Here is a 57671-nt window from a genome sequence, read left to right as displayed (position 1 = left end):
ACCAACAGTAACAGATATTCATGAAAGTGCCGAGGCCGAAATGGCAGCAGCTTACGTTGATATTTTGCAGATTCCTGCTTTTTTATGCCGCCAAACTGATCTTTTAATTGCTGCTGCAAAAACAGGAAAAGTAGTGAATGTAAAAAAAGGCCAGTTTCTTTCTGCAGGATCAATGAAATTTGCCGTAGAGAAAATTGTAGAGGTTGGTAATAATAGGGTTATTTTGACCGACAGGGGTAACACTTTTGGTTACCAGGATCTTATTGTAGATTTTAGGGGTTTACCTGAAATGCAAAGTTTCGGTGTCCCAGTGGTTATGGATTGTACTCATTCCTTGCAACAGCCCAACCAAAGTAGTGGTGTTACCGGTGGTAAGCCAGCATTGATAGCAACCATTGCTAAAGCGGCAATTGCAGTTGGTGCAGATGGTTTATTTATTGAAACCCATCCTGACCCCGCATCGGCCAAATCTGATGGTGCTAACATGCTCCAGCTTAATCAACTCGATGCACTCCTCGAAAAATTAGTAAGAATTAGAAAAGCGGTTATTTAACCGCTTTTTTTTTGACTAATATTTTAAATCAAGTGAACTTCTTCTTCTTATGTTGTAGATATTATCCTATAATTTAATAGACTATTCTCAGTATAGACCCTTAATATTGCGTTATAACTCCTTCGCAGCTTATAGGGACCTCATACCGGCTTTGTATAGCAAATCCGCTATAAGCTCACTACCAGGTGCGTACCTGGTGCCCGTTAAAAACCTATGGGCATCAACTTAATCTTAACTGATTATTGAACAACAGTAACTGAAAGTAACCTTTACAAATAAAGGTTATTAAAACTTTTCAAGGAATAATTTTAGTAGACCGAAATTAAGGTGGTTCTTTACAAAGAAATAAAAAATGGAATATTGATTAAGGTATGTTCAGGTATTTATGCGTCTGCAAAGAGATTTCCCATTTAGGATTGGCCATTACATATTCAATGATCAATGGTGTTATTTCACTTGCTTTAGACCATTCAGGCTGTAAATAAAGCTTACAGTTTTTAGACACGGTAAGGGCATATTGTTCAGCCCAGATAAAATCGCTTTTATTAAACACAATTACTTTAAGCTCATTGGCAAAAGGAGTAATGTCTGGCCTTGGTGCTTTAAATTTCTTTGGCGACAAACAAATCCAATCCCATGTACCCGAAAGGGGATAGGCACCTGAAGTTTCAATAAAAGTTAAAATATTTCTTTCCTTGAGTTTGGCCGTTAGGTAGTCCATGTTATAGATCAAAGGCTCGCCTCCGGTAATTACGACCGCTTTACCTGGAAAGGTTTCAGCTTTAGCAGCAATATCATCTGCTGCCGTTAACGGATGTAGTTCAGCATTCCAGCTTTCTTTTACATCGCACCAGTGACAGCCCACATCGCATCCCCCCAAACGTATAAAATAGGCTGCTTTGCCTGTATTGTATCCTTCGCCCTGTATAGTGTAAAATTCTTCCATTAATGGAAGTAAAGTGCCGTCGCTTGGTATTTGATGTGCCATAGAATTATACAAATGTAAATAATTCTGCATAGTATTAAGATTATATGTAAATTGATCTTAGTTTAAATGACCTGTTTATGAAATTTGGGCTTGATAATGATATAGAAGCGCTATGTTGAAATGGTACAAAATAACTGATGAACTTCCTGAACAAGATTTTGTAAAGCAGATTATTGTTAATGGAAAGAAACTTTGTATGGTGAAGGATCAGGGAGCATTTTATGTTGTCGAAAATACTTGTCCCCATGCCGGTGGAATACTGAGTGGTGGTTGGTGTAAAAATGGCCAATTGGTTTGCCCTATCCACCGTTGGGAATATAATTTGAAAACTGGTAGTGGGGCAGAAGGGCAAGGGAATTATATTGATGTTTACCCTTTGGAGAACAGGATAGATGGCCTTTATGTAGGCTTAGAAGATAGTTGGTTAAAAACGTTTTTTAAACCATAAAAAAGAGATTTACAGTTAATTAACTGTAAATCTCTTTTTTTGCTGAAGCTAAAGTGTTTTTTAGTAAGCCCACTATTGTCATTAACCCTACACCACCCGGTACCGGAGTAATCCATGATGCTTTTGGGGCAACATTTTCAAAATCTACATCCCCATAAAGTTTAAAACCAGATTTTGTGGTAGTAGAAATCTCTCTGTTAATACCTACGTCAATAATGATTGCACCGTTTTTTACCATGTCTGCAGTAACAAAATTCTTTTTACCAATAGCGGCTACAATAATGTCGGCTTGTAAAACAATTTCTTTAAGGTTGTTGGTTTTACTATGGGTCAGTGTAACGGTACAATTTCCGGGGTTTGCATTTCGGGCCATTAAAATACTCATCGGACTACCAACAATATTGCTTCGGCCAACCACTACGCAATGCTTGCCCGTAGTGTCAATTTGATAAGCCTGCAGCATCAATAAAATACCATAAGGGGTAGCTGGAATAAAACAAGGTAAGTTACGCATCATTCTGCCCAGATTTACCGGATGAAAACCATCTACATCTTTTCTATAATCTATAGCTTCCGTAACTTTTTCAGGATCTATATGCTTAGGTAATGGTAGTTGTACAATAAGTCCATCTACAGTTTCATCCTTGTTGATTTCTTCAATTTTCTGAAGAAGTTCTTTTTCAGAAATAGAAACATCATACCTCACTAAAGAAGATTGAAAACCAACCTGCTCACAATTCTTGATCTTGCTGGCAACATAGGTTTCACTGCCACCATCACTGCCTACCAAAATTGCTACTAAATGTGGTTTCCGTGCACTTTCACTTAGAAAATCGGCAGCTTCAGCAGCAATTTCTAATTTAATCTTTTCAGAAGCAAATTTTCCGTCTAGTAACTGCATATTTGTGTTTCTCTTTGTTCTTTAATGAGTATATATTCTTGTTATTAATCTAATTTCAATACTGCCATGAATGCAGATTGTGGTATTTCAACATTACCTACCTGGCGCATGCGTTTTTTACCTTTTTTCTGTTTCTCTAAAAGTTTACGTTTACGAGAAATATCACCACCATAACATTTTGCAGTTACATCTTTACGCATGGCTTTTACATTTTCTCTGGCAATAACTTTGGCACCAATTGAAGCTTGAATAGCAATGTCAAATTGTTGTCGCGGAATTAATTCCCTTAATTTATCACATATTTTTTTACCGAAGTCATAAGAGTTCGAGCGATGTATTAAAGATGATAATGCATCTACATGTTCTCCGTTAAGCAAGATATCTAAACGAACAAGATCCGACTGGCGGTAACCTATCTGGTGATAATCGAAAGAGGCATAACCTTTAGAAATGGTTTTCAACTTATCATAGAAGTCAAACACAATCTCACCCATTGGCATTTCAAAAATCAATTCTACACGATCTGATGTGAGGTAAGATTGATTGACAATGGAGCCTCTTTTTTGAATACAAAGCGACATTACAGGGCCAACAAACTCCGCTTTGGTAATGATATTAGCTTTGATATAAGGCTCTTGAACAAATTCTAATTTGCCTGGATCCGGAAGATCAGAAGGGTTATTGACAATAAATTCTTCGCCACGGGTTGTTTTTGCAATGTAAGAAACGTTAGGTACAGTAGTAATAACTGTCATGTCGAACTCCCGTTCTAAACGCTCTTGAACAATTTCCATGTGCAGCATGCCCAGGAAACCGCAACGGAAGCCAAAACCTAAAGCTGCAGAGCTTTCTGGTTCGAAAACAATGGAAGCATCATTGAGTTGGAGTTTATGCATCGCTTCGCGAAGTTCTTCAAACTCATCGGTATCAACAGGATAAATACCTGCAAAAACCATGGGTTTAACTTCTTCAAAACCTTGAATTACTTCTAAAGAAGGATTGGCAACATTGGTAATGGTATCACCAACCTTAACTTCACGGGCCTCTTTAATACCAGATATGATGTAACCTACATCGCCAGTTTTTACAATAGGCTTAGGGAGCATGTTTAATTTAAGCACACCCACTTCATCGGCAATGTATTCTCTGCCGGTATTGATGAATTTTACTTTATCTCCTTTACGGATTTCTCCGTTAACCACTTTATAATAAGCAATAATGCCACGGAAAGAGTTAAAAACAGAATCGAAAATTAAAGCTTGTAAAGGTGCTTCCGGTTTACCCACAGGTGCAGGTACACGGTCAATAATGGCTTGTAAGATTTCCATTACACCTAATCCGGTTTTTCCAGATGCAGGAATAATTTCTTCTCTTTTACAACCAATCAATTCAATGATCTGATCTTTAACTTCTTCAGGCATTGCACCAGGCAAATCCATTTTATTTAAAATGGGAATAATTTCCAAATCATGCTCTAAAGCTAAATATAAGTTGGAAATGGTTTGGGCCTGGATTCCTTGCGAGGCATCAACGATGAGCAATGCACCTTCACAGGCAGCAATGGAACGAGAAACTTCATAAGAAAAATCTACGTGCCCCGGGGTGTCAATTAAATTGAGGGTGTACTCCTGACCATCAACAGTATAGTCCATCTGTATAGCGTGACTTTTGATCGTAATTCCACGTTCACGCTCTAAATCCATATTATCCAGCAACTGCGCTTGTGATTCGCGTTTGGTAATGGTATTCGTGTATTCTAATAAGCGATCAGCTAAGGTGCTCTTACCGTGATCTATATGTGCAATTATGCAAAAGTTACGTATGTGCTTCATCTTTGCGCAAATATAATCTTTTGATCGGTTTAAACTATTGTAAAATCATCAGCATCTTGCAGAAAAGGAAAGTTTTTGCGTATTTTTGTTAGTTCCTGGTAACCGATACTGAAAGTATAGAGGTCTTCATCTTCAGGTTTATAATATACAGTATTTCCAAAAGGATCTATACACATGGAATGACCACTGTGGTAAACTTGATTACCATCATGACCAACCCTGTTTACAGCAACAACGTAACTTTGGTTTTCTATAGCTCTTGCTGGTATAAGTGCTCTCCAATGAGCAGTTCTACTATCTGGCCAGCTGGCAATTATTAATAAGATATCGTATTCTTCCTTTTTATTTCTAAGCCATACTGGGAAACGCAGGTCGTAACAGGTAGACAATCGTATTTTCCAGCCTTTTAACGCTACAATAACCTGGTTGTTTCCTGCGGTGTAGTGCTCATTTTCCTTCCCCATGCTGAACAAATGACGCTTATCATAATATTTATATTCATAGTCTGGCGTCATCCAAATTAAACGGTTGTAATATTTTCCATTTTCTTTAATTACGATACTTCCAGTAACCACACAATCGTATTTTTTAGCGGTATTAACCATCCATTCCATGGTTTTACCATTCATTTCTTCTGCTAGTACTTCAGGATTCATTGTAAAGCCGGTGCTGAACATCTCTGGAAGCACAATAAGGTCTGTTTTTTCCTTTACACCTGAGGATAATCTTAAAGCGAGATTTTGCAGGTTTTTATCAACATTTTCCCAAAATAAATAAGCCTGGAAAACTGTAATCTTTAAATTGCCGATATTGAGAATACTAGGTTTTTCCATGTTTTTTGATCGTAAAGAATTTTTAAATTAAAGTTTAATTAATCTTTCAACGGCTTTTTCGAGTGTTTCTTGTTTTTTTGCGAAACAAAATCTTAAAATATAACTGTCAGGAGGCCTGCTATAAAATGCTGAAAGTGGTATCGCAGCAACACCAAAATCTGCCTGTTCCAGGTATTTTAGAAGTCGTTACTATCATTATTTATTCTGCTTCTTCGTCTTTAAATAGTTTAATTTCATGATCTGCAATGGTAATCAATCTGTCTTTATACAAGCCTCCAATAATTTTCTTAAAGGCATTTTTACTTAGCTTAAAACGTTCGTAAATAGCATCAGGTGAACTTTTGTCGCCTAACGAAATTACGCCGCCTGAGGCTTTAAGCTCTTCCATAACGCTGTTTTTATTATCAAGAATATGACTATAGCCCATTGGCTGCAAGCTTAGGTCAATTTTGCCATCAACTCTGATTTTTTTTAGCCAGCCTTTACGTATTTCACCTGAATGAAGCTCGTCAAATAACTCGTTGGTATACAATAATCCAATGTATTTATTGTTTACAATAGCATTAAAACCCAAGTCAGAGCGGTCTACAATTAATAAGCTCACTTCATCACCTTCATCAAGGTCAATATCTTCTTCTTCCACGAAATTGGTTAGCCTCGAAGATGCCACCATTCGGTCATTGCTACTATCCAAAAACACGTAAACTACATGTTTATCGCCTTTGAACATAGGTCTTTTTTGTTCTTTTTCCGGAACATAAACATCTTTATCAATGCCCAGGTCCATAAATACCCCATCCTCGCCATCATCAACAACAGTTAAATAAGCAAAATCACCTACACAGGCCAATGGTCTTTTAGTGGTTGCCAATAACCGGCCATCTTTATGTACATATACAAATACATTTATATTTTCACCGGTTTCGGTATTTGGAGGTACAAGATTGTATGGTAATAAAACCTCCTTATCGCCATCAGTTAAAATGAGTCCGGTTTCTGTTTTATTAATGATCCTTAAATCGTTGTATTGTCCTATTGCTATCATATTATTGTTGTTAAGCCATCAACTTCAATGGCTGTTTAATTAATTTGATTGCAAAGGTAATAAACTAGCTGTCCATTGTACGCTTATCAAAAACAAAAGGTGCTGATTTTAAAGAATTGTTTTTTTTAGAAAACTAATTGTTCCAGATGGATTAGGAATAACCTGATCATAGCCAGTTAGGTACAGGTAACAGGGGGAGATCAGATTCAAGAAGTCTGAATTGGAAAAGGTAAGCAGTTAAAGAGGAGATAGGTTAAAAGTATTTGCGGGCCGGTAAATATACTTACCAGCCCTATTATCCTTATTAAATGTTTTGAGGAGCACCGGGTGTAGTAGTTGCTTCATCTTTCAATCCTTGCAAAGAATCAGAAACATTTTTAGATTTTCTTCTTACATCTTCAACAATGCGGTCTTTTGCTTCTAAGGCTTTTTCTGCTTCAGTACTACATTTTGCCTTCATAGATTGAACTTTTTCTTTAACGCTTTCTGTTAAATCATCAGCCTTATCAGCGATTTTACCTCTGGTATCTGCGCCACTTTCTGGTGCAAATAATATACCTATAACTGCCCCAACTGCTAAACCTGCTATTAAAGCTACTATTGGCAAGGATGAATCACTTTTACTTGCTGCACAGTCAGATATTAATTTTTTAAATTTCATAATTTAATGTTTTTACCTACTTAAACAAGTATATTAATTTTATGTTTTAATAAAATTTAAAATAACACAATTTACTACCTTTGTAATTCGATAGGCACTATGATTACTAAAAATAAACACAGAATTTACTTAAGTCTGTTTTTCTTTATGTCTGGTTTAAGTTTTTCAACCTGGGCCTCAAGAATTCCTTCCATAAAATCCAATTTTAATTTTAATGAAGCAGAGTTAGGTACCATACTCTTAGCTTTGCCTATAGGTTCTTTAATTGGTTTACCTTTATCAGGCTGGCTTGTATCAAGATTCAACAGCAGGGTGCCCCTGGCAATTGGTTATGGTTTAAATACACTGGCACTTGCCCTTATTGGGTTTGCTAATAGCACGATAACGCTGATAGCTTCGGTAATGATTTTTGCTTTTACGACCAGAATTTTTAATATATCTGTTAATACCCAGGCTATTACCTTACAAAAACAATACGATAAAAGAATTATCGGTTCCTTTCATGGTTATTGGAGTACAGGCGGCATAGCAGGTATTCTGTTGTCAACGCTTTTTATAGCCTTAAATGTGGGCATGCAAATGCATTTTATCATTATTGGTGCTGTAGCTTTATTTGTAACGGTCTATTCCTATCAATTTTTACTGAAAGAAGACCGTTCAAAAACAGGCAATAAAATCAGTATTCAAAAACCAGATCCCTATATTTTTTACTTGGGTTTGCTGGTTTTTTGTTGTGCAATTTGTGAGGGGGGGATGTTCGACTGGAGCGGGATTTATTTCCAGGAAGTGATAAAGGTTAAAATATTTACCTATGGTTACCTTATTTTCATGACTTTTATGGCACTTTCCAGGTTTATATCAGACACCATAATGGAAAGGATAGGAATGCAGGCTACTTATATCATGTGCAGCCTGTTTATTGTTGTCGGCATTTTACTCTCCATCATTTTTCCATATTTCTGGACCGCCATGATTGGATTTTCTTTAGTTGGTTTTGGAACGGCGGCAGTTGTGCCAATGTCTTATGCCCTTGCCGGAGCTTCCCGTAAATACTCGCCAGGCATGGCAATTTCTATAATCGCTACTTACTCAATTTCGGGCATGCTGATTGGTCCACCGTTAATTGGCTATCTTGCTCATGCTTTTGGTCTTAGGGTGTCCTTTATTATTTTTGGTCTTTGCGGATTAATGCTTATTCCACTTTCGAAAATGTTTTTTAAACATAAACAATCGCTCGAAAAAACAATTTAGCTTTTTAAATGTTTAATTTAAAAATTTTATAATTAATGCCTAATTGGACAAAAATTTCGCTCAAGATTTTCTCTGTAATTTTAGGTTTATTTATTTTCACTTTTATAGTGCTAGCTATTTACGTTCATGCTAATAAACAGAAGTTGCTCGTTGCTATCACTGAGGAATTGAATAGAAATCTGGATGGTAAACTTACTATTGGTGGAATGGAACCTACCTTTTTAAAAGGCTTTCCGGGCGTGTCATTAGTTTTAAACAACGTGGTGATGCAGGATAAGAAATGGGCAGAACACCGCCACACACTTTTATCGGCTAAAAAGTTTAATATCGCCGTAAATGCGCTTGCTTTTTTTAAAGGGATTATTGAAATTAAGAAAATAGAAATCAACCAAGCAGTTATTTATCTTTATACAGACAGTAATGGCTATAGCAATACCTCTGTTTTTAAGAAAAAAAGTAAGGATACGCTTGGTCTGAAGGAAAGTCAGTCTTTGCCAGAGTGGAGAAAGTTTGCTTTAAACCACGTGAATTTTATTATTGATAATCAAAAAGGCAGCAAATTATTTCAATTTGAAATTGATGAGCTCACAGGTAAAATAGATTATCCTGACTCAGGATGGAGAGCTGCTTTACAGCTGAAAATCTTGGTTAAGAGCCTAGCTTTCAACACAAAAAAAGGAAGCTTTATCAAAGATAAAATTCTTGAAGGGCCATTCCTGGTATATTATAATAATAAATCTGAAGTAGTTACAGTAGATCCTAAAAAGATAAAAATAGCAGAGGAAGACTTTATTATTGGCGCTAAATTTTATACAGGTAAAGATCCTGTGGAGTTCGCGATACAAATTAAAGCACCGAAAATTCTCTGGAAGAACGCTTATGGGTTGTTAACACCTAATATCAGCAAAAAATTAAAAATGTTTAATTTGAATAAACCCATTATTGTGAATTGTAACATCGCAGGCAATATGGGTTCTGGGGGTGATCCTTTAATAAATGTAGGTGCCATGATTAGGAACAATACCTTAAGTACTCCGGGTGGTGATGTGTTGAATTGCAATTTTGATGGTGCTTATACTAACAATAATTTCAAAGGACAAGGCTTTAATGATGCTAATTCTGCTATAAAATTATACCACTTCACTGGAATATATGAAGAAATTCCTGTTAATATAGATACGGCTGCCATTAATAATTTAGAACGACCTGTGGCATCTGGTTTCTTTCAATCAGATTTCGATATCACTAAACTCAATAGGCTTATTGGAGCTGACCTGTTAAAATTAAATAGTGGAAAAGCAATAGTAAAACTGGCATTTAAGGCTGATATAGTTGATTTTAAATTGTCAAAACCGTTTGTCCAAGGAAGAGTCCTGATCAACGATGCCGCTATAAACTATGTTCCAAGGAGATTGAATTTTAAGAACACATCCATTTCTCTTGTTTTTACAGAAAAAGATCTTTTAATTAAGAATTTAAGGTTGCAAACCGGAAAAAGCATTGTAAATATGGAGGGAAGTGTCAAAAACTTCCTAAATCTATATTACAGCGCACCGGAGAAAATTTTATTAACCTGGCAAATCAGGAGTCCAGAATTACATTTAGGTGAATTCTTTGGGTTTTTAAGCCAACGAAAACTAGCAGTTAAAAAGAAAAACAAGTTCAGATCAACATTTTCAGAAGATTTAAATGCTGCTTTTGAAAACAGTAGGGTAGCATTGGATTTAGTGGTTGACAAGGTGTATTACCATAAATTTTTAGCAACTGATGCCCGTGCAGAACTTTTCCTTTCACAGGCTGGGATAACGGTTAAAAATGTTCAAGTTAAACATGCAGGTGGATTGTTAAAACTTAACGGAAGCCTAATTCAAAATAAGCATCACAACTACTTCGCTATTAATACTACGATCAGTAATGTGGATATCAAAAATTTCTTTTATTCATTTAACAACTTTGGACTAAGCACGATAACTTCTGAAAACTTACGGGGTTATTTATTTTCTAAAACAAAAATAGCCGGTACGCTAACAGAGAATGGCAAGATTTTGAAAAATTCAATTAATGGGCATGTAATTTTTGATTTGAAGCAAGGAGAATTAATCAACTTTGAGCCCATCACTAAAGTTGGTCAATTTGCATTTCCATTAAGGGACTTAAATAATATTACTTTTCGTAACTTAAATGGAAAGTTTGATATAAAGGGTGAAACGATAACCATAAATCCGATGAATATTAGCTCCAATGTACTTAATATGGATGTTGCAGGAATTTACTCGTTAGGTAGTGGAACAAATATTGCTTTAGATATTCCGCTTAGAAATCCTAAAAAGGACGATGAAATTGAAGATTCTGATGAGAAACGTAAAAAGCGCATGAAAGGTATTGTGCTTCATATTTTAGCTACAGATGGTGAGAATGGGAAAATTAAATTCAAATGGAATAAAAATCACGAATAATTTCCAAACAATTTAATTTGGTTCTTGTTGATAAGTAAAGCATAAAAAAAGATTTTAACTTACACTCACATTGCAAATTAGACATTTAATTTAGTTAGATTTGTATAAATTTTTAAACATTAATGAAGATATTTATCACAGGCCTTCCTTTAGAAGTAGGGGAAGATGAATTAACAGCCGTATTTGGTGATTTCGGTCAAGTAAAATCACTTAGGATTATCAAGGATCGTGAAACTGGCCAAAGCCGAGGTTTTGGTTTTGTAGAAATGCCAAACGACGAGGAAGCCAAAGAAGCTGTTAAAAGAATGAACGGTGGCGATTATAATGGTAACCGTATTAAAGTTGCTGAAGCTCAGGAAAAACCAAACACTGGTGGCGGTAATGCTGGTGGTGGTTTTAAACGTAACAACAACAATAGAGAAAGAAGCTATTAGTAGCTTTTTTTAACAGAATTCTGTAAATAAAACATATATGACCAGCTTTAATTTTATTATAGCTGGTTATTTTTTGTACTAATTTAAATGGCTCTTCATGTTAAAAAAATATAAGGCATTCAGCTTGCTCTTTCTTATTCTTTTAGTTTTTCATTTTATTGCAGTCTTTTTTTCTGTTTCAATACTCCATATTAGCATCAATATTTGTTTTCTTCTTATCTTAATGGTGTTTTTTGTGACGAAAACCAAGCTTCATGGCCGGTTTCATAAACGCCTTTTTACAGGTTTATTGTTTGCCTTGGCTGGTTCTCTCTTGTTACTGTTTACTGGTCGTTTTTTAACGCTCAGTTTTATCTGTAACTTACTTGGTTATGTATTTTATACCCGGGCTTTTTATTTAGATTTCAGGTCTGCACAAGAATTGGATAAAAATAATGCAAGGATAGCAATAGCCTTTTGTACTTTATTTGGTATGGGTTTATATGTTTTTTTACGTCCTTATTTAGGAATAATGAAGATACCTGTAATGATCTATGTATTTATTAGCTGCATGATGCTCATGATGGCAGTTTTTAGAAATCTGCGTGTAAACAGGGAAAGCTTTATATTAATATTTGCTGGAGCGCTATTGCTGCTTTTATCGGATAGCCTATTAGTCATTAATAAATTTGTAGCTACTTTTCCATTTGCAGGAGTATTAATTACAACCATTTATATGACTGCTCAATATTTAATTATAATAGGGGGAGTGGAGCGAAAGTTATTAAATAAATAATGATATTATTTATTTAATCATGACGCCAGCTTTGTTTACCAATGGAATCTTGATTAAATTTTCATCTACAATACTCTCTGGCAGAAAGATGAATTTCCTGTCGTAAATAGTGCTGCCAATATAATAACTTAACCAATATTCATTAGTTAATCCAAAAACGGAAGTATCGATTGCCTCTACGGCAGTAAAGGATTGGGCAGTCATGTCGCCAAGAAAATGCCTCAATACAGAAGTTTTAACAGGTTTACTATCTTTTTCACCATAGCCTTTTGAGCTGATCAGAACATTGGTTATAGGTTCCTGCTTTAAGTTAATCAGGTAAACATTCCAATTTTCAACTTCAGGAGTTTCACTAATCAGCACTACGGCCATCGCTACATCCTCAACAATATTTTCTGGAAGATCTTTTTTCATGATTATATGTTATTTTAAAGGTTATGAATCAATCATAACCTTTAATTGTATGCGGGTTTAAAGCTGTGAGCTTATGCTGTTTTATTTTTTCTTGGTAACGACTTTTTTTGCAGTCACTTTTTTAGCGACTGTCGCAGTTTTACTCACTGCTTTTTTCTTCGCCTTTGCTTTTACTTCGAAAGCATTTGGAATCTGCTCCTCAATTAGTTTTTTCACCTCTTCCAAAGAGAAGTCTTTTAAGTCTTCCTGCGTGTATTTTTCTTTGGTAGCCGGGTTTTTACTTAGCTTCAGCATTTCTTTACCGAAACGGATAAATGGTCCCCATCTTCCGTTTTCTATCGCAATTTTCTCTGCATTCCATTGTTGAATGTACCTATTAGCTTCCTTTTCTATTTTTTTACCTATAAGTTCATCAATATTTGTGTCACTTAACTGCTCAAAGTTATATGCCTTAGGTACATTAATAAACAAGTCATTCCATTTAATGAAAGGGCCAAAGCGACCTGTACCTTTGGTTACCGGAAGTTCCTGATAATGTGCCACAGGTGCATCGGCAAGTATTTTTTCATTAATGATTTCCACTGCACGGTCTTTATCAATAGAAAGTGGATCCTCGTTTTTAGGAACAGAAATGAATGCATCTCCCCATTTAACGTAAGGGCCAAAACGGCCAACACCAACAGATACCTCTTTTTCCTGAAAATCTTCTAATTGAAAAGGTAATTTAAATTGCTCCAGTGCATCTTCAAGGGTAATGGTACCTACCGACTGCGATTTTGCCAAACTAGCATAACGTGGTTTTTCTTCGTCATCAATTTGGCCAATTTGCACCAATGGGCCATATTTGCCAACTTTTACATATACATTTTTTCCACTGGCCGGATCTAAACCTAACAAGCGTTCGCCATTAGCTCTTTCGGCAGTTTCCAATGTGATTTCTACTTCCTTATGAAATGGCGTATAAAAAGAATGCAGCATTTTAGTCCACTCCTGCAAACCCTGAGCAATTTCGTCAAATTCCTTTTCAACTTTAGCTGTAAAGTGGAAATTTACAATATCTTTAAAGTGCTCTACTAGAAAATCATTGACAACCTCTCCAATATCTGTTGGGAAAAGTTTGTTTTTTTCAGCACCAGTAATTTCTGTTTTTATCTCTTTGTTTACAATGCCATTGCTTAACACCATAGATACAAAGTCGCGCTTTTTACCTTCTTTCTCTTCTTTGACCACATAACCCCGATTTTGAATTGTCGAAATTGTGGGTGCATAGGTAGAGGGACGGCCAATTCCTAACTCTTCGAGTTTTTTAACCAGACTTGCTTCTGTATATCTTGCCGGAGGACGGGAGAAACGCTCTGTTGCGTTCATTTCTCTCAACGTTAGCGACTGACCATTAGCTAATGGAGGAAGCATATTATTATTTTCTGCTTCTTCTAGTTCATCATCGTCACTGGATTCTAAATAAACCTTTAAGAAACCATCGAACTTTAATACTTCACCTTCTGCAACCAAATGTTCGCTTCTGCTGCTGATTTGAATATGTGCCGATGTTTTTTCAAACAGTGCTTCACTCATTTGCGAAGCAATAGCCCTTTTCCATATCAACTCATACAGCCTTTCTTCTGAACTATCTCCAGAAATGCTATGGGCATCAAAGTAAGTTGGTCTAATGGCCTCATGTGCTTCCTGAGCACCAGCAGTTTTAGTTTTATAAGTTCTTGGATGAAGGTATTTCTCGCCCCAGGCAGATTTTATTTCATTTGAGGCAGCGAGTATAGCCGTTTCAGATAAGTTGACAGAATCTGTACGCATATAAGTGATTTTTCCACTTTCGTACAGTCTTTGTGCCACCTGCATTGTTCTGGATACGGAGAAACCAAGTTTCCTTGAGGCTTCCTGCTGCAGGGTAGAGGTGGTAAAAGGTGCTGCCGGATTACGTTTAGCCGGCTTGGTTTCAAGTTGACTGATTTTAAAAGATGCCGCAATGCAGTCTTGCAAAAACTTTTCTGCGTCAGTTTCCTTTTCAAATCGTTGTGGTAATTCTGCTTTTACCAATTCTTTTGCGTTTCCGGTATTAAATTGAGCCGATATTTTAAAGGCAGCAGTTGCTTGAAATTTATTGTATTCTCTTTCGCGGTCTACTATTAACCTAACAGCTACCGATTGGACTCGACCAGCTGATAAAGAAGGTTTGATTTTTTTCCATAATACAGGCGACAATTCGAAACCAACCAGTCTGTCCAAAACACGCCTGGCTTGTTGCGCGTGAACCAAGTTATAATCTATAGTACGAGGGGTTTCAATTGCTTTTAAAATTGCTGGTTTGGTGATTTCATGGAAAACGATACGTTTAGTTTTGTTTTCTTTTAATCCCAGGGTTTCGTAGAGGTGCCAGGAAATTGCTTCTCCTTCACGATCCTCATCGGAAGCTAGCCATACCATTTCGGCCTCTTTAGCGAGCTTCTTTAACTCTGCAACCACTTGTTTCTTGTCGGAAGGTACTTCGTAAGTCTGACTGAAATTATTAGCTATATCAATTCCCATATCCCCTTTAACCAAATCACGGATATGGCCATAACTCGATTTTACCAAGAAATCTTTACCTAAATACCCTTCAATGGTTTTAGCTTTTGCGGGTGACTCTACTATTAATAAATTCTTAGCCATTCAGAACGTTTTTCTGCAAATAAAGCTATAAATACCGCTAAATTCAAAATAGAATCCATTTTTTATTGAATTTTCAAATTCAAATGACAGTAATTTCCGTACTTTTTATATCAGTTAGGAGCTATTTCAAAAGGTTGTTTTACTTGGCTAAAGCGTATGGTATAGTTATATTTGTCTGATATTTTACATTTTTTGAGTACTTGATTCTCTTCCAAAAATTAATTCTTAAATTCGTTCTTAAATAAATCCTATCATTATGAACATATTATTCATATTACTAACTATGTTTTTCAGCCCACCGAAGAACATTTACAATTTTACAATCAAAACCATTGATGGTAAAGAGATTAAATTATCCAAATTTAAGGGTAAGAAAATATTGATCGTTAATACCGCTTCGAAATGTGGTTACACCCCACAGTATGAAGATCTGGAAAAATTGCATCAACAATATGGCAAAGAAATTGTGCTTATAGGTTTTCCTGCTGGAAATTTTGGAGGTCAGGAGTTAGCAACCAACAAAGAAATTCAGGACTTCTGTAAAAAGAATTTTGGCGTTACATTTTTGTTAAGCGAAAAAGTAAGTGTGAAGGGCGGAGATATTGATCCTTTATTTCAATACCTTACTTCGGCACAGAATCCGGATTTTACCGGAGATATTAAATGGAATTTCGAAAAGTTCCTGATCAATAATAAGGGTGAACTTCTGCACCGTTACAGGTCAACGGTTAAACCTTTAGACCCTGCAATAACTAAAAACTTCTAATCAAATTAAATTTTAAAAAAGGCTGCATCATTTTTAAAAATGATGCAGCCTTTTTTAAAATTCACTATTTTTTGCTGTTTAGCAGAGGAAACCACCTCCAAGCAAATCATTGCCTTCATAGAAAACGGCCGACTGCCCTGGTGCAATAGCTGATACAGAATGGTCGAATACAACCCTCATTTTATCTTTTTCCTGTACAATAGTACTTAACATTCCAGCATCTTTATAACGTATTTTAGTAATTACATTATCCATTGGAAGGTTAATGTTTTCATATTTTACTAAATTGATATTACGAACCATTGCTTCCCGTCTTTCCAACTCATCCGCTCTGCCAAGTACAACTGTATTGCTCTCTGGTAAGATCTGTGTTACAAACATTGGTTCGCCGAATGCAATACCTAATCCTTTTCGTTGTCCGATCGTATAAAAAGGATAACCTTTATGCTGTCCGACAATCATTCCATTGCTAAGAATAAAATTTCCTCCTGCTACTCTATCCTCAAGATCCTCTACTTTATGTTTCAAAAATGCACGGTAATCGTTATCAGGAACAAAGCAAATTTCATAGCTTTCGCTTTTCTTCGCAAGCTCTTCCTGACCCATGTCTAAAGCCATTTGTCGGATTTTTGATTTTGCAAAAGAACCTAAAGGGAACTTTGTCCGTGAAAGGTTTTCTTGTGATACCCCCCATAAAACATAAGATTGATCTTTATTTTCATCAAAACCTTTTGAAATTACGTGTCTGCCGTTATCTTGTTTTCTGACATTGGCATAATGACCAGTCGCAATAAACTCACAATCCAGCTTATTGGCTCGTTTGAGTAAAGCCTCCCATTTAATATGGGTGTTACACAATACACAAGGATTAGGGGTGCGTCCGGCTAAATATTCATCAACAAAATTATCAATTACATAGTCGCCAAATTCATCCCTAATATCTAAAATATAATGTGGGAAGCCATAATTAACGGCTAAGGTTCTGGCGTCATTGATACTGTCGAGACTGCAGCAGCCGGTCTCCTTACTACTTGTGCCAGAGGTAGCGTAATCCCAAGTTTTCATGGTAAGGCCAATTACCTCATATCCTTGTTCATGTAGCATTACAGCAGCTACTGAACTATCCACACCGCCACTCATGGCTACTAAAATTCTGCCTCTTTTACTCATTGTGTTCTAATCTGGTACAAAAGTAAATGTTTTAAAATAAAGATTGTCGTCAATGACGTCAATAGCTTGTAAAAAGGATTAAATCCCCGCTTTAAAAATTTTTAAATCTATTTTCTATTATTGATAATTTATTTATAAATTAATATTTTTCTTTTTTTGATGATATTTGTAAATAAATTAATTTAAATTAATAATAAGGCCTTAATGATTGGAAAAGGCATTAAGTTAATTTTTTTCAATGAAAGTGATTTTCTTATTTTGAAATGTTGATTTTTCTTTTAATATTTGTTTAAGCCAATTAATTATAGTTATTAAGCCTCAAAGTATTCTTTTGGTTAAAGTAACTTTGTTTTAATGGTGTAAATCTGGTTAAGAGTATAATTGAATATAAAAAAGACAAAGTTATGAGGCAATTAAAAATCGGACAAACCATTACAAGTAGAGATTCAGCATCTTTAGATAAGTATTTATCGGATATTGGAAAAATAGGTTTATTAAGTGTGGAAGAAGAAAGTAATCTGGCTAAGAGAGTTCGTGATGGTGATCTTCGTGCAATGGACCTACTTGTAAGCTCCAATTTAAGATTCGTTGTATCTGTAGCTAAAAAATATCAACATAGAGGAATGGCGCTGGGTGATTTAATCAACGAAGGAAACCTTGGATTAATTAAAGCAGCGCAAAGATTCAATGAAACTAAAGGATTTAAGTTCATTTCTTTTGCCGTTTGGTGGATCAGGCAAGCCATTTTACAAGCACTATCAGACCAGACCCGAATTGTACGCTTACCCCTAAACCAAATCAGTTCAATCATAAAGCTTAATAAAGCAACCTTAACATTAGAACAGGATTTAGAAAGAGTACCTTCATCATCGGAACTATCTGATTTTATGGATGTTGATATTGATAAAGTGGAGGAATATCTAAATATTGCCAGGCTACCAGTTTCTTTAGATGCCATTATTAGCGATGAAATTGGAAGTACTTTACTTGACACTATAGCTGATAACAGTCCAGGTCCTGATTGTGCCTTGCTAAAAGATTCTTTTAATGATGATATTAGAAAAATTTTAGATACCTTACCACTACGTGAACGCAATATTATTATTCTATATTTTGGTTTAGGGAATTCTGAGCCGATTATACTGGAAGAAATTGCGATTATAAATGGCTTAAGTAAGGAGAGGGTTAGGCAATTGAAAGATAAAGCGCTTAAAGAGCTTAGAAGAAGAGCAAAAAGTTTTAAAAATAATATCTTAAATACGGATTAATTGCATTATTTTGTTTGTAGGTTTAATTTTGTATAAAGGGTCGGTTCTGCTTAACCGGCCCTTATATAAATGCTGGTATGGAATCTGGGTCATTTCCCTGTATTTGGTTTTTCCTTATTTGAGAAATTTCTTTAGGTTTAATTCGTGCTAAAGTATTAATTCCTGTTGCGCCATTATACAAAAGAAAGCCACCAATTAAAAGTTCCTGAATTCCCATTACAGGAGAATGGAAAGCTAGTTTTATTCCTCTTTGAAAAATATATGCCCCAACTATTATCGATATAAGTCTTTTTCCAGCATCCATTTCTCTTGCATCATTTATATTGATTAGTGCATTTCCCGTAACAATTGTAAGTTTATGTTTTAAATTCTGGAACATAGTTAATGTTTTTAGGTAAATAAATTTAACACATTTTTCGTATATTTTGTTTGACTAAAAATCAATATTCCAATTTTACATTTATCAATATTACCTTCCCAATTAAGCTAGCCTTTCCAAAATCATTTTTATAGCATTTTCTACTATTTTCTGTGGGTTTTTACTGAATTCAAAACTAACGCGACTGGCTAAAATAGCATTGATTGATAATGCCTTATGTCCGAGTACTTTTGATAATCCATAAATGCCAGCTGTTTCCATTTCAAGGTTGGTAATTCTATCAGGTCCCTGTTTAAAGTTACTAATCATGTCAATAAAATTAGGTACAGCATTTTTAGCACGTAGCTGTCGTCCTTGTGGCGCATAAAATCCTGGTGCTGTTGCAGTAATGCCATGCACAAAATCTCTTCCTATGGTTTTTAATAAAACTGGATCTGCAGCAGTTAAATAGGGGTGTATGTTTCTATCGGTAGAAAAATGCATTTTAATAGCTTCCAGTAAATTGTGTACTTCACCAGATACTTCATGAAGGTAATAGTTCATCAACGAGTCGAATCCTAAACCAAAAGAAGATGCCAGTATGGTACCCATGGGTAAGTCGGGTTGTACCGCACCGGAAGTGCCAATCCGTATGATATTTAAAGAAGTGAGGTTTTCTTTAACAGTTCTCGTTTCAAAGTCAATATTTACCAATGCATCGAGTTCATTGATAACAATATCAATATTATCGGTTCCAATACCAGTAGAAATTACCGTTATTCTCTTTTTCCCCAGTAGGCCAGTATGCGTGATAAATTCTCGTTTTCCTTTTTTTAATTCGATTGAATCGAAATGTTTGGTGATTTCTGAAACACGGTTAGGATCTCCAACAGTAATGACGGTTTCAGCAACATCTTCAGGTAAAAGATTAAGGTGGTAGATACTACTGTCTTCATTGATAACTAAGTCTGATGATAATAATTTTTTCATGTTAAGCCTTGATGTTGCGTAAGCAATTAAACCGTTCTAATATATTCGGCTTTTAAAGTATCTATATCTTCTAAACGTTTAAGAACTTTAATTAGCATTGATTTTCTAACTTCAATATTCAAGCTACAGGTAGAGTCAAAAAATTGGGAATGAACGGTTAAGTCTTCGTCCTTAATGGTTTTCATTACTTCATTCATACTTAAATAATCAAAAGTTATTTTGTAGCAATCATTAATGGTTTTCTCTGTTTTACATGAATTTTTTAAAGCTTCAATGGTGGCACTTTTATAAGCGTTAATTAAACCAGGAACACCTAAAAGTGTACCGCCAAAATAACGCACTACAACTACTACTATATTGGTTAATTCATTAGAAAGTAAGGTGTTCAAAATAGGTCTTCCTGCTGTTCCGGAAGGCTCACCGTCGTCGTTGATACGGAAAATGCTTTTATCAGGACTTAAACGTAAAGCCCAGCAGAAATGCCTGGCCTTACCATGTTCTGATTTGAGTTTAATTATTAGTGGTTTTACTTGTTCTTCGTGGGTTATAGGAAAAGCATAGGCAAGAAATTTACTGCCTTTATCTTTAAAAGTACCTTCTGCAGGGTATTTTATGGTATAATAGGTGTCATCAAACAGCATAAATTTGTGATAAAGTAATCAGAATAATTGATCCCAGAGCCAGAGTTAAGCCAATGTAATTGATCTTGCTAAATTTTTCCTTAAACAAATAAATTCCAATTATACTTCCTAAAATAATGACACCGATATTCATTGCGGCAAAGACTGTAGATGGGCTTTGTGCTAAACTCTGGTGCGCTTTAAGGTAAAATAGAATATTTCCAAAATTAAAGACACCCAGTATTCCACCACAAATAAAGTTGATGAAGGCAAGTTTTTCATTCTTATAAATTATAAGGTATAAAATGGATAAGATAGAAACCAGAAAAGCGATACTAAAAATAATGATTAGGGAGGTCGTATAAGGTATTGTTTGTATTTGTGCTATTTTCTTGAATAAAACATCTATTACTCCAAAACCCAGAAAAACGATTATCGGGTATAACCAATTGGTGGATGTTTTAGTCGAATTTTGTTTTTTAATTAAAACCAATAAGATTGCTGTAAAGCCTAAGAGGAGACCAATTAATTTTAAGCTATTCATTTGTTCTTTGAATAAGAAAAAGGCAGCTAATATGGGTATAAATAAAGACAGTCTTTGTGCTATATCACTCTTAACAATGCCAATGTGCTTAATAGATGCCGCTAAAAACCAGAATATTACTGGCAGTAGTATACCTAATATAATATAGGTAGGAGAAGGAATAACCACGAGATCATTGAATTGTGGTTTAAAGAAAAAACAGCCTAATGCTATGGCAAAAAGATAATTCCAGCTAACAGTTTGTATAATATTGATTTTATACCGGCGTGCGAGTTTTAAAAGAACAGCAACAGTAACACTACAGCAGATGCTGATTAAGATATAGATCATATAGATTGCCAATTTTTATAAATGATCAGTTTATCCAGATTAATTGGGATTACCTCCGTAATTAATCCATTTATTTGTGGCGCATAGACACCCGTTTCCCAATTTTTAGCCGCATTGAAAACCCTTGCTTCATCCCATAAACCGGAAGAAATGAATTGATTTAATATATTGGCACCACCCTCTATAATTACTGACTGTACATCCATTAAATATAATTGAAAGGCTATTTTTTGCGCTAAATAATACTTCATATCCTCCATTTGTATATAATGGATGTTTTGAATAACGTTTGTTTGTACCTCGTTAAATACAATAGTCTTAGCCTCTTTGTTATAAATATGCTTTTCAAAAGGTATTTCCAGGTTTTTATCAATAACAAGTCTTATTGGATTTTTACCTTCCCATTCTCTTGTAGTCAATTGTGGATTATCTGCAATTATGGTTTTTTTTCCCACAAGGATTGCATCTTCTTCAGAACGCCATTTGTGAACTAACCTTTTAGCAAGAGGAGTGCTAATCCATTGTTTTGAAGAATTTAAAGGGGCAAAATAGCCATTGGCAGTCTGTGCCCATTTTAATATAATGTATGGCCTCTGTTTTTCAATTCTGGTGAAGAAGCGCCTGTTAAGTTGCCTGCACTCGTTTTCTAAAACCCCTTGGTGAACTTCAATGCCGGCATTCTTTAATTTTGAAATCCCTTTGCCATCAACATCTGGAAATGGATCATTATTGCTTATGACAACTTTTTTAACTTCATGCCTTATTAATAGATCTGCACAAGGAGGGGTTTTTCCAAAATGGGCACAAGGTTCAAGGGTGACATACACTGTAGCATCTTTTAAAAGTGAAGCCGCTTGGGTGCCATATTGAGCAATAACTGCATTTACAGCATTTAGTTCAGCATGTGCCTGACCGAATTTTGAATGATAACCTTCCCCAATGATTTTATGACCTTTGACGATAACACAACCCACCATCGGGTTAGGACTTACCGAGGCGATTCCTGTTTGGGCCAGTTCCAGGCATCGCTGCATATATAATTCATCTGTCATCATCGCAAAAGTAAGGTATATTGTTTGATTTAATTACTTTTACAACGTATGAATTTTAAAGCTTTAAAACACTTTTTTGTCCGTGAAATTGCCGGTTATTTTGATCCTCAGGAAGCTGAAGCACTATTTTATATGGCCGTAGAAAAGATTTCGGGATGGGGATGGAGTAAAGTAATGCTGAGCAATCAAGTTTTGTTAAAATTAGGTGAATTTCAGCTATATCAAGATGTCATTAAACAACTGCAGCTTGGAAAGCCTATTCAATACATTTTTAATGAGGCACATTTTTATGGACTAACTTTTAGCGTAAGCCCTGCGGTATTAATCCCAAGAGCTGAGACAGAGGAATTGGTAGACTGGATACTTCAAACCATACTTCCAACTCATCAAAATGGAGATTTGCTCGACATAGGTACAGGAAGTGGTTGTATAGCAATTTCTTTAAAAAAGCATTTGAAAGAATGGAATGTATTTGCCTTGGATATTTCTGCTGAAGCATTAGCCATTGCAACGCTAAATGCGGAAAAAAATAAAGTGGCCGTCCAATTTATTGCTGCTGATGTGCTGGAATATAACAGTCATCAAAAGTTTGAATTGATAGTGAGCAATCCACCGTATATTAAAGAAAACGAAAAAGATGCAATGCATGCAAATGTGATGGAGTATGAACCACATCAGGCTCTTTTTGTTAGCAATGAAAACCCCTTGATTTTCTATAACACAATTGCTGATTTTGCGCAACAAAACCTTAATAAAAATGGGTATTTGTTTTTCGAAATTAACGAATACCTGGGGCGACAAACTGTAGCGCTATTAGCCGCTAAGGGATTTATTCATATTGTTTTAAAAAAGGATATGCAGGGAAAAGATAGAATGATTTGTTGCCGAGTTGCGGGTTAATTTCGTGGATGAAATTGTGTGATAATGGAATGCAGGTAATCACGATCAAGGTGCGTGTATATTTCTGTTGTCGTAATACTTGAATGTCCGAGCATTTCCTGCACTGCACGTAAATCCGCTCCTCCTTCAACCAAATGTGTCGCGAAAGAATGTCTTAAGGTATGCGGACTGATGCTTTTTTTTAAGCCTATTTTATCAGCAAGTGTTTTAATGATGGTGAATATAGAGATGCGTGATAATTTGGTTCCAATACGGTTTAAGAAAATAAAATCTTCATTGCCCTTTTTTATTTTTGAATGTACCCTAACCTCTGCTAAATAAAGATTAACAAATTTAAGCGCTATGCTTCCAATGGGTAGGATACGTTCTTTATTTCCTTTTCCTGTTACTTTAATATATTCAGCTGCTGTATTTAAATCAGAAATGCGAAGGTTGCAAAGCTCTGAAACTCGCAGTCCACAACCATATAAGACTTCAATAATTGCTTTATTTCGCATGCCTTCGGATGTTGAGGCATCTATAGCTTCAATTAAATCGTTAATTTCTAATAGGGAAAGCGTACTTGGGAGTTTCTTATTGATATTTGGCGCTTCCAGTAATTCTGTTGGATCATCAAAAATTATGGTTTCAATCATTAGGAAGGCAAAATAAGATTTCAGTCCCGATACTATTCTTGCCTGTGAATTTGGTAATACTCCTAATTCATTTAACCATTTCAGGAAAGCTTTAAGGTCTTTAATAGTGATGTCTTTAGCTGCCATATTTAGATCGATGGCATCAAAATATTGTATAAGTTTATTGACATCGTTTAGATAAGCATCGATTGAATTGTTGGAAAGTGCGCGCTCCAGTTTCAGAAAGGTTTTAAATTCTTTTAAATAGGGATTGATAATCACAGAAAAATTTTATACTATAAGTTTTTACCATTAAGTTTGGAGGGATGAAGATACAAATTATTAACGGACCAAATTTAAACCTTTTAGGAATTCGTGAGCCAGGCATTTATGGTAGCCAAAGTTTTGAGGCTTATCTTGAGGAATTAAAAATGCTTTACCCGAACTTTGAAATTGACTATTTTCAAAGTAATGTTGAAGGCGAGCTGATCAATAAACTTCATGAAGTTGGTTTTTCAATTGACGGAATTGTATTAAACGCTGGTGGTTATACGCATACCTCAGTTGCCCTAGCAGATGCTATTTCTGGCATCAAAGTTCCCGTAATTGAAGTTCATGTTTCTAACATTTATGCCAGAGAGGCGTACCGGCATGTTTCTTTAACGGGTAAGAATTGTAAAGGTGTATTAACTGGTTTTGGTATGGATGGTTACCGCCTGGCGCTGGAAAGTTTTATAAACGGCTAAAGTGTTTAATTTTTTTTATAAAATACTGATAAACAATGCTTTTATGGTACATACCTATGTGTTCGCTGTAGGGTAATTGCACATCGGATTTCTTTTTATGGGTGATAGAAAAGTTTTTGAAAAAATCGAAATGTGCTTTTGAAACGGCCCATGCGAACTTTACTTCCCCTTTAGCTAAAAAGTTTAACAGGGCTACCAAATCTAGGAGAAAGCGAATAAATATCATGCGAAAGGCTTCTGATGAGGATAGGTTTTTTTGCATGATAATCAGGTTGTTTCTGAAATTAAGATAGGTTTTAAAAGGGTTTGTTGCGTTTAAAGAACCTCCACCTACGTGATAAACTTCTGCATCAGGACAAAACATGATTTTATAACCCAGGTTTTTTAACCTCCAGCATAAATCTATTTCTTCCATGTGTGCAAATAAGTCGGCATCTAAACCTCTGGCCTTTTTCCAATAGTTACTCTTTATAAAAAGTGCGGCGCCGCTGGCCCAAAATATTTCTATAGAATCATTATACTGTCCGGTATCTGTTTCTATAGTCTCAAATATTCTTCCACGACAAAAAGGATAAGCATATTGATCCATAAAACCACCAGCAGCACCAGCATATTCAAATTTAGATTGATCTGATTGCGATTTAATTTTTGGTTGTGCTGCAGCAATTTGATCATCACTTTCCATGAGCGCTATAACTGGTTTAATCCAGTTTTCAGGAACTTCAACATCAGAATTTAAGAGAATAAAATAATCGGCTTCAACCTGAGACAATATTTTATTATATCCTTCAGCAAAACCATAGTTTTTATCACTTTGTATAACTTTAATGGTAGGGAAAGCCAGATTTAAATAATCAACAGATCCATCTGTTGAGCAGTTGTCACCAACAATAATTTGAAGGTTGTCATAGCTGGATTTAATGACGCTTGGTAAAAATTTTTCCAGCAGACATTTTCCGTTCCAATTTAAAATTACGACAGCTACCCTTGGATCCATATTAGTTGATTTCTGGCCTGTGTTTCCATCTTTTATGACTCCATAGCCAATATTGAGGTTTTGCATTAATATGATCTTCTAAAATTTTGAATTGTGCAGCTGTAATTTCATGTTCCATTGCTTCTTTAGGATGTGCAATAATGGGTATGCAGTCAACTTCGTAATAACCCCTTTTGATAACGTTAACCTTTAAATAATATACTGGTCGGTTGGTTTGTACCGCAATTTTTTCAGGTCCGGAGAATACTGGCGTTTGTTGATGTAAGAAATTCATCCAATAATTTGTAGGATCCTTTACTGGTGTTTGATCTGAGGCGAAACAAAATACTGAAGTTGTTTTCCTGGAACCAGCAACTGTACGAAGGGTTTGTTTCATTGCAATTGGCGTATTTCCAAAGCGGGCACGCATGTTATAGAACCAATTATCAAATACTTTATTGTTAAGCGGTTTATAAATAACATATTTGGTTTTAGATAAATTCAAACCAAATGCAAGCATTCCCCATTCCCAATTTCCATAATGTGCCGAGCAAGCAATAACACTTTCATCTTTTTGTAATCGCTCTTCAATAAGGTTCAGGTTATTGAATTTATATCTTATAGCTAATTCCTTTTTAGAAATTAAAGGCATTTTTATAATTTCAAATATCAAATCGCATAAGTATTTGTAATAATGCTTTTCTATGGAAATGATCTGGTAAATATTTTTCTCAGGGAAAGAGTTCTGAAGGTTATCCCTCACAACTTTTCTTCTATATCCGCTAATATAATAAAGAATATAATAAAGTATATTTGAAAAACCGTAAAGTATAGGGAGTGGAAGCAGGGCTATCCCATATAAAAAATATATTCCAATATAAGAAAACCCCTTTTTTATCATTAATTTGGCAAATTAAGAATGCAAACATAGTTAACAAATGCAAAGTCACGCAATATTTCCACTTTTTTATCTTCCGCCAGTAAGTTATTTCTCTGCTTTGCAGGCTAACAATTTCGAATTTATTATAGAATCAAAGGAACATTTTCCAAAACAGACGTTTAGAAACCGAGCTAAAATTTCTTCACCAAATGGCAGTTTAGATTTGTATATTCCTGTTGTTAAGGGTTCTAAAATTCATACTGTAATAAAAGATGTTAAAATAAGTTATGATTTTAAGTGGCAACGACTGCATTGGCTAAGTTTACAGAATTCTTATCGTAATTCTGCTTATTTCGAATATTACGAAGATGAATTAGCACCATTTTATCATAAGAAATTTGAATTTCTTTTTGATTTTAACCTCGAATTGTTTGAATGGGTATTAACGAAATTAAAAAAAAATACTGAAATTGAGTTGACTGAAGAATATATAAAAGAACTGGGTTTACAGACTGATTTTAGAAATAGGCTTAACTTTAAAAGTCCGGAACTATTATTTCCACCTCAGCCTTATTTCCAGGTTTTTGAAGATAGAAATGGTTTTATAGCAAACTTAAGTATCGTAGATTTATTATTTAGCCAGGGGCCACAAGCAAAATTTATCATTTAGTTTTATGGCTAAAAACATTAAAAGTAAAAAAAAGAGAAAATACCTCGATTTAGCTGAGGCAGGTGCTAGTCCTGGATCTGTTTATATAGCTGAGTATGCGTTAAAGCCATTGATTACCATTCATAGTTTTAATGCTGTAGATTATAAAATAGAAAAAGTAAATAACCTTAAAGGATTGAAAGAGACTCTTTCTGTTCCAGGTTATACTTTTTGGATAGAGATAAAAGGGTTTAGATCTAAATCACTATTTGAGCTATTAAATGCTGATTTTAACATCGATAAACTTATATTAGAAGATATAACCAGAACTTATGAACGCCCGAAAATTGTTGAGTATGATGAATATGTTTTTGTCGTAAGCAGAATGCTTTTTCTGGATGCAGATAAAAATTTGGAAAATGAACAGGTGTCATTTATCCTGATGGATAAGGTGTTATTTACCTTTCAGGAACAATATGAAGAATACCTCGTGCCCGTAAAAAATCGATTAAGAGTTGGAAAAGGGAATATAAGAACTGCTGGAAGTAGCTATATCATGTATGCAATGATGGATATTATTGTCGATCAATATTTTGTTATTTTAAATAATTGGGGCGAAGATCTGGACGAGATAGAAGATAGGTTACTTGCTAAGCCTGATCGCTCGATAATGTACGATATTCAGGAAATTAAACGTAATTTAATCAACATCAGAAGGGTGGCATGGCCAGAAAGGGATAAATTAAATGACATATTAAGAAGTGACAGTCCATTAATAACAGATCAAACAAAAATGTTTGTCAAGGATGCCTACGACCATTGCATACAGTCGATAGATATCATGGAATCCCTAAAAGAAATTTCGGCAAGTAATCTTGATATGTATTTATCTATTATTAGTAACAGAATGAATGAGATCATGAAGGTGTTAACTATAGTATCTTCTATCTTCATACCGCTAACTTTTATTGCTGGTATCTATGGAATGAATTTTGCAAATGAAGACCCATTAACAGGTAAAATATTACCCAATAATATGCCGGAGTTATATGTAGAGAATGGGTATTTGTATACTATGATTTTTATGGCAATTATTGCTGTTGGTCAATTGTTCTATTTTTGGCGGAAAGGGTGGTTTAAATAAGATGCAATTATTTGATTTGGATAAGACCGACGTATCAAAAATGAAATCAGCCCTGAATGGGGATGATGAGCATTTAAAAATGATATTGAGTGCATACCATGCCTCTGAAATTGCGATTTTATTTGAAAGTCTGCAACAAGATGACCGGCAAAGGATTATTAATTTATTGCCGGTAGAGGTGGCTTCTGAAGTGATTTCTGAGATGCACGAAGAAGCGCATCCGGAAGAATTATTGCTGCAACTCCATCCTGAAAAACGGACTGAAATTGTTGAGGAGCTGGATTATGATGATGCTACTGATATTATTTCCCAATTAGAAGAGCACGAACAAAAAGAGATTCTGGAGGATTTGAGCGAAGATAATGCTTCAAATATTAGGAATTTACTTCGTTATGATCAGGATACAGCTGGAGGATTGATGAACACCGAGTTTATTAAAATCAATTTGAACCTCACCAAGCAGGATGCTGTCGTTGAATTAATTAAGCAAAGTGAAGAAATAGAAGAGTTCTACACCATATTTGTGGTAGATGATGATAATGTTTTCCATGGTATTGTATCGTTAAAAGATATCATCAAGGCTAAGGGGAATGTAAAAATTACGGCGTTAGTGAAAGCGGAGGTCGCTTGGGTCTATCCTGATACGGATCAGGAAGAAGTAGCAAAATTGATTTCTCAATACAACTTAACCAGTATTCCGGTTGTTGATCATGAGATGCACTTACTCGGCAGGGTAACTTTTGATGATGTTATTGACGTTATTGAAGATGAAAATACGGAAGACATGTTAAAGATTTCCGGTGTTTCTGAAGACGAAGAATTAAGTGGTAATTGGATAGAAGCTGTTAAATCGCGCTTACCATGGTTAATTATTAACTTAGCAACTGCATTTTTAGCTTCAGCTGTAGTACGCTATTTTGAGCCAACACTGGCTAAAATAGCGGTCTTAACTGCTTATATGACTATTATTGCCGGAATGGGTGGGAACGCAGCAACTCAGGCCCTCGCTGTTACCGTAAGAAGAATATCTTTGTATGATTTAACTGATAACCAGGCTTATAGAACTGTACTTAAGGAATTTACAGTAGGCTTAATTAACGGTGCTGTGACTGGTTTAATTGTGTTGATTGTTGCCTTGGTTTTTGATAGCAATCCATTATTAGGCGTAGTGATCTTTTTAGCGATGACAGGAAACCTCGTCGTAGCCGGTATTACTGGTGCAGGTATACCCTTAATGTTGAAGAGGGTAGGAATAGATCCGGCAATTGCCTCGTCTATAATTATAACAACATTTACAGATGTTTTTGGTTTCTTTTTGTTGCTAGGCCTTGCCAGTAAGTTACTGCTATAAAGCAGTAACTTTTGTTTCTATATTTCCTCTAGTCGCCTTAGAATAAGGACAAGCACGATTTGCTTTTTCTGCAAGAGTTTGTGCTTCTTCTGTAGAGATGCCAGGGATATGAACATCTAGTTCTGCAGATAACAAAGCAGTATTACCATCCTGATTAAAAGAAATATGAACAGTAACTGAAGCCTCTGATACATCAACCCCTTCGCGTTTAGCTATTGATCCAAGTGCACCAAGATAGCAAGGGCCCCATGCAGCAGCGAACAATTGCTCGGGGTTTGTTGCACCTCCTTGGCCACCCATTTCCCTTGGTGCCCTAACTTCGAATTCTATTTGACTGTCGCTTGATTTTATATGTCCATTTCTGCCACCTTTTGCAGTTACTGAAGCTGTATATAATTTTTCCATAAATTTTTGTTATTCATAGTTACAACAAAAAAACTAGTGTAAAGTTTTAAAATTTATCTTTTCAGTTATTTTATAAATGTCATAAGCCACTTTCTGAATCAATTCTACTAATTCACTGATCACGATTAAATCTTCTTTTTCCCTATTTTCATCTGTTTTCATTTTAATTAATGGAACATTACTTATTCCTGATGCAGGATTGTTTAAATTTTCTGTGGATAAATTGATCAGGTAAATGGTGTTATTAATTAAAGGCTTCAATTCATCCGTGTTTTTTAAGGAGAAGGAATGCTCTTTATTATATAAGGAAAGGGTAGCAATATAAGAAGATAGTAAATGATTTAAGGCTGTGAACTGTTGCATTTCCTTCATCATTATTTGCTTGCTTTTTGGCTCAGAAAACATTCTTTGAAAAAGTGAGGCTAGGTTAGCAGAGGTTACATATACTTCTTTTCTAGCTACTTTATATGTGGTGAGGTTTTGTGTTTTTTCGAAGTACAATATTGTGACTTGTTCAAAATAATTAACATTAGCTTTCAATGTTGAAATCATGGCATCTTTTAATTTTTCATGTTCCCAATTGGGAAATAAAATATAACTACCCAAAAAAGCTAGTCCTGAACCTATTAAGGTATCTATTATGCGTTCACTAGCCACAGAGAAGCTCCCCATTCCAAGGAAGTTAAACAGAACCAATATATAAGGAGTCATGAATAAGACGCTTACAACGTAGTTTTTGCGCTGAAAACTGTAACTTAATACCATGCACACTAAGAGGATAATAAACAATGCGTTTTTATCATGCACAAAGGTGAGTACAGTTAAACCGATCCCAGCACCAATAATTGTCCCAATAATACGCTGGTAATTTCTTTGTTTTGTTAAACTGAAGCCCGGTTTCATAATGACAAGAATGGTAAGTAAAATCCAATAACTATGAGAAAATGGAAGTACTTTGGAGATTATAAAGCCAAGCAGCATTACTATTGCAACTCTAACGGCATGCCGGAATGCCGAGGATTTAAAAGTTAAATTCTCCAGCATCAATTTAAAATCTATAGTTTGCCTGGTTATAAACTTTTCCGTATCAATATTTCTACTTTTTAAATTTATCTTTTCCTTTTCATTGAAATACCCATTAATAGTTTTTACCCTGATTAATATGTTTTCTATGTTTACTTCGATATTTTTTAAAGCAACAATACTCAGCGTATTATAAGTACCAGCTGTATTATTAACTTCAAGCTTTGCAATTTCGGTCTTTAAACGGGTTACTTCTTTCATTAAATGGCCAGAAAGGAGAGGAGTACCCCCCGTTTTTAAAGCAAAGGCCAAGTTATCTAATTCATTAGCAATTTTATTAATAACCTTTTCATAATGGGTTAATATTCCTGATGAATCAAATTGCTCATGTAATTTATTGTAATTATAATAAGTAGACATGACCTGCTCAAACAAATCCACCATATCTACAAAAACAATTAGTAAAAATCTTCCTTCAGGTGTTGAATCCCTGACAATTTCTCTTGTTTTAAACAGTAATTCTCTTACAGCATCTTGTTTCTCGTGCACTTGCACTTGTAACTGAAGTAAAGAAGCGTAATTTTTGTCATAATCGATATTTTGATGATAAAAATTAGCTTTTGCCCTTAAAAAAGTAGCAACTTCATAAATAGACTCGCTCAGTGTTTGCTGAACAATACGATAAGGTCTGATTCTATAAACAAAATAACTCAAAATGGTGTACCAGGTGCTGCCAGCAAGAATTAATCCGGCATAAAGTGAAACTTCCTGCCATGGTCTGATATCATCAACACTTAATACAATCACTAATAACGATGCTGTACCAATGGAGGCTGCACGAGTTCCGTATAAAGAGAACATGGAAAATATAAAACTGCCCAAAGGCAGTAATACACCTATGAAGTAGAGATTTCTGTTCGTGAGACCGACAAAAAAAGACAGGATAAAAATTAATCCTGTGGTGATGATCATTGCGTTTCTACGGTGTACAATTGGTCCAGGCGAATCCACAACACTCACACATAATGCACCTAATGATAGTGTTAGCCCTAATTTAAGCAGACCAAATTGTGCCAGAATCAAAGATGGACATAGTACCCCAAAGGTTATTCTTAAACCATCTACAAAGTATGTACTTAATAGAAAATCTTGAATGCTTCTGATCGGCTTATTAAACATGTGCAAACAATAATGAGATTAAGGCACGCTTTTATATTAATATTGGTTGTACTATAATTAATATTATGTTAAGTAGAGTTATGTACACACCCTATTTCCTCTTCATAATTTAAAATTCTTCAAGTTTACGTTTCAATTCCTGAACTTTATCGAACTTGTTTTTTCTTGAATAAATATCTGTTAATAGTTGAACTGTCGCTTTATCATTCGGGTTTATTTCATTTGCTTGTAAGAGCGTTAATTCAGCTCTATTGATATAGGAGTTAAATAAATTAATATGTGTGGTATCTTTAGACTTAAGTGCTATGTTGGCAACATCTATATAGGTTAATCCTAATTGGTAAAGTGCATCGAAATAATTTTGATCTATATCCAATGCCTTTTTATAGGCAAGTTCGGCTGTTGTATGATTTGATTTAAGCTGTTGCAAATAACCATATAGGAAATATAATTGTTTATTTTGCGATTCCAGTTTCAATGTTTTTTCTATTGCACTAATCGCCTTATCATACTTTTTGTTATCTATGAGTAAATTGATATAGTCGTTAATTAAAAACATATTAGTTGGATTAACAACCAATCCCTCCTCTAAGGCATTAATTGCCAAATCGTTTTCAAATTTGGAAGTATGCATGGTTGCAATAGATTGAAATAAAGTAGGATTTTTAGCACCTTCAGTTTGGGCACGTTTAAAATATTTTAGTGAATTAGTAACATCACCCATATTTTGTGCACTTATAGCAGTATTTATTGCTAACGTAGTGTCATTCGGAAATAAATCACTTACAGTCTGTAATAAATTAAAAGCCTTTTCGAATTCATTTTTTTGATAAGCCTTATTACCTTTATCTTGCTTTTTTAGGATGATATTATAATTTGCCGACTCAATTAAACTGGTGTTATTTTGAAATCTATCTAGTTTTTTTGCTGTATCTATGGCTTCATTAGCCATGTTATAATAATTGTCGGCATTACTTTCATTATCTTCAAGTATTGCAGCGTAAGAACTGAGGTAAGCCTTAATTGCCCAGGTTTCAGGCCAGCGTTTTGTTTTTCTGTCTTTTTGTGCAGCTTCGGTAGCTTTTATACCTTCCCCAATTACATTCATTTGGTTAGCTTTATCTTTTCCACTAGAAATAGCCGCCTGTAATTTTCCCACAGCATTTTGGGCTATTTTCATTTGACTTTTTTGGCTGTAGCCATGGAATGAGACAAAAAATAAGGTAGCTATTATGATTAAGGATATGTTCTTCATTAATTCTGGTTTTGAAACAAATTTAGATAAAAAAAAAGAGGGATAAAATTTATCCCTCTTTTTTATAAAATGTTATTCCATTAACTATGGATTTAAGGCTTTAATTCTTTTTTCAACAGCATTATATTTTACTGTGTCACTTTTAAAAGCATAAATCCTTTTCAAGGCTTCCAATGCTGAAGCAGATTTTGGATCTAATTCAGATGATTTCAAATAATAAGGTAATGCTTTATCAAGAAAACCAGTTATCTGAGTTGTCAATTCATTAGCTTCTTTTATTTTCTTAGCATCTAATTTATTCTTTTTCTCCTGAATAGAAACTGCTTGTTGGTAATAAACATCACCTTTCAAGTATTGATAAATTGCATTTTTAGGATCTTTAGCTATTAATTTATCAAGCATTAATTCAGACTTTGCAATATCTCCTTTGCTAATATACAATTGAGTTTCAATTTGAATGAAGTTTTCAGCTTCAGGATATTTTTCCGATGCTTCTTTTAAGGTTGCCAATGCAGCTACTGTGTCCTTTACTTCTACCAATTGCATATTGATCACCTCTGAATATAAATCTTGCGCATTTGGCGTATTGAAAGAAATTAGTTTCTTAAAGTTTTTAATAGCATCAGGATAATTCTTCAGGTTTTTTGCCATAATACCAGCATTTAAATACATAGAAGTATCTGAAGGGTTTTTTTCTGTAGCTTCATTAAAATATTTCAAAGCAGTAGCGAAGTCTTGTTTATTATATGCTGTAAATGCTCTGATTTTAACAGAATTATTGATGTTCATTTCTGCTGTAGCTATGTTTTCTTTTTCACCACCTTTAACATCTAAAGCTTTTGCTTTCACAACTGCTTCTTCAGCAATTTTTTGTTTAGCAGCAGAATTATCTAAATTAACAGTATCAGTAGCGGCGATTGAAGAAGCAAAGAGAGCTCTGTAGGACCATGCTTCAACGAGTTCTTTAGATTTCGCATCTACAATAGCTTTATCTGTGTGTTCTAACCCTGAATTTAATGCTGTTAAAGATTTTTCAAGTGTTTGTTTTCCATTGGCCAGCAATTGAAATAAACCCCATTCTTTTTTTGCAGCAGCAACTTCACTCTTTTGTGCATTTGCAAATGAGGCAACCCCCATTAAAAGCATACTAAAAAGTACTTTCTTCATGTTATTTTATTTTTTATTTTGTTTACTGATTAATTAATTTTGTTCTTCAGGTTCTGAATCTTCTTGATCATCCTCTTGCTCATCACCATCCTCTTCTTCTTTTTCGGTTGCTACAGTAGCATTATCTTTTTCTTCAGTATCAGCAGCCGGCTCCTCTAAAATGACTGCATCTGTTTCCTCTTCTGTTTCATCAACTTCTTCGTGATCGATTTTAGCTACCGAAGCAATGGCATCATTTCCTTTTAAATTAATTAAACGAACACCCTGAGTTGCTCTACCCATAACTCTCAAGCCACTTACCACAATTCTAATAACGATACCTGATTTATTAATAATCATTAAATCATCTGCATCGGTAACATTTTTTATAGCAATAAGGTCGCCAGTTTTTTCTGTAATGCTAATGGTTTTAACCCCTTTGCCACCTCTGTTGGTTACACGATAATCATCAATATCTGTACGTTTACCATAACCTTTTTCAGAAACCACCAATATCGTTGCTTCAGCATTATCTACAGCAATCATACCAACAACTTCATCTTTGTCATGTCCAAGGGTTACACCACGTACTCCTGTAGCGGTTCTACCCATTGGTCTAACAGTAGATTCGTTGAAGCGGATAGCCCTTCCAGAACGCAATGCCATCACAATTTCACTGGTTCCACTAGTCAAGCTTGCTTCTAATAACTGATCACCCTCATTGATATTAATGGCATTAATACCATTAACTCTTGGTCTTGAATAGGCTTCTAAAGATGTTTTCTTAATTGTACCTTTTTTGGTACACATAATGATAAAGTTGTTTTCAAGGTAGTCTTGATCTTTAAGATTTTTGACTTTAATATAAGCCTTTATCTTTTCTTCTTTAGGAATATTAATGATATTTTGGATTGCTCTTCCTTTACTTAAGCGTGAGCCTTCTGGTATTTCATAAACCCTTAACCAGAAACAACGTCCACTTTCTGTAAAGAAAAGCATGTAATTATGATTAGAAGCGATGAGCAGGTGCTCAATGAAATCTTCATTTCTTGATTCACTACCTTTTGATCCTTTACCACCTCTAGCCTGGGTTCTGTATTCTGTTGCTGGTGTACGTTTAATGTAACCTTCATGAGAAATAGTGATCACTACATCTTCATCCTCAATGAAGTCTTCCATGCTCATGTCTTCAGCAGAGTGAACGATTTGTGTTCTACGTTCATCACCATACTTCAACAGCATTTCATTTAATTCATCTTTGATGATTTGCATTCTTAGACCTTCATCTTCTAAAATAGATTGAAGGTAATCGATGGTTTTCATCAACTCATCAAATTCTTCTTTAATTTTATCGCGTTCAAGGCCTGTTAAACGACGTAAAGTCATATCTAAAATAGCACGAGACTGGATATCGGTTAAAGCAAAACGCTCCATTAAACCTACCCTAGCTTCTTCTGGTGTATTTGAAGCACGGATTAATTTGATAACTTCATCAATATGATCCAGTGCAATTAATAAACCTTCCAGAATATGTGCTCTTTTTTGAGCTTCAGCCAACTCAAACTTAGTCCGGCGAATTACAACTTCATGCCTGTGGTTAACAAAATGGCTGATCAAGTCCTTCAAATTTAGCATTTGAGGTCTGCCTTTAACCAGGGCAATGTTGTTTACACTAAAAGAAGTTTGTAAAGCAGTTTGTTTAAATAGGTTATTTAATACGATGGAAGCATTTGCATCACGTTTAATTTCATAAACGATTCTTATTCCATCTTTATTGGATTCATCTTTAATATTCGAAATGCCGTCTATTTTCTTTTCCCCAACCAGTTCTGCTGTCCGCTCAATCATCATGGCTTTATTTACCTGGTAAGGTATTTCTGTCACAATGATAGTTTCACGGTCTTTATTCGTTTCAATTTCTGCTCTAGCACGCATAACAATACGTCCTCTACCCGTTTCGAAAGCATCTTGCACACCAGTATAGCCGTATATAATGGCACCCGTTGGAAAATCAGGTGCTTTAATGAATTTCATTAATTCAGCAATAGTGATTTCATTATTTTCAATGTAGGCAATTGTACCGTTAATTACCTCTGTAATATTGTGTGGAGGCATATTTGTTGCCATACCAACTGCAATACCAGAAGCACCGTTTATCAGTAAATTAGGTACTTTTGCGGGTAAAACGGTAGGTTCCTGTAAGGAATCATCAAAGTTAAGCTGAAAATCAACCGTATCTTTATTGATATCAGCAAGCATATCTTCCGCTATTTTTTGAAATCTTGCTTCCGTATAACGCATTGCTGCTGGCGAATCACCATCAACAGAGCCAAAGTTACCTTGCCCTTCAACCATTAAATAACGCAAACTCCACGGTTGCGCCATCCTTACCATAGTTAAATATACGGATGAATCACCATGTGGGTGATATTTACCCAGCACTTCACCGACAATACGTGCTGATTTTTTATAAGGTTTATTGTTTGCTAATCCCAGATCAAGCATACCGTATAATACACGACGGTGTACCGGTTTTAATCCATCACGTACATCAGGTAAAGCTCTTGATACAATTACAGACATCGAATAATCGATATAAGCAGACTTCATCTGCTCTTCAATATTGATTCTAATAACTTTGTCGTTTTCCTGATTTTCTAAATCTTCTGCCATAAAATAGTGTTCGTATAAAACGATTTAAATAAGGTATTGTTATAACCTTGCGAATTTAAGAAAATATTGCTGTTTAACCTTATGAAATTGTTAAACCCAATTAATTCCTTTTATAAGCTTACTAGTCGTATACGCTTCGGGTGAATTTTCCTTTGGCTGGAAATTATAAATCCACTTGGCCATTGGGGGTAAACTCATTAAAATCGATTCAATTCTTCCATTGGTCTCCAGGCCAAATTTTGTTCCAGAGTCATATACAAGGTTAAATTCTGCATATCGGCTTCGTCGAACATATTGCCATTCCTGTTCCAGTTCGGTATAACTTTGATCACGGTTTCGGTCAATGAGTTCTGTGTAGACAGGTGCAAAAGTTTTACCGATCTCCAAAGAGAAGTCCAGTATTTGCTCAAAACTTAGTTCGGTATTTTCAGGTCTTAACCTATCGTAAAAGATTCCGCCAACGCCGCGAGTTTCTTCCCTGTGTTTGATGTAAAAATAATCATCAGCTTGTTTTTTAAATTGCGGGTAAAAATTCGGGTTAAAATTATCGCAGGTATTTTTTAGCAGGTGGTGGAAGTACCTTGCATCTGTATCTATCACATAATGCGGTGTTAAATCAATGCCGCCACCAAACCACCTGGTTTGTTCATCCATTTCAAAGTACCTTATATTCATGTGTATAATAGGTACAAATGGATTTATAGGATGTAAAACTATGGATACCCCAGTGGCAAAAAAGTCTTCGCTGTCAACTTTAAATGCTTTTCTTACTGATTCGGGAAGTTTGCCATGGACCGCCGAAAAATTTACACCACCTTTTTCAATAACGTTACCATTTTGGAATACCCTTGTGCGGCCACCTCCTCCGCCTTCTCTTTCCCATAATTCTTCTTCAAATTTCGATCCTCCATCTGCAAGTTCTAATGCGTTACAGATTTCGTCTTGAATTTTCTTATATTCCGTTGCGACTAATTCTTTGAATATCATAATTCAAAGTTAACGCTAATCGGCTTCTATAGTGTTTGTTTAGTGGAGATAGTACATTTTTTTGACAGTAAAAAAAAAGCCATCCTTGTGAGATGGCTTTTTTTAATTCATTTAAATGCTACATTGGTGGCATTGTCTTAGTGGTGTCAGGTGGCATTATTTTACTTGTGTCAGCTGGCATTGGTGTAGTTGTTGTATCTGTTGTTGGTGTAGCGGTGGAATCCATTGTCGTACTGTCTTTAGTTTCTGAAGCATTACGGTTAGAACTGCATGCTGAAGTGGCTATAATCAATGAACCTACCATAGCAAGACTTAAAATTGTTTTTTTCATAGGATTATAATCTTGTTTTGATTAATAACCACGAAAAGGATAAAATGTTTTTAATTATTCAATAATCTTTCAGATATTTAACATAAATGATTGTATCAGAAAGAACCCTAAAATGGGCCTTGTGTTTCTATCCGCCCTTATTATTCCAAAGAATTTGGATTAAAAAATTTCATAAAGGCTTTAGAGGAGTAGATGTTAAAATAAGTAAAAGTATTTTAAATAAAAATTATAACGGTTCCATATATGGGGGCACTATCTACAGTGCTACAGATCCTTTTTACGCCCTTTTATTTGATCAACTTTTGCAGAGAAGGGGTTTTAAAACACGTGTATGGTTAAAAAGTGCTTCCATTCAATACCTAAAGCCTGGGCATAGTCATTTGTATTTCACTATAAAGATTACAGATGAGATGCTGCAGGAAGCTATTCATACTTTAACGAAAGATGGAAAGTTTATTAAGGCCTACCCTATGGAATTGACTAATAAAGATGGCTTGGTGTGCGCTACAGTGTTGAATGAAGTTTATATCAGAAACCTGCACCATGGAGAAAAACATATTGTAGCTTATTAATGGCACGTACATAAAAAATGCTCCTGATTCTGCTTAAATAGCTGTAGTTTTGCGCATTATTTTTATTGCTATGCTTCACCAGTTCTACGCAAAATACAAACCTTATTACGCCGATAATTTAAAATTAGCCCTACCCATTGTTGTTTCTCAATTGGGGCATACTGTTGTTCACATGGCCGATAGTGTTATTGTAGGGCATTTTGCAGGTACCATACAGTTAGCTGCCGTATCTTTGGTTAACAGTGTTTTTATGCTGATTTTGGTTATGGGATTAGGTATTTCTTATGGCTTAACGCCATTGATAGCGCAAGAAAACGGCCGTAACAATTTCAAGGAATGTGGTAAATTGTTGTCTAACAGTTTAATCATTAATATGATTACAGGTGTTATTCTGTTTTGCTTTGTCTATTTTGGGACATTATTTATCCTTGATCACCTCGGCCAATCGCCAGAGGTTGTTGCGTATGCCAAACCTTATCTTAGTTATTTAGGGATATCCATTATTCCATTAATGATTTTTCAAACCTTTAAACAATTCGCTGAAGGCCTTGGCTTTACCAAACAAGCGATGTATGTTTCTATCTGGGGAAATGTAATTAACATCATTTTAGGCATTATTTTCGTAAAAGGGATGTTTGGTATTGCACCTATGGGTGTTAAAGGTGTTGGTTTAAGTACACTTATAGACCGGTTTTTGATGGCAGTGGTTATGGTTACCTATGTTTTCCGCTCCAAACATTTCAAAATATACTTGGAGGGTTTCAAGGTTAATGTTTTAGATAAGATAATCAGTACAAAGATTTTTAAAATTGGTGCGCCGGTAGCCTTGCAATATTCTTTTGAAATCAGTGCTTTTAGTGGGGCTGCAATTTTAATTGGAACCATTGGCGCCGTTGAGCAGGCTGCCCACCAGGTTGCCATAAACTTAGCGGCAGTAACTTATATGATGGCCAGTGGTATTGCTTCGGCAGCAACGATTAAAACAGGTAATAATTTGGGGAAAAGAAATTTTGTTGACCTCAGGTGTGCAGCAATTGCCAGTTATCATGTCGTCATTGGCTTTATGAGCATCACGGCATTGCTTTTTATTTTTGCCAACAACCTCTTGCCTTATATTTATACGGAAGACAGCGCGGTGATAAATATTGCAGCACAATTATTAATTATTGCTGGATTTTTTCAATTATTTGATGGAACCCAGGTTGTTGGCCTGGGTGTTTTAAGAGGTATCGGTGATGTTAACGTGCCCACCTTTATTACTTTTGTTGCTTATTGGATTATTGGAATACCCTTAGGCTATTTTCTTGGCATAACGCTGGGAATGGGTGTAAATGGTATTTGGTATGGTTTAACCTTTGGATTGCTGACCGCATCGGTATTATTGTTCTTTCGTTTTCAAAAAAGAACAAAATACTTGATCGAAAGTGTCTAGCGTTGAGGCTCACCTTCCAGCCAACCCTGGTTTAATGCTTTAAGGAAAATATCAGCAGACTGCGCACCTGAAATGGTGTGTTTTTGATTGATGATGAAAAAAGGCACACCACTAATACCAATGCTTTGTGCAGTTTTTTCGTCATACCTCACCTCATCTGAAAAGGAATCAATTGTCAGCATTTGCGTTACAATAGCCTTCTCTATACCTAATTCTATTCCAATTTGAATTAAAGTGTCTAGGTTTGCAATGTTTTTTCCATCTGTAAAATGCGCAGCAAACAGGCGCTCTTCTGCATCATCTGCTAAGCCCAGGCTTTTAGCTAATTGAATTAACCGGTGTGCATTAAAAGAATTAGCAATTTTTAATTCGTCGAAGTTAAAAACCAAACCGTTTTCTGCAGCAGTATCTTTAATATATTGGTGCATTTCCATCGACCACTCCTTGCTTTGTCCTTTAACCTCTGCCAAATAATCGTAGGCATTCTTTTCGGGCTGTGTTTTTGCCTGAGGGTCCAATTCAAAGCTGTGCCACTCTACTTCTACATTATCCTTATGTTTAAATTGAGCTAAGGCATGCTCAAATTTTCTTTTTCCTATATAACAAAAAGGACATCTTATATCCGACCAAATAGCTATTTTCATGTGTTTAAAATTCTTATTATTGATGTTCAATTTTATAAATGGTAGTTTGTTTATAAATTTCTCCGGGTAACAAAACCGTAGTGGGAAATTCAGGTACATTAACGGCATTAGGGTGATGCTGTGTTTCCACACAAAAAGCTTCAAAAGGGCCGTAATTTTTACCTTTTTTACCGTTATTAACGGCCAAATATTTTGCCGTATAGAAATGTGCAACAGGTTCAGTAGTATAAATAGATAATTTCAGGCCACTGCTTTCTTCAGTAGTTTCAGAAGCCAGGGTTAATTCTCCGGGTTCTTTATCTAAAACAAAAGTCTGGTCGTAACCCTCCTGATCATCCCAATTGCTGCCAATTAACTTCGGCCCAAGGAAGTCGTATTGGGAACCTTCAACAGGAATTTTTACTCCTGTAACCACATAATTATCATCTTGCTGCAGGTAATAACTTGCAGGCATTCTATGCGTATGGTTACTAATATTACCACCATTGGTTGCTAAATTAAAATAACCATGGTGGGTTAAATTAATCGCTGTAGGCTCATTTGTTTCGGCTTTATAATCCAGGATAAGTTCATTTTCGGCGGTGAGTTTGAAGGTGAGTTGTATGGTTAAATTACCTGGAAAACCCTCTTCACCTGCCGGACTTACATATTGTAGCGTTAAACTCGGACCTAATGCAGGTAAGATGTCCCATACTTTCCTGTCAAAACCAATGTACCCGCCATGAAGCGTGTCTGAACCTATATTTTGTGATAACTGGTAAGCTTTTCCTGAGATATTAAATTTCCCGTTTTTTATCCTGTTGGCATAACGTCCTATTACAGCGCCTAAATAAGGATATGCTGCTAAATAATCGTCATTAATATATCCTGAAAAATCATCAAAGCCCAGAACAATATCTTGAGAATCACCTAATGCATTCTTCACCACAAAATTACTTATGATTGCACCATAATTGTATATTTTCACGTAAGTACCTTGATTATTAGTTAGTTCTACGGCAAATATTTCCTTTCCGTCAATAACATGTTCGGTCTTTATTAATTTTGCTTTCATATAGGTATATTGGGGCTGTATATAATAACAATACTATCAATACTTTATTTAAAACAAGAACTTAATTTAAATTTTTACATGAAAACGGATTTAGAGCAAAAATTCTTTGAAAATTATCAGCATAAAGCCACAGCCACCTATTTCACTCCTGGGAGAGTAAATTTAATCGGGGAGCATATTGATTATAACGGTGGTTTAGTAATGCCATGTGCCATATCTTTAGGCACCTGGTTGTCTGTGGCGCCAAATAATGAAAAGGTTATCAGGTTCAAAAGCCTTAGTTTTGCTGAAGAACAAGCTGTTCCGTTACAATCCAGTTATAACAAAACCGGTGAAGATTGGTATAATTATCCACTTGGTGTTTTTAATGAAATTTTAAAAGAAAAAGCAATAGACCAAGGCTTAGATCTCCTTTTTTATGGTAATATTCCCATTGGTTCAGGTTTATCCTCTTCTGCATCAATCGAAGTTATTATGGCCTATGCGCTGAATGAATATTTTAACCTGGGTTACACCAGATTAGAATTGGTGTTATTGGCTCAATGGGTCGAGAATCAGTTTATTGGTGTAAATTGCGGTGTAATGGATCAATTTGCAGTTGCTTTTGGAGAAAAAGATAAAGCACTGGTATTAAATTGCGATACCCTTAAATACAGGGTTGTAGCTTGTGATATGGGCAATTATTGTTTAGCTATCATCAACACCAATAAACCAAGAAAACTTTCTGAATCTAAATATAACGAAAGGGTACTGGAATGTCAGACTGCATTGAAACAGCTCAATGAAGACATCACGTTGAATAACCTCTGCGAACTTAATGGAGAGAAATTTGCACTTCATAGTCACCTGTTAACTGATCCGGTTATACTTAAAAGAGCAACTCATGTGGTTAAAGAGAATGACCGTGTAAGTTTTGCAGCAAAAGCATTAAATGAGGGTAATCTAGCAGATTTTGGTCGCTTAATGTATGCTTCTCACCTATCCTTGAAAGAGCTTTATGAAGTTACAGGTGTTGAATTAGATACTGTAGTGGATTTTTGCGAAAACTACGCTCCTGTAATCGGCGCACGCATGACAGGTGCTGGTTTTGGTGGTTGTGCCATTGCTTTACTCGAAAATGGATTTGAAGAAGATTTTGTAAAAGAGCTTAACCTCTATTATACAGAAAAAATAGGCTACGCTCCTACTGTTTATTTTAGTGCTATTGGAAATGGCGCATCAACAATTTAATTTTACTTTTGTAAAATGCAAAAATTGAAATTAGATGACCTTAATAGGGTAAGTGTAGCGGCATATAAGGAACAGGAAAAATTGCCTGTTGTTGTTGTTCTTGATAATGTTCGAAGTATGCATAACGTTGGTTCTGTTTTCAGAACTGGTGATGGTTTTGCTATAGAAAGAATCGTTTTATGTGGCATTACGGCAAATCCTCCTCATCGGGAAATAGAGAAAACTGCTCTTGGGGCTACTTTATCGGTAGATTGGGTTCATTATGAGGAAACCACCACTGCCATAAAGGCTTTGCGCCAGCAAGGTTATACCATTATAGCTATTGAACAAGCAAAAAATAGCACCATGCTGAATGCTTTTAAGCCTGATCAGGAGAAAAAATACGCGCTTATTTTTGGAAATGAAGTGGATGGGGTAAGTGAACAAGTGATGGCTATGATTGATGAATGTATAGAAATACCTCAGTTTGGTACTAAACATTCTTTTAATATTGTAATTTCTGCTGGTATTGTTCTTTGGGATTTCTTTGCCAAATTGAGGCTGTCCTAAGTTAAAGTAAAACTGTTTATCTTTCTTGTACAAATAAAATAAGGCTGTTTCATTCCAAATGATGACAGCCTTATTAATGTAGCAACATTTTTAAGCTGATTAGAAATGAAAAGGCGGTGTTATGCCTTAGTTTATTTGCCTTGATATTTACCAGAACCCTGACAGGTTTTTGGTAGGTACTTTGGAGGTCATTTAGACCTAGCAATGACCTACCAACTACCTATCAACGACCTTTCAAGGACCTGTCAAAAATGACCGATCGATAGCGTTTCAAAAATGAAGGCATAAAAAAAAGGAGGCAGTTCATTTTAACAATGATACAGCCTCCTTTTAAAGGATTTTATATAATAAATTTACTTAAGCATAAGGAATGCCATCTTTACTGGATAGCTTACTAAAGCCCATTAAATATTCATCCACTTTACGTGCTGCTTCGCGTCCTTCAGAAATTGCCCACACTACTAGAGATTGGCCTCTTCTCATATCGCCGGCGGCAAATATTTTAGCAATATTGGTTTGGTATTTACCTTCTTCCGCTTTTACGTTTCCACGGTTATCAAGTTCTACACCTAAATTTTCTATTAGTCCTTCTTTTTGAGGATGAAGAAAGCCCATGGCGAGTAATACAAGTTGGCAAGGTAATTCACGTGTGGTACCTTCAATTTCGGTAAAATTAACTGGTCTGCCGTTTGCATCTATATCCCATTTTACATCAACAATTTTTAGGGCTTTTAAATTACCTTGTTCATCTTTAATGTATTCTTTAGAATTTACTGCCCAGGCGCGGTTACAACCCTCCTCATGAGAAGAAGTAACTTTTAATAACATGGGATAAGTTGGCCATGGCATATTTGAGGTGCGCGCTTGTGAAGGCATTGGCATAATCTCAAACTGGGTAACAGATTTAGCCCCCTGTCTGTTAGACGTTCCAATACAATCAGAACCTGTATCGCCACCACCAATTACAATAACATCTTTTCCGGTAGCTAAAATGGCTTCCTGGTCAATATTAAAATTCCTTACTCTTTTGTTTTGTTGTTTCAAAAAATCCATGGCATAATGCACTCCTTTAGCATCCCGGCCAGATAGGTTAAGGTCTCTAGGTATAGTTGAGCCACCAGCAAGAATAATGGATTGGAATTCTCTTAAGAGCGTATTCAGCTCTACATTTACCCCTACATTTGAATTACATTTAAATATAACACCCTCTTTTTCCATCAAGCTGATGCGTCGGGTGACAATATCTTTTTGAAGTTTAAAATCAGGAATACCGTAATTAAGCAAACCACCAGGGGTATCGTCGCGTTCGTAAACAGTAACTTCATGCCCAGCTTTATTTAATTGTGCTGCAGCAGCTAAACCTGCAGGACCTGAACCAACAATGGCTACTTTTTTTCCAGTCCTGATCAAGGGCCCTTGTGCCTTGATGTAACCTTTTGCAAAAGCCATTTCTATAATGTGTTTCTCTATTTCTTCGATAGAAACCGGTGACTTGTTAATACCTAATACGCAGGCAGATTCACAAGGAGCCGGACAAATTCTTCCAGTAAATTCAGGAAAATTATTTGTGCTCAATAGTATAGCTGTTGCTTGTTCCCAGTCGCCACTGTATACAGCATCATTAAATTCAGGAATTACATTACCTAAGGGGCATCCCGATTGGCAAAATGGAATGCCACAATCCATACAGCGGGCGGCCTCCTTGTTAATTTGATCAGCATGATAGAGGTGAACAAACTCATCATAATGCGTTAAACGTGTTTTCGCATCTTCTTTTACAGGAGCAGTTCTTTCATATTCTAAAAATCCGGTTACTTTTCCCATGATTAAGATATTTTTATTTTAGCATTTCTTTTTAATAACACAGCTTTGTATTCTTTAGGGAATACTTTAATGAAGTGAGCAGATTGTGTTGCCCAGTCATTTAATATGAATTGTGCTAATTTACTTTTTGTAAGTTGGATGTGTTTCTTAAGCAAAGTGTTGATTCTTAGTTCATCTTCTTCATTTAAAGGATCGAGATCTACCATTTCTTTGTTGCATTTGCTTTCAAAATTGCCTTTGGTATCGTAGATCCAGGCAACCCCACCACTCATACCAGCAGCAAAATTACTACCGGTTTCACCTATCACCAATACTTCACCACCAGTCATGTATTCACAGCCATGATCACCAAGTCCTTCCACAACTGCAGTAGCACCAGAATTTCTTACGGCAAATCTTTCTCCAGCCTGCCCTCTAATGTAGAGCTCGCCTGAAGTTGCACCATACAAGGCAACGTTGCCAATAATGATATTTTGTTCGGGAACATAAGTAACATTTGAAAAAGGATAGATGCTTAACCTGGCACCAGAAAGTCCTTTACCCACATAATCATTCGCCTCACCTTCAAGCTCCAGAGAAATACCTCTGGCAGCAAAAGCACCAAAACTTTGTCCGGCAGAACCGTTAAATTTTAAATTTATAGTATCCGGAGGCAATCCTTGTCCTTTATGGAGTTTTGAAACTTCATTAGATAACATGGTTGCTATAGCACGGTCAGTGTTTTTAACTGCAAACTCTTTAAATATAGGTTCTTTATTTAATAGAGCTGGTTGTGCGGCCTTAATAAGCTTACGATCCAATACATCAGCCAGTCCATGGTCTTGTTTTTCTGAATTATAGAAAGTCAAGCCATTTTCAGGTGCTTTAAACAATACGGCAGAAAAATCAAGGTCTTTGAGTTTCCAATCTGCGGCATTAATTTCACGTACCATTAGTGCATCAGCCTGACCCACCATCTCATTTACTGTTCTAAAACCAAGTTCAGCCATTGTTTCACGAAGTTCTTCCGCAAGAAAATGGAAGAGGTTTACAACATGATCAGCTTCACCGGTAAAAAGTTTCCTTAATTCTGGATCTTGTGTAGCCACGCCAACCGGACAAGTATTTAAATGGCATTTGCGCATCATGATACAGCCAGAAGTAACTAAAGCAGCGGTAGCAACACCCCATTCTTCAGCACCTAATAAAGTAGCAATGGCAATATCCCTACCTGTTTTTAGTTGGCCGTCAGTTTGCAGCACAACCCTGCTACGCAAGCGGTTTTTAACCAATGTTTGGTGCGCTTCGGCTAAGCCAAGTTCCCAGGGCAAACCTGCATGTTGAATAGAGGTTAAAGGAGAAGCACCGGTACCACCATCAAAACCAGAAACTAAAATCACATCTGCATGAGCTTTAGCAACCCCGGCAGCAATTGTACCTACACCAGCTTTAGAAACCAGTTTAACATTTATACGCGCTTGTTGATTTGCATTCTTAAGATCGAAAATTAATTGAGCAAGATCTTCAATAGAGTAAATATCATGGTGTGGAGGTGGCGAAATTAAGCCAACACCAGGAGTAGCATGACGAACCTTAGCAATCCATTCATCAACCTTATGGCCTGGCAGTTGTCCGCCTTCTCCAGGTTTTGCACCCTGGGCCATTTTTATTTGCAGTTCATCAGCATTGGTTAAATAGTTGCTAGTTACTCCAAAACGTGCGGAAGCAACCTGTTTAATTGCTGAGCGCATAGAATCGCCATTAGGTAAAGGCTCATAACGCATCTCGTCTTCACCCCCTTCGCCAGTATTGCTTTTTCCGCCAATGCGGTTCATGGCAATAGCCAGCGTGGAATGCACTTCATGAGAAACCGAGCCAAAAGACATGGCTCCTGTTGCGAAACGTTTCAATATATTTTCTACAGGTTCTACTTCATTTAAAGGTACAGCCGGACGATCATATTTGAATTCAAACAAACCTCTGATGGTAAAAGCCTGTTTTGTTTGCTCATTAATCAGTTTTGAATATTGTTTATAAATGTTGTAATCTTTTCTTCTTGTTGCATTTTGAAGCAAGTGGATGGTCTGCGGATTAAATAAATGCTGCTCTCCCTTGCGTCTCCATTTGTAATTTCCACCGGTAGGTAAAATAGTATCCGGGCGGTTAGCTTTACCAAAAATTCGGCTGTGTTTAATTAAAGCTTCAGTAGCAATTTCATCCAACCCTAGTCCACCAATTCTAGATACAGAGCCAGTAAAGTAGTTGTCTACTACATTTTTATGTATGCCAAGTATTTCAAAAATCTGCGCACCATGGTAAGATTGTAAAGTAGATATTCCCATTTTAGAAAAGATCTTCAATAAACCATTATTGATGGCATATATATAGTTTTGCATCAATTTTTCTCTGCTCAGAACACTTTCATCTTCAAAGCTTTTAATCGTTTCCAGGGCAAGGTATGGATTAACGGCAGTAGCCCCGAAGCCAATTAAACAAGCAAAGTGGTGTACTTCCCAAACGTCACCAGCTTCTACAACTATACCAACAGCACCCCTGTATCCTTTGCGGATCAAATGGTGATGAACTGCCGATACGGCTAATAAAGAAGGAATAGCGGCATGCTCAGAATCAAGCGCCCTATCTGATAACACTAATACTTGGAAACCATCTTCAACAGCATCAACGGCGTAACGACAAAGGCGGTCGAGTGCTTTAGCCATGGCACCCGGTTTTCCAGTCGCTCTAAAATAAGTTTGTAAAGTTTTAGATTGAAAAACTCCGGTATCAATACTCCTTAGTTTTTCGAGTTCTAAATTTGTTAATATTGGATGCTTAATACCCACACAGTGACATTGCAAGGCATTTTCTTCCAATAAATTACCATTATTACCCATAAAACCGGCAAGGCTCATCACTACTTTTTCCCTGATCGGGTCAATAGGTGGATTAGTAACCTGGGCAAACAATTGTTTAAAATAAGAAGATAAATGCTGCGGTTTTTGAGATAGCACTGCCAATGGAATATCTGTACCCATAGAACCAAGAGGTTCTTTGGCATCCAGAGCCATTGGTTTAATGATCATGTCTATATCTTCCCTGCTGTAGCCAAATATTTGTTGGTATTTAAAGATAGTCTCTTCAGATAAATTACTAAACACCACTTTGGGATCAGGAAGTTCTTCCAGTCTGATTTGGTATTGGTTGATCCAATCTCCATAAGGTCGTCTACTGCATACGTCCTTTTTGATTTCGTCATCGCTAATAATTCTACCCTGTTCCATGTCTACCACGAACATTTTTCCAGGAGTTAAGCGGCCTTTTTCAATGATTTTACTCTGGTCTAAAGCTAAAACACCAGCTTCAGAGGCCATAATTACACGATCATCTTCTGTAATAGCATATCTTGAAGGACGAAGACCATTTCTATCTAAAGTAGCACCAATTAAATTTCCGTCAGTAAAAGCAATAGCTGCTGGTCCATCCCATGGCTCCATTAATGTAGCATGGAATTTATAAAAAGCCTGCTTCAATTCGTCCATATCATCGTTACCATCCCAAGCTTCAGGAATTAACATCATTAAAACATGAGGTAGAGAACGACCAGCATGAAGTAATAATTCGACTATATTATCTAAACAACCTGAATCAGATTGAGTTTCATCAATAACAGGTAACAATATATTTAGCTCCTCAGGAGTGAAATAAGGAGAAGCGAAAGATTTTACACTAGCTCTGAACCAGTTAAGGTTACCTTGCAAGGTGTTGATTTCACCATTGTGGGCAATGTAGCGGAAAGGCTGTGCCAGTCTCCAGGAAGGGAAAGTGTTTGTAGCAAAACGGGAGTGAATTAAACCAAAAGCAGAAACAACACGTTTATCACTTAATTCAGTGAAATATGTTCTTAGCTGCATAGAAGTTAACTGACCTTTATATACGATTGTTCTGGAGGAGAATGAGGCGATATAAAAATCAGATTTAATTCCGTTTACTGTATTGAGGATTGTTTTGGTGAGGTAGTTTTTAAATACATATAACTTACGTTCAAAATCTGCCCCTGCGGCAATCTCATAAGGCCTGGCAATGAAAACTTGTTCCATTTCAGGCTCTACAGACAAAGCCATATCTCCAATTCCTGCGGGGTTAGTTTGTACTTTTCTAAAGCCAAGTACCTCAAGATCAAGTTTTTCGGCGGCACGATAAATCACCTCCCGGCACTCTTCTCTTGATTTAATATCTTTTGGTAAAAAAAGCATTCCAACGCCATAGTCGCCTGATTTATTTAGGCTAAATCCTACCTTTAAACATTCATCATAAAGGAATTCATGAGGAACTTGAATCATTATTCCGGCTCCGTCACCGGTATTAATCTCCGCACCACATGCACCTCTATGGTCTAGGTTTTCAAGGATGGTAATCGCATCTGAAATGATTTGCTGGGACTTTCTGCCCTTTACATGAGCAACAAAACCGATGCCGCAAGCGTCGTGTTCAAAACGTTGATCATATAATCCCTGATTATCTTTTGTTTGGTCCATAAAACTAAAGTGTGTTAAAGACACTAAGATACGGTTTCTGCGTTTAATTACAATATTTGCATCTCTTTTTTGAAATGTCGAATTGAATTACTAATATTTCCGGCTATTTTTATTAACGCTTCAATTTTAAAGTCATTAAAATACAAATTTCATAATACAAGATTGGGTTTAATGTAAATATTACTTTTTGTATGCTGCTTTGTGGTAATTGTTTTAAAGTTTTCTTCCTTTTCAAGCACTTAAAAATCAGTAAATTACGCATTGAAGGTGTAAAAAAGCAGAATATTTATTAAATTTCTTTTCGTAAACTGAACTGTTTTGCTACATTTGTCCCGGGCAAGTCTTTTACGATCAGCTCCCTTTGAACTCCCCCAGGGCGGGAACGAAGCAAGGGTAGAAGGTTGTAGCGGTGCGATAAAAGGTGCTTGCCCATTTTTTTTCTTTTTCTGAGAAAGGAAATATGGTTATCCCCAACTTATTATTAAACTGAATTTTTCATCACTCGTTTGTTCATTGTAACAAACATTTTGTCTAATTTAGCCTCCTAATTAATCCTGATTTATTCATTTAATTAAATTTTCAAAATAAATAATATGAAATTTTTCATTGATACAGCTAATCTTGATCAGATTAAAGAAGCCCATGACCTTGGCGTTTTAGACGGTGTAACCACCAATCCAAGCCTAATGGCAAAAGAAGGAATTACTGGTGAAGCAAATGTAATTGCTCATTACAAAGCTATTTGTGCTATTGTAGATGATAATGTAAGTGCAGAAGTTATTGCAACTACTTTTGACGAAATGATTAAAGAAGGTGAAGCATTAGCTAAACTGGATCCAAAGATTGTGGTTAAAATTCCGATGATTAAAGATGGTGTTAAAGCTATTAAATACCTTTCTTCAAAAGGAATCAGAACCAATTGTACTTTAATATTTTCTGCCGGACAAGCTTTATTAGCGGCAAAAGCCGGAGCAAGTTATGTGTCACCATTTCTAGGTCGTTTAGATGATATTTCTACAGATGGTTTAGTTTTAATTGAAGATATCAGGTTAATATTTGATAATTACGAATATCCAACGGAAATTCTTGCGGCTTCTATTCGTAGTCCTATGCATATTGTGAATTGTGCAAAATTAGGTGCTGATGTTATTACAGCTCCATTAAGTGCAATTACAGCTTTATTAAAGCACCCCTTAACAGATAGTGGATTAGCACAGTTTTTAGCTGATCACGATAAGGCTGCAAATGGAGCCAAATAGTAAATAGTATTTTAATGTGCGCTACTGATAAAGTAGCGCACATTTTTTTTTAAGAAGCTAAAACTTCTTTTATCTTTTCGTAACTAATTGGCTCATCAGGAGCAATCAATATTCCTTTCACCCCTGCCCCATTTCCTGCTTCTACATCTCTTGGTTTATCTCCTACCATGATTGATAAAGAGGGATCAATATTATAGGTCGCTATGGCTTCCAACAACATTCCTGATTTAGGTTTGCGGCAATCACAATCTACTGAAACGCTTGGGTGGTGCGGACAAAAATAGGCGTGCGTTATTTTAGCTCCTTGTGCTTCAAATTTATCGTACAAAACCTGATGCATGGAGGCCAATGTTTCTACCGTGTATCGCCCTTTTGCGATGCCCCCCTGGTTCGTAATGATGATTAGCATATAACCTTCGTCGTACAGTTTTTTTAATGTTGGGATCTGGTATTCTAAAACTTCAAAATCTTCTATGGTACAGATATAATCATATATCTCATGGTTTAAAACACCGTCACGGTCTAAAAAAATAGCTTTATTTTTCATCTGGTATATTTATTTTTTTAAAGGTTATGAAGCTATCATAAGCTTCTAATTGTATCAGCGGGCAAACTTTATTCGAAGTAAACAGCCAAAGATGGAAATATAGTTTAAAAAAATATACCTTTAAAATTATTTATTATTCATGAAAGAAGAATTCAAACCATTTGTGCCAGCAGAGAGTAATGTGGCAGAACTAACGGTAAAATCTATTTTACTGGGCAGTATTGCAGGGATTATATTTGGAGCGGCAACAGTTTACTTGGCCCTTAAAGCGGGATTAACGGTTTCAGCTTCCATACCCATTGCCGTTTTAGCCATCACCCTTGGTAAAAAATTCTTTAAAACTACAATACTTGAGAATAACATCATCCAAACCACAGGATCTGCAGGCGAATCGATTGCTGCAGGTGTGGTTTTTACTTTGCCGGGCTTCTTGTTTTTGAGTACAGATGTTGGCCGACAAAGTTCTGGAGAAGCATTCTTCAATTATATGACGATTCTGATTCTGGCAATTCTAGGGGGTATATTGGGGACATTAATGATGATTCCATTGCGCCGTTCTCTAATTGTTAAGGAGCATGAAGCGCTACCCTACCCTGAAGGCACCGCTTGTGCGTCGGTTTTAAAAGCAGGTGAACGTGGTGGAACTTTCGCCAGGACTGCATTTTGGGGATTGGGCTTTGCCATGGTTTATGCCATGCTGCAGAAAGTATTTCATGTGATTGCAGAAGCGCCAACATGGGTAAGCAAGCAGACGAATCGGTTTTTACCCTCAGCACAATTGAGTGGTGAAATAACGCCAGAATATTTGGGTGTAGGCTATATTATCGGGCCAAAAATTTCAGGTGTACTTGTTGCCGGCGGTGTATTAGCCTGGCTTGCCTTAATACCCTTATTGGCAACTTTGTTAGACCCATTGCTTGCCGCTGGTCAACTGGTTAAATTAGGTTTACTGGCAGACATCACTAAAGCTGGAGGTTCTGTAGGCTGGGACCCTGTTACGCAAACTTTTGGTGATTATCCGTTAGCGATTTACCAGGCCTATGTAAAACAAATTGGTGCTGGAGCAGTTGCTGCGGGAGGTTTTATCACCTTGTTGAAAACGATACCAACTATTATTTCATCCTTCAAAGATAGTTTGGGGTCTATTAAAGAGGGTAAAGTAGTTGCTGAAATCAAAAGAACTGAGCGTGATCTATCCTTAAAATTAGTGGGTATTGGCAGTTTGGCTTTGATTCTTTTGGTTGCTTTTCTGCCGCAAATTCCGGGCGATAGCTTCACTAATAAATTTCTTATTGGGGTATTGGTAATCATATTCGGGGCTTTTTTTGTGACTGTATCAAGTCGCATTGTAGGCCTTATCGGTTCCAGTAACAACCCTATTTCAGGAATGACCATCGCTACCATTATGGGCACCTGCCTGGTTTTTATAGCTGTAGGGTGGACAGGTAAAGTTTATGAACCTATGGCATTGGTTGTTGGTGGCATGATCTGTATTGCTGCAGCCAATGCCGGGGCTACTTCTCAGGATTTAAAAACAGGGTATTTAATCGGTGCAACGCCTAAGTATCAACAAATTGCTTTATTTATTGGAGTTATAGTTTCTTCTATTGTTATCGGACTTACGGTTCGTATTTTGGATACCCCCACACCAGAAATGCTTGCTCAAGGAATAAAACATGCTATTGGTACGCAGGAATACTCGGCGCCGCAAGCTACTTTAATGGCTACCCTTATTAAAGGGATGCTGTCTTTTAACCTGGATTGGCAATATGTGCTTGTTGGTGTTTTTATTGCCATTACTGTAGAGCTATGTGGTATTAATTCTTTATCGTTTGCAGTAGGTGCTTATTTACCCCTTTCTACTACCCTGCCTATTTTTGCGGGGGGCTGTATTAAAGGATTAATCAATTGGAAAGAGCGCAAAAAAGTAAAAACACAGGAGGAAGATGAGCTTGGTCCAGGTAATCTATTTGCAACCGGATTGGTTGCCGGTGGTGCACTGGCAGGGGTAATTGTGGCAGTACTGATGGTGATTCCTTCTGTTCGGAATAATTTAAGTAAAGTTGATGTTTCTCCGCTGTTTACCCAGTGGTTTGGTGAGGGTGGCTATCAAATTATCGGGGTTTTGCTCTTTTTATTTATGGGTTTTGTGTTATATAATATTTCGGGTAAAAAGAACGAATCTGAATAACCCATGACCTTTCTGCACTCGGTCGAATGCGCTGCATAAGGACAATGTGCATTGAAGGTGCTTACATATAAACTTGAATTGCTCATTAACCAACCCGGCATGAACATTCAATATTAGTTGATAATGATGTATTTTGTTGGAAATTAATCAATTATACTCCCTATTTTAGATTCGCTATAAAGCAGATTCAAGAAAGTATAAAAATCTTCAGCTCAGCGATAAAAGCATTATAAAATGAAGCAAATTAAGTTTCTAATTCCTTTTATCCGTGAGAACGTTAAGATTCATTGGAGGGCGGCAACAAAAAATCAATCCGTAATGCTCTGAAAAAGATAAGCAGCGAAGGTTTTTTAAGTAAAGTTTATAAGCCGCCTATTCCTGATGGCATGCTACAAAAACTGGAAGCAGTTTCTGAGGAATGGTTGGTAAATACGAAAAGAAATGAATTTGTTTTTTCTCAAGGGATGTTTATTTGGGAAGAGTTAAAACAACAAACTATTATAACTGTTGAAAATGCAGAGGAAAAGATTGTTGCCTTTTTAAATATCATCCCCGATCATGTGAAGGGGGAAGGTACATACGATCTTATCAGGAAAACAGCAGATGCACCGAATGGCGTAATTGATTTTATGATGATCGCTTTGTTTAACTACCTACGTGAAAATGGATTTCAAGCTATTAATATTGGCTTTTCCCCCCTATCTGGTTTAAGTAATCCTCATAATTTTCCGGAACGATCTATGAAGTTTGCCTATGAAAAAATCAGGTCATTTTCACATTATAAGGGATTGAGACAAGCGAAAGAAAAATTTTCTCCGGGATGGCAACCTAAATACCTGGTTTATGAGGATGATTATGACTTACTAAAAGTGCCGGCAGTATTAACCCAAGTGTTTAAACCCTGAAATGATGAAGCGATTGTTGTTGTTGTTCATATTGATGGCCTGTTGTTGTGCAGCGGCCTATTCCCTTGAAATTGATTCACTGTTTGATAAGAAGTTCGGGAAAATTACCATATATCATCCCGTTGGTACGCCTAATTCGGTGGCCCTATTTGTATCGGGAGATGGTGGCTGGAGGCGTGGCGTTTTAAATATGGCTAAAGATATAGCCAACCAAGGTGCGCTGGTGTTGGGTATTGATGCTAAATATTACGGAAAATATTTTTCGAAAGTTTCCTCTCCATGTTTGTACCCTGCCGCAGATTTTGAGGAATTAAGTCTGGATATCCAAAAAAAGTATAAAATGGCCACTTATCATAAACCTGTACTTATCGGCTATTCTTATGGTGCCGTCCTCGTGTATGGTATCTTAGCTCAGGCTCCCACAAATACCTTTATGGGGGCTATTGCATTGGGTTTTTGTCCGGATATTGATCTGGCCAAACCTTTGTGCAAAGGCTTGGGATTGACGCAGCATGTTTTAAAGCCTGGGAAATCCTTCATCCTGGAAGCTACTAAAAAATTGGCTGAGCCTTTTATTGTATTAAACGGTGTAAAGGACCAAACATGTCCTTTTGAGGCTACCTCGGCTTACTTAAAAGGTATGCCCATGACAGAACTGGTCACTTTACCTAAAGTCGGACATGGGTTTTCCATAAATGATAATTGGCTTCCACAGTTTAATGCCGCATATAAAAAGATTTTGTCGAGCACAATACATCAAAGCAAAATGACAAAGGAAAATATTCCCCTCACTATTATTCCTTCTTCAAAAAGGAATAAACTGCCCCTGGTTTTTTTTATATCCGGTGATGGTGGCTGGACGAGTTTTGACCAAAACCTGTCTGAAGCCATGGCTTCCAGGGGTTTTTCAGTTATCGGTTTCGACGCTCAAAAATACTTCTGGAATGCAAAGACACCAGAAGGTATTGCTGCTGCTTTCAGTAAAGTGATTTCACAATTTCAGGAAGAATGGAATAAACCGAATATCATACTTGCTGGTTATTCTTTTGGCGCTTCGGTGATTCCTTTTATCGCCCAACGCTTACCTGATGCTATGAAGACCCAAGTTAAAACCGTGGTATTATTGTCGCCTGATGAGAAGGCTGATTTTGAAATCCATATTTTAGATTTGCTTCATATGGGTTATAAAAAAGGCCAGTTTGATGTCATCGCTGAAACTAAAAAGATCAAAGCCCTTATGCCGCTTTGTATTTTTGGGGAAAAAGAAAATGATGATGAAAAAATGAGATTTACTAAAAATGGCCTCCAGGTCGTTAATATTCCCGGAGGCCACCATTTTACACAGGATTTTGCAAGTATTGTTGAAGCAATGATGCGGAATCTCAAATGAAAATACTCATTATTTTAGTACTTGGTTCTTTAGCTGCTCTGGGCTCTTTTTTTATTGACAGTACTTGCCTGGATTTGATGCCATCGCCAAAGACCTCAATACCACTGGTGCCTAAAGTTTCGCTTTCTTTGTCTTGATTCTTCATCGGTATTTCTTTCGGACAATTGCTCTACGGTTCTTTACTTGATAAATTTGGAAGGAAAAAGCCCATTTATATCTGCTTATTGGTTTAAATCACGGCTTCTTTAGCCTGTCTGGCTGTGAAGGATATCAACCAACAGATTGTTAAGTTTTATACAAGCTATTGATAGTTGTGCCACAGCAGTGGGTTCCATGGTCATGGTAGGAGATTTATTGCAGTTTCGCCGAATGCTGTTCCCTACAGTTGGTGATTACTTAATTACTGCCATGGGTTGGAAATATGTATTTCTTTTTCTTGCATTTATGGGTGTCAAATAATTGGCTGCTGTTTATTTTTTCTTACCTGAAAGTTATAAACCTGATTCCATTTACTCCTTAAAATCTATAACACAATGGCACTTATCGCTTTATTTTTATGTTGTTTAGGTTTGATCAATCCTAATGCTGCTGCCCTTTCTCTGGCTCCCTTCACTAAAAACGACGGTAGTGCTGCAGCGTTAATGGGCGAATTGCAGATGGGTCTTGGTGCCCTGGCTTCAGTTGCGGTTAGTTTTTTTCCGGAGAGTTCTGTGTTACTTATGCCGCTGATCATGAGTTTGGCTTTGTGTGTTGCCCTCGTGCTGCTAACTATAGGAAAAAAAATAATAATTTTTAGGGGTTAGTTATCAGTGGTTTGAGGGGTTAATGCATGTTAAGAACAGGTTTCTTCCCAGGGTCAACGCATTTAAATTTGATTTAAAATTTTAAGGAGAAATTGATCGTCCCAGCCGGCTTTTAGCCTTTTGGTTACCAGAGACCCCTTTG

52 protein-coding genes and 1 other RNA gene (1 of these 53 running past the window's edge) are annotated in these 57671 nt (G+C 36.1%); 23 read left to right on the top strand and 30 right to left on the bottom strand.

Translation table 11 applies throughout. From position 1 onward, the window contains the following. Window positions 1-553, top strand: the 3' portion of a protein-coding gene (gene kdsA / locus AAKU52_RS07805; protein WP_354331994.1) for a 3-deoxy-8-phosphooctulonate synthase. 263 nt of this gene lie to the left of the window's left edge; the window shows 553 of its 816 coding nt (coding positions 264-816); its start codon lies beyond the left edge, outside the window; the stop codon is at window positions 551-553. 364 nt (window positions 554-917) lie between these two features. On the opposite strand, the gene AAKU52_RS07800 is transcribed toward kdsA, so the two are convergent. After that, complete coding sequence (locus AAKU52_RS07800; RefSeq protein WP_354332077.1) at window positions 918-1541, bottom strand: 7-carboxy-7-deazaguanine synthase QueE; 624 nt, start codon at window positions 1539-1541, stop codon at window positions 918-920. 112 nt (window positions 1542-1653) lie between these two features. Here AAKU52_RS07800 and AAKU52_RS07795 point away from each other — a divergent pair, with 112 nt between their 5' ends. Continuing rightward, window positions 1654-1989, top strand: coding sequence for a Rieske (2Fe-2S) protein (locus AAKU52_RS07795; RefSeq protein WP_354331992.1), 336 nt, complete (start codon window positions 1654-1656; stop codon window positions 1987-1989). Window positions 1990-2008: 19 nt separating this feature from the next. On the opposite strand, the gene AAKU52_RS07790 is transcribed toward AAKU52_RS07795, so the two are convergent. The 5 genes from AAKU52_RS07790 to AAKU52_RS07770 form a co-directional block, all read right to left on the bottom strand. Continuing rightward, complete coding sequence (locus tag AAKU52_RS07790; RefSeq protein ID WP_354331990.1) at window positions 2009-2890, bottom strand: bifunctional 5,10-methylenetetrahydrofolate dehydrogenase/5,10-methenyltetrahydrofolate cyclohydrolase; 882 nt, start codon at window positions 2888-2890, stop codon at window positions 2009-2011. Window positions 2891-2934: 44 nt separating this feature from the next. After that, window positions 2935-4722 carry a translation elongation factor 4 gene (lepA, locus tag AAKU52_RS07785; protein WP_354331988.1) on the bottom strand — a complete coding sequence of 596 codons (1788 nt, stop codon included), beginning with the start codon at window positions 4720-4722 and terminating at the stop codon, window positions 2935-2937. 29 nt (window positions 4723-4751) lie between these two features. Next, window positions 4752-5555: a nitrilase family protein gene (locus AAKU52_RS07780; RefSeq protein ID WP_354331986.1), complete on the bottom strand. Its 804-nt coding sequence runs from the start codon at window positions 5553-5555 to the stop codon at window positions 4752-4754. Between the two features lie 199 nt (window positions 5556-5754). Further along, window positions 5755-6600, bottom strand: a complete 846-nt coding sequence (locus AAKU52_RS07775; RefSeq protein WP_354331984.1) for a CvfB family protein — start codon at window positions 6598-6600, stop codon at window positions 5755-5757. A 304-nt stretch (window positions 6601-6904) separates the two neighbouring features. Beyond that, entirely contained in the window at window positions 6905-7261 is a 357-nt protein-coding gene (locus AAKU52_RS07770; protein WP_354331982.1) for a YtxH domain-containing protein, read from the bottom strand. Between the two features lie 99 nt (window positions 7262-7360). Between AAKU52_RS07770 and AAKU52_RS07765 the strand changes: the two genes are divergently transcribed. From AAKU52_RS07765 to AAKU52_RS07750, 4 genes are all read left to right on the top strand, one after another. Next, window positions 7361-8512, top strand: a complete 1152-nt coding sequence (locus AAKU52_RS07765; RefSeq protein ID WP_354331980.1) for an MFS transporter — start codon at window positions 7361-7363, stop codon at window positions 8510-8512. 35 nt (window positions 8513-8547) lie between these two features. Next, a complete protein-coding gene (locus AAKU52_RS07760) occupies window positions 8548-10968 on the top strand; it encodes an AsmA family protein (protein WP_354331978.1) in 2421 nt (806 codons plus the stop codon). A 122-nt stretch (window positions 10969-11090) separates the two neighbouring features. After that, entirely contained in the window at window positions 11091-11402 is a 312-nt protein-coding gene (locus AAKU52_RS07755) for an RNA recognition motif domain-containing protein (RefSeq protein ID WP_354331976.1), read from the top strand. A 97-nt stretch (window positions 11403-11499) separates the two neighbouring features. Continuing rightward, the gene (locus AAKU52_RS07750) at window positions 11500-12177 is read left to right on the top strand and encodes a lysoplasmalogenase (protein WP_354331974.1); all 678 of its coding nucleotides are present in this window, start codon (window positions 11500-11502) and stop codon (window positions 12175-12177) included. A 9-nt stretch (window positions 12178-12186) separates the two neighbouring features. Here AAKU52_RS07750 and AAKU52_RS07745 read toward each other — a convergent pair whose 3' ends face one another. Further along, complete coding sequence (locus AAKU52_RS07745; protein ID WP_354331972.1) at window positions 12187-12591, bottom strand: hypothetical protein; 405 nt, start codon at window positions 12589-12591, stop codon at window positions 12187-12189. Between the two features lie 81 nt (window positions 12592-12672). Beyond that, on the bottom strand, window positions 12673-15258 hold the full coding sequence (gene topA, locus AAKU52_RS07740; RefSeq protein WP_354331970.1) for a type I DNA topoisomerase: 2586 nt from the start codon (window positions 15256-15258) through the stop codon (window positions 12673-12675). A 256-nt stretch (window positions 15259-15514) separates the two neighbouring features. Between topA and AAKU52_RS07735 the strand changes: the two genes are divergently transcribed. Continuing rightward, window positions 15515-16024 carry a glutathione peroxidase gene (locus tag AAKU52_RS07735; protein ID WP_354331968.1) on the top strand — a complete coding sequence of 170 codons (510 nt, stop codon included), beginning with the start codon at window positions 15515-15517 and terminating at the stop codon, window positions 16022-16024. A gap of 78 nt (window positions 16025-16102) precedes the next feature. On the opposite strand, the gene mnmA is transcribed toward AAKU52_RS07735, so the two are convergent. Then, window positions 16103-17194, bottom strand: coding sequence for a tRNA 2-thiouridine(34) synthase MnmA (mnmA, locus tag AAKU52_RS07730; RefSeq protein WP_354331966.1), 1092 nt, complete (start codon window positions 17192-17194; stop codon window positions 16103-16105). 404 nt (window positions 17195-17598) lie between these two features. Here mnmA and AAKU52_RS07725 point away from each other — a divergent pair, with 404 nt between their 5' ends. After that, complete coding sequence (locus AAKU52_RS07725; RefSeq protein ID WP_354331964.1) at window positions 17599-18462, top strand: sigma-70 family RNA polymerase sigma factor; 864 nt, start codon at window positions 17599-17601, stop codon at window positions 18460-18462. 61 nt (window positions 18463-18523) lie between these two features. Here AAKU52_RS07725 and AAKU52_RS07720 read toward each other — a convergent pair whose 3' ends face one another. The 5 genes from AAKU52_RS07720 to ribD form a co-directional block, all read right to left on the bottom strand. Further along, window positions 18524-18841: a hypothetical protein gene (locus AAKU52_RS07720; protein ID WP_354331962.1), complete on the bottom strand. Its 318-nt coding sequence runs from the start codon at window positions 18839-18841 to the stop codon at window positions 18524-18526. A 102-nt stretch (window positions 18842-18943) separates the two neighbouring features. Beyond that, window positions 18944-19810 carry a nucleoside phosphorylase gene (locus AAKU52_RS07715; RefSeq protein WP_354331960.1) on the bottom strand — a complete coding sequence of 289 codons (867 nt, stop codon included), beginning with the start codon at window positions 19808-19810 and terminating at the stop codon, window positions 18944-18946. Between the two features lie 26 nt (window positions 19811-19836). Then, a complete protein-coding gene (locus tag AAKU52_RS07710; RefSeq protein ID WP_354331958.1) occupies window positions 19837-20451 on the bottom strand; it encodes an IMPACT family protein in 615 nt (204 codons plus the stop codon). Continuing rightward, on the bottom strand, window positions 20441-21304 hold the full coding sequence (locus tag AAKU52_RS07705; RefSeq protein WP_354331956.1) for an EamA family transporter: 864 nt from the start codon (window positions 21302-21304) through the stop codon (window positions 20441-20443). The genes AAKU52_RS07710 and AAKU52_RS07705 overlap by 11 nt, the downstream gene beginning before the upstream one ends. After that, window positions 21301-22359 carry a bifunctional diaminohydroxyphosphoribosylaminopyrimidine deaminase/5-amino-6-(5-phosphoribosylamino)uracil reductase RibD gene (gene ribD, locus AAKU52_RS07700; protein ID WP_354331954.1) on the bottom strand — a complete coding sequence of 353 codons (1059 nt, stop codon included), beginning with the start codon at window positions 22357-22359 and terminating at the stop codon, window positions 21301-21303. Before ribD ends, AAKU52_RS07705 begins: the two co-directional genes overlap by 4 nt. Before the next feature lie 45 nt (window positions 22360-22404). Here ribD and prmC point away from each other — a divergent pair, with 45 nt between their 5' ends. Further along, complete coding sequence (gene prmC / locus AAKU52_RS07695) at window positions 22405-23256, top strand: peptide chain release factor N(5)-glutamine methyltransferase (protein ID WP_354331952.1); 852 nt, start codon at window positions 22405-22407, stop codon at window positions 23254-23256. Here the strand turns inward: prmC and xerD are convergent. After that, window positions 23253-24152 carry a site-specific tyrosine recombinase XerD gene (gene xerD / locus AAKU52_RS07690; protein WP_354331950.1) on the bottom strand — a complete coding sequence of 300 codons (900 nt, stop codon included), beginning with the start codon at window positions 24150-24152 and terminating at the stop codon, window positions 23253-23255. The genes prmC and xerD overlap by 4 nt on opposite strands. 44 nt (window positions 24153-24196) lie before the next feature. Between xerD and aroQ the strand changes: the two genes are divergently transcribed. Then, window positions 24197-24616: a type II 3-dehydroquinate dehydratase gene (aroQ, locus tag AAKU52_RS07685; RefSeq protein ID WP_354331948.1), complete on the top strand. Its 420-nt coding sequence runs from the start codon at window positions 24197-24199 to the stop codon at window positions 24614-24616. On the opposite strand, the gene AAKU52_RS07680 is transcribed toward aroQ, so the two are convergent. Both AAKU52_RS07680 and AAKU52_RS07675 read right to left on the bottom strand, forming a co-directional pair. Next, complete coding sequence (locus AAKU52_RS07680) at window positions 24603-25613, bottom strand: glycosyltransferase family 2 protein (protein ID WP_354332075.1); 1011 nt, start codon at window positions 25611-25613, stop codon at window positions 24603-24605. The genes aroQ and AAKU52_RS07680 overlap by 14 nt on opposite strands. A 1-nt stretch (window position 25614) precedes the next feature. Beyond that, a complete protein-coding gene (locus tag AAKU52_RS07675) occupies window positions 25615-26493 on the bottom strand; it encodes a lysophospholipid acyltransferase family protein (protein ID WP_354331946.1) in 879 nt (292 codons plus the stop codon). Window positions 26494-26530: 37 nt separating this feature from the next. On the opposite strand from AAKU52_RS07675, the gene AAKU52_RS07670 reads away from it, so the two are divergent. From AAKU52_RS07670 to mgtE, 3 genes are read left to right on the top strand one after another with little or no spacing between them, the layout of a single operon-like run. Then, window positions 26531-27142 carry a WbqC family protein gene (locus tag AAKU52_RS07670; protein ID WP_354331944.1) on the top strand — a complete coding sequence of 204 codons (612 nt, stop codon included), beginning with the start codon at window positions 26531-26533 and terminating at the stop codon, window positions 27140-27142. Window positions 27143-27146: 4 nt separating this feature from the next. Beyond that, a complete protein-coding gene (corA, locus tag AAKU52_RS07665; protein WP_354331942.1) occupies window positions 27147-28265 on the top strand; it encodes a magnesium/cobalt transporter CorA in 1119 nt (372 codons plus the stop codon). A 40-nt stretch (window positions 28266-28305) separates the two neighbouring features. Continuing rightward, window positions 28306-29616: a magnesium transporter gene (gene mgtE / locus AAKU52_RS07660; protein ID WP_354331940.1), complete on the top strand. Its 1311-nt coding sequence runs from the start codon at window positions 28306-28308 to the stop codon at window positions 29614-29616. Here the strand turns inward: mgtE and AAKU52_RS07655 are convergent. The 7 genes from AAKU52_RS07655 to AAKU52_RS07625 all read right to left on the bottom strand — a co-directional run bounded on the left by AAKU52_RS07655 (window position 29611) and on the right by AAKU52_RS07625 (window position 38615). Next, window positions 29611-30021, bottom strand: a complete 411-nt coding sequence (locus AAKU52_RS07655) for an organic hydroperoxide resistance protein (RefSeq protein WP_354331938.1) — start codon at window positions 30019-30021, stop codon at window positions 29611-29613. The genes mgtE and AAKU52_RS07655 overlap by 6 nt on opposite strands. A gap of 33 nt (window positions 30022-30054) precedes the next feature. Beyond that, on the bottom strand, window positions 30055-32223 hold the full coding sequence (locus AAKU52_RS07650) for an FUSC family protein (protein ID WP_354331936.1): 2169 nt from the start codon (window positions 32221-32223) through the stop codon (window positions 30055-30057). Between the two features lie 109 nt (window positions 32224-32332). Further along, the gene (locus AAKU52_RS07645) at window positions 32333-33403 is read right to left on the bottom strand and encodes a tetratricopeptide repeat protein (protein ID WP_354331934.1); all 1071 of its coding nucleotides are present in this window, start codon (window positions 33401-33403) and stop codon (window positions 32333-32335) included. Window positions 33404-33562: 159 nt separating this feature from the next. Then, complete coding sequence (locus tag AAKU52_RS07640; protein ID WP_354331932.1) at window positions 33563-34645, bottom strand: tetratricopeptide repeat protein; 1083 nt, start codon at window positions 34643-34645, stop codon at window positions 33563-33565. 33 nt (window positions 34646-34678) lie between these two features. Next, window positions 34679-37297 carry a DNA gyrase subunit A gene (gene gyrA / locus AAKU52_RS07635; RefSeq protein WP_354331930.1) on the bottom strand — a complete coding sequence of 873 codons (2619 nt, stop codon included), beginning with the start codon at window positions 37295-37297 and terminating at the stop codon, window positions 34679-34681. 90 nt (window positions 37298-37387) lie between these two features. Then, window positions 37388-38284: an oxygen-dependent coproporphyrinogen oxidase gene (gene hemF, locus AAKU52_RS07630; RefSeq protein WP_354331928.1), complete on the bottom strand. Its 897-nt coding sequence runs from the start codon at window positions 38282-38284 to the stop codon at window positions 37388-37390. Between the two features lie 118 nt (window positions 38285-38402). Continuing rightward, entirely contained in the window at window positions 38403-38615 is a 213-nt protein-coding gene (locus tag AAKU52_RS07625; RefSeq protein ID WP_354331926.1) for a hypothetical protein, read from the bottom strand. Between the two features lie 86 nt (window positions 38616-38701). On the opposite strand from AAKU52_RS07625, the gene AAKU52_RS07620 reads away from it, so the two are divergent. Together AAKU52_RS07620 and AAKU52_RS07615 are read left to right on the top strand one after the other, a co-directional pair. Further along, entirely contained in the window at window positions 38702-39187 is a 486-nt protein-coding gene (locus AAKU52_RS07620; RefSeq protein WP_354331924.1) for a DUF4442 domain-containing protein, read from the top strand. 70 nt (window positions 39188-39257) lie between these two features. Next, window positions 39258-40619 (top strand): MATE family efflux transporter, encoded by a 1362-nt coding sequence (locus AAKU52_RS07615; protein ID WP_354332073.1) that lies wholly within the window; start codon window positions 39258-39260, stop codon window positions 40617-40619. Here the strand turns inward: AAKU52_RS07615 and AAKU52_RS07610 are convergent. Then, complete coding sequence (locus AAKU52_RS07610) at window positions 40616-41263, bottom strand: DsbA family oxidoreductase (RefSeq protein ID WP_354331922.1); 648 nt, start codon at window positions 41261-41263, stop codon at window positions 40616-40618. The two genes, AAKU52_RS07615 and AAKU52_RS07610, sit on opposite strands and share 4 nt — an antisense overlap. A gap of 16 nt (window positions 41264-41279) precedes the next feature. After that, a complete protein-coding gene (locus tag AAKU52_RS07605) occupies window positions 41280-42317 on the bottom strand; it encodes an aldose epimerase family protein (protein ID WP_354331920.1) in 1038 nt (345 codons plus the stop codon). Between the two features lie 78 nt (window positions 42318-42395). Between AAKU52_RS07605 and AAKU52_RS07600 the strand changes: the two genes are divergently transcribed. Then, window positions 42396-43547, top strand: a complete 1152-nt coding sequence (locus AAKU52_RS07600; protein ID WP_354331918.1) for a galactokinase — start codon at window positions 42396-42398, stop codon at window positions 43545-43547. A gap of 15 nt (window positions 43548-43562) precedes the next feature. Further along, on the top strand, window positions 43563-44096 hold the full coding sequence (locus AAKU52_RS07595) for an RNA methyltransferase (protein WP_354331916.1): 534 nt from the start codon (window positions 43563-43565) through the stop codon (window positions 44094-44096). A gap of 357 nt (window positions 44097-44453) precedes the next feature. Here AAKU52_RS07595 and AAKU52_RS07590 read toward each other — a convergent pair whose 3' ends face one another. Together AAKU52_RS07590 and gltB are read right to left on the bottom strand one after the other, a co-directional pair. After that, window positions 44454-45920 (bottom strand): glutamate synthase subunit beta, encoded by a 1467-nt coding sequence (locus AAKU52_RS07590; protein ID WP_354331914.1) that lies wholly within the window; start codon window positions 45918-45920, stop codon window positions 44454-44456. 2 nt (window positions 45921-45922) lie between these two features. Beyond that, window positions 45923-50434 carry a glutamate synthase large subunit gene (gltB, locus tag AAKU52_RS07585; RefSeq protein ID WP_354331912.1) on the bottom strand — a complete coding sequence of 1504 codons (4512 nt, stop codon included), beginning with the start codon at window positions 50432-50434 and terminating at the stop codon, window positions 45923-45925. Window positions 50435-50768: 334 nt separating this feature from the next. On the opposite strand from gltB, the gene ffs reads away from it, so the two are divergent. Both ffs and fsa read left to right on the top strand, forming a co-directional pair. Then, window positions 50769-50868, top strand: an RNA gene (gene ffs / locus AAKU52_RS07580) — signal recognition particle sRNA small type. 159 nt (window positions 50869-51027) lie between these two features. Further along, entirely contained in the window at window positions 51028-51693 is a 666-nt protein-coding gene (gene fsa / locus AAKU52_RS07575) for a fructose-6-phosphate aldolase (RefSeq protein WP_354331910.1), read from the top strand. Between the two features lie 49 nt (window positions 51694-51742). Here the strand turns inward: fsa and AAKU52_RS07570 are convergent, their stop codons facing one another. Further along, on the bottom strand, window positions 51743-52240 hold the full coding sequence (locus AAKU52_RS07570) for a D-glycero-alpha-D-manno-heptose-1,7-bisphosphate 7-phosphatase (protein ID WP_354331908.1): 498 nt from the start codon (window positions 52238-52240) through the stop codon (window positions 51743-51745). Between the two features lie 139 nt (window positions 52241-52379). Between AAKU52_RS07570 and AAKU52_RS07565 the strand changes: the two genes are divergently transcribed. From AAKU52_RS07565 to AAKU52_RS07555, 3 genes are all read left to right on the top strand, one after another. After that, window positions 52380-54431 carry an OPT family oligopeptide transporter gene (locus tag AAKU52_RS07565; RefSeq protein WP_354331905.1) on the top strand — a complete coding sequence of 684 codons (2052 nt, stop codon included), beginning with the start codon at window positions 52380-52382 and terminating at the stop codon, window positions 54429-54431. Between the two features lie 287 nt (window positions 54432-54718). After that, window positions 54719-55336 (top strand): phosphatidylglycerol lysyltransferase domain-containing protein, encoded by a 618-nt coding sequence (locus AAKU52_RS07560; protein WP_354331903.1) that lies wholly within the window; start codon window positions 54719-54721, stop codon window positions 55334-55336. 1 nt (window position 55337) lies between these two features. Continuing rightward, window positions 55338-56726 carry an AcvB/VirJ family lysyl-phosphatidylglycerol hydrolase gene (locus AAKU52_RS07555; protein ID WP_354331901.1) on the top strand — a complete coding sequence of 463 codons (1389 nt, stop codon included), beginning with the start codon at window positions 55338-55340 and terminating at the stop codon, window positions 56724-56726. Here the strand turns inward: AAKU52_RS07555 and AAKU52_RS07550 are convergent. Then, window positions 56719-56871, bottom strand: a complete 153-nt coding sequence (locus AAKU52_RS07550) for a hypothetical protein (protein WP_354331899.1) — start codon at window positions 56869-56871, stop codon at window positions 56719-56721. The two genes, AAKU52_RS07555 and AAKU52_RS07550, sit on opposite strands and share 8 nt — an antisense overlap. A 388-nt stretch (window positions 56872-57259) precedes the next feature. On the opposite strand from AAKU52_RS07550, the gene AAKU52_RS07545 reads away from it, so the two are divergent. Then, window positions 57260-57529, top strand: coding sequence for a hypothetical protein (locus AAKU52_RS07545; RefSeq protein WP_354331897.1), 270 nt, complete (start codon window positions 57260-57262; stop codon window positions 57527-57529). Window positions 57530-57671: the final 142 nt, after the last annotated feature.

This window comes from Pedobacter sp. CG_S7, from assembly GCF_040544395.1.
GTDB lineage: Bacteria > Bacteroidota > Bacteroidia > Sphingobacteriales > Sphingobacteriaceae > Pedobacter.
This window is presented reverse-complemented; position numbering and strand designations above follow the sequence as displayed.

Excerpts from the sequence above, each read along its gene's own strand:
- AAKU52_RS07545 (WP_354331897.1), top strand. The coding sequence starts at position 57,260 with ATGGCACTTATCGCTTTATTTTTATGTTGTTTAGGTTTGATCAATCCT.
- AAKU52_RS07655 (WP_354331938.1), bottom strand. The coding sequence starts at position 30,021 with ATGGAAAAATTATATACAGCTTCAGTAACTGCAAAAGGTGGCAGAAAT.
- prmC (WP_354331952.1), top strand. The coding sequence starts at position 22,405 with ATGAATTTTAAAGCTTTAAAACACTTTTTTGTCCGTGAAATTGCCGGT.
- AAKU52_RS07670 (WP_354331944.1), top strand. The coding sequence starts at position 26,531 with ATGCAAAGTCACGCAATATTTCCACTTTTTTATCTTCCGCCAGTAAGT.
- AAKU52_RS07615 (WP_354332073.1), top strand. The coding sequence starts at position 39,258 with ATGCTTCACCAGTTCTACGCAAAATACAAACCTTATTACGCCGATAAT.
- AAKU52_RS07755 (WP_354331976.1), top strand. The coding sequence starts at position 11,091 with ATGAAGATATTTATCACAGGCCTTCCTTTAGAAGTAGGGGAAGATGAA.
- fsa (WP_354331910.1), top strand. The coding sequence starts at position 51,028 with ATGAAATTTTTCATTGATACAGCTAATCTTGATCAGATTAAAGAAGCC.
- AAKU52_RS07720 (WP_354331962.1), bottom strand. The coding sequence starts at position 18,841 with ATGTTCCAGAATTTAAAACATAAACTTACAATTGTTACGGGAAATGCA.
- AAKU52_RS07620 (WP_354331924.1), top strand. The coding sequence starts at position 38,702 with ATGATTGTATCAGAAAGAACCCTAAAATGGGCCTTGTGTTTCTATCCG.
- AAKU52_RS07680 (WP_354332075.1), bottom strand. The coding sequence starts at position 25,613 with ATGGATCCAAGGGTAGCTGTCGTAATTTTAAATTGGAACGGAAAATGT.
- AAKU52_RS07710 (WP_354331958.1), bottom strand. The coding sequence starts at position 20,451 with ATGCTGTTTGATGACACCTATTATACCATAAAATACCCTGCAGAAGGT.
- AAKU52_RS07555 (WP_354331901.1), top strand. The coding sequence starts at position 55,338 with ATGATGAAGCGATTGTTGTTGTTGTTCATATTGATGGCCTGTTGTTGT.
- mnmA (WP_354331966.1), bottom strand. The coding sequence starts at position 17,194 with ATGAGTAAAAGAGGCAGAATTTTAGTAGCCATGAGTGGCGGTGTGGAT.
- AAKU52_RS07610 (WP_354331922.1), bottom strand. The coding sequence starts at position 41,263 with ATGAAAATAGCTATTTGGTCGGATATAAGATGTCCTTTTTGTTATATA.
- AAKU52_RS07570 (WP_354331908.1), bottom strand. The coding sequence starts at position 52,240 with ATGAAAAATAAAGCTATTTTTTTAGACCGTGACGGTGTTTTAAACCAT.
- AAKU52_RS07760 (WP_354331978.1), top strand. The coding sequence starts at position 8,548 with ATGCCTAATTGGACAAAAATTTCGCTCAAGATTTTCTCTGTAATTTTA.
- AAKU52_RS07675 (WP_354331946.1), bottom strand. The coding sequence starts at position 26,493 with ATGATAAAAAAGGGGTTTTCTTATATTGGAATATATTTTTTATATGGG.
- AAKU52_RS07600 (WP_354331918.1), top strand. The coding sequence starts at position 42,396 with ATGAAAACGGATTTAGAGCAAAAATTCTTTGAAAATTATCAGCATAAA.
- corA (WP_354331942.1), top strand. The coding sequence starts at position 27,147 with ATGGCTAAAAACATTAAAAGTAAAAAAAAGAGAAAATACCTCGATTTA.
- gltB (WP_354331912.1), bottom strand. The coding sequence starts at position 50,434 with ATGGACCAAACAAAAGATAATCAGGGATTATATGATCAACGTTTTGAA.
- AAKU52_RS07640 (WP_354331932.1), bottom strand. The coding sequence starts at position 34,645 with ATGAAGAAAGTACTTTTTAGTATGCTTTTAATGGGGGTTGCCTCATTT.
- AAKU52_RS07590 (WP_354331914.1), bottom strand. The coding sequence starts at position 45,920 with ATGGGAAAAGTAACCGGATTTTTAGAATATGAAAGAACTGCTCCTGTA.
- AAKU52_RS07735 (WP_354331968.1), top strand. The coding sequence starts at position 15,515 with ATGAACATATTATTCATATTACTAACTATGTTTTTCAGCCCACCGAAG.
- ribD (WP_354331954.1), bottom strand. The coding sequence starts at position 22,359 with ATGATGACAGATGAATTATATATGCAGCGATGCCTGGAACTGGCCCAA.
- AAKU52_RS07715 (WP_354331960.1), bottom strand. The coding sequence starts at position 19,810 with ATGAAAAAATTATTATCATCAGACTTAGTTATCAATGAAGACAGTAGT.
- mgtE (WP_354331940.1), top strand. The coding sequence starts at position 28,306 with ATGAAATCAGCCCTGAATGGGGATGATGAGCATTTAAAAATGATATTG.
- AAKU52_RS07800 (WP_354332077.1), bottom strand. The coding sequence starts at position 1,541 with ATGGCACATCAAATACCAAGCGACGGCACTTTACTTCCATTAATGGAA.
- lepA (WP_354331988.1), bottom strand. The coding sequence starts at position 4,722 with ATGAAGCACATACGTAACTTTTGCATAATTGCACATATAGATCACGGT.
- AAKU52_RS07645 (WP_354331934.1), bottom strand. The coding sequence starts at position 33,403 with ATGAAAATAGCCCAAAATGCTGTGGGAAAATTACAGGCGGCTATTTCT.
- AAKU52_RS07605 (WP_354331920.1), bottom strand. The coding sequence starts at position 42,317 with ATGAAAGCAAAATTAATAAAGACCGAACATGTTATTGACGGAAAGGAA.
- AAKU52_RS07705 (WP_354331956.1), bottom strand. The coding sequence starts at position 21,304 with ATGATCTATATCTTAATCAGCATCTGCTGTAGTGTTACTGTTGCTGTT.
- AAKU52_RS07765 (WP_354331980.1), top strand. The coding sequence starts at position 7,361 with ATGATTACTAAAAATAAACACAGAATTTACTTAAGTCTGTTTTTCTTT.
- AAKU52_RS07745 (WP_354331972.1), bottom strand. The coding sequence starts at position 12,591 with ATGAAAAAAGATCTTCCAGAAAATATTGTTGAGGATGTAGCGATGGCC.
- AAKU52_RS07790 (WP_354331990.1), bottom strand. The coding sequence starts at position 2,890 with ATGCAGTTACTAGACGGAAAATTTGCTTCTGAAAAGATTAAATTAGAA.
- AAKU52_RS07780 (WP_354331986.1), bottom strand. The coding sequence starts at position 5,555 with ATGGAAAAACCTAGTATTCTCAATATCGGCAATTTAAAGATTACAGTT.
- aroQ (WP_354331948.1), top strand. The coding sequence starts at position 24,197 with ATGAAGATACAAATTATTAACGGACCAAATTTAAACCTTTTAGGAATT.
- AAKU52_RS07795 (WP_354331992.1), top strand. The coding sequence starts at position 1,654 with ATGTTGAAATGGTACAAAATAACTGATGAACTTCCTGAACAAGATTTT.
- hemF (WP_354331928.1), bottom strand. The coding sequence starts at position 38,284 with ATGATATTCAAAGAATTAGTCGCAACGGAATATAAGAAAATTCAAGAC.
- AAKU52_RS07650 (WP_354331936.1), bottom strand. The coding sequence starts at position 32,223 with ATGTTTAATAAGCCGATCAGAAGCATTCAAGATTTTCTATTAAGTACA.
- AAKU52_RS07775 (WP_354331984.1), bottom strand. The coding sequence starts at position 6,600 with ATGATAGCAATAGGACAATACAACGATTTAAGGATCATTAATAAAACA.
- AAKU52_RS07770 (WP_354331982.1), bottom strand. The coding sequence starts at position 7,261 with ATGAAATTTAAAAAATTAATATCTGACTGTGCAGCAAGTAAAAGTGAT.
- AAKU52_RS07595 (WP_354331916.1), top strand. The coding sequence starts at position 43,563 with ATGCAAAAATTGAAATTAGATGACCTTAATAGGGTAAGTGTAGCGGCA.
- AAKU52_RS07725 (WP_354331964.1), top strand. The coding sequence starts at position 17,599 with ATGAGGCAATTAAAAATCGGACAAACCATTACAAGTAGAGATTCAGCA.
- AAKU52_RS07565 (WP_354331905.1), top strand. The coding sequence starts at position 52,380 with ATGAAAGAAGAATTCAAACCATTTGTGCCAGCAGAGAGTAATGTGGCA.
- AAKU52_RS07550 (WP_354331899.1), bottom strand. The coding sequence starts at position 56,871 with ATGAAGAATCAAGACAAAGAAAGCGAAACTTTAGGCACCAGTGGTATT.
- gyrA (WP_354331930.1), bottom strand. The coding sequence starts at position 37,297 with ATGGCAGAAGATTTAGAAAATCAGGAAAACGACAAAGTTATTAGAATC.
- topA (WP_354331970.1), bottom strand. The coding sequence starts at position 15,258 with ATGGCTAAGAATTTATTAATAGTAGAGTCACCCGCAAAAGCTAAAACC.
- AAKU52_RS07750 (WP_354331974.1), top strand. The coding sequence starts at position 11,500 with ATGTTAAAAAAATATAAGGCATTCAGCTTGCTCTTTCTTATTCTTTTA.
- AAKU52_RS07625 (WP_354331926.1), bottom strand. The coding sequence starts at position 38,615 with ATGAAAAAAACAATTTTAAGTCTTGCTATGGTAGGTTCATTGATTATA.